This is a genomic window from Streptomyces sp. NBC_00448 (genome assembly GCF_036014115.1).
GTDB lineage: Bacteria > Actinomycetota > Actinomycetes > Streptomycetales > Streptomycetaceae > Actinacidiphila.
In genome coordinates this window covers 5,633,601-5,690,885 of sequence record NZ_CP107913.1, presented here as the reverse complement: position 1 = coordinate 5,690,885, position 57,285 = coordinate 5,633,601, and the positions used below count along the sequence as shown (strand labels likewise).

The following is a 57,285-nucleotide window of genomic DNA, read 5'->3' as shown; positions in this document are numbered from 1 at the left end:
GGTGGCCGCCGTGCCGGCCGGGATGATGTTCCTGACCGACGTGGTGGTGCGGCAGGTGCTCACCAGCCAGGGCCTCTTCGGGTCGGTGTGGACCGGCCTGTGGCACGGTGCCGTGGTGGCGGCGGTGGTCGGCGTCGCGGGCACGTTCAGCAGGTCTCGGGCGTAGCGCGCGAGCACCCTCCGCGGGCGTCGAACCGCGGGCACGGTTCGCGGGCGACGGCGGTACGCGTACGGGGGCGACCGCCGGCGACCCGCGCCCGCCCCACCGACTCCCCCAGCACCCACCGGCTCCGCTAACGCACCGCCCGCAGCACCAGGTCGGCGAGCCGACGACCCGCCTCGTCGTCCAGGGGCGCGTGTTCGATCAGCAGCCGGTACCACAGCACGCCGTAGACCACGTCGATCAGCAGCTCCAGCGAGAGGTCGGGCGCGATCTCGCCGCGGGCGGCGGCCCGTTCGAGGATCTCCCGGAGCACCGCGCGCCGCCGGAACAGGAAGCGCTCCCGGAACGCCGTCGCGAAGACCGGGTCGAGCAGCGCCTGCGCCATCAGGCCGGCCAGCACCGGCCGCTGCCCGCGCTGCCGGAAGGTCTCGGCGAGGAATCCCCTCAGGTCGTCCGCCAGCGAGCCCTCGTCCGGCACCGTGATCGTCGTCTCGGACAGGTCGAGCAGGGCGGTCAGCACGACGTCCGCCTTCGACGGCCACCAGCGGTAGATCGTCTGCTTGCCGACGCCGGCCCGCGCGGCGATGCCCTCCACCGTCAGCGCGGCGTATCCGCGCTCCTTCAACTCGTCCATCGCCGCGCCCAGGATCGCCTGGCGCGCGGCCTCGCTGCGTGGCCGCCCCGGCCGCCGGTCACCCGTCATGCGCTCACCTTACTTTACAAGACGGTACGTCTCGATATAGAAACGAGACATCGCGTATCGAATCAACGAGGGAGCACGGACATGCGTGTGGTGATCATGGGCGGCACGGCCGGCATCGGGCTCGCGACGGCCCGGGCGCTGCGGGCGGACGGCGCCGAGGTCGTCGTGACCGGGCGGAACCGGGAGCGGCTATCGGCGGCCGCCGCCGAGGGGCTGACCGCCGAGCGCGTCGACGGGACCGACGAGGACGCGGTCGCCGCGTTCTTCGAGCGGATCGGCGCCTTCGAGCACCTGGTGCTCGCCTTCAGCTCGGGCCATGTCGGCGTCGGCCCGATCAAGGACACCGAACTCGCCGACATACGCGCCGCGTTCGACGGCAAGCTCTTCGCCTACCTGTTCGCCGTCCAGCGGGCGCGGGTCACCGGCTCGGTGACGCTGCTCTCGGCGGCGTCCGCGCGCGCCGGTCTGCCGGGGCTGGCCGGGCTCGCGGCGGTGAACGGCGCCATCGAGCGGATGGTCTCCCCGCTGGCCGCCGACCTCGCCCCGGTCCGGGTCAACGCGGTCTCGCCGGGCGTCATCGACACCGACTGGTGGGCGTTCCTGCCCGAGGAGCAGCGCGCGGCCCAGTTCGCCGCCACCGCGGAGTCCGTCCCGTCCGGGCGGGTCGGCACCGCCGAGGACGTCGCGGGCGCGATCCGCTACGTGATCGGCGCGGACTACGTGACGGGCTCGATCCTGCCGGTGGACGGCGGGTTCACGGTGGCGTGAGGAGGGTGCACGGCGGCGCGCGGCAGGCGGACGGCGGCGCGACCGAGGGCGCGAGGCCGTGAAGGGGCGCGGATACGGTGACGCGGCCGGGCCGCGGCGCTACCGGCGGCGCTTGGCGGCGCCGCGGACTTTGCCGCGGCCGGCCGGGTTGCCGGTGCGCTGCGCCCGGCGGCGCTCGTACTGCTCCCGCGCCTGTTCGTACTCCGCCCGGAGCAGCCGCTCCCCCGGCGCCTCGTACAGGCTCCGCACGAAGTACGCCAGCAGCGCGCCGACGAAGCCGATCACGTACAGGCCCTGCATCGAGCCGCCCGTGTCCGGGTCGGCGCCGGCCGCCGAGGGGCGGATGCGTACGTAGCCGCGCCACGTTCGGACGAACATCAGCACGCTGCACACCGCGAAACCGGCGATGGCCAGGACGTTCACGAACAGGCCGACGTCGGCGTCCGTCAGGCCCTGGAAGCCGAAGAGCAGCACCAGCGCGCCGATCACCGCGCTCACCAGCGACCCGACCGCCACGCCCACCCGCCGCAGCGCGTAGCCGCCGTTGTGGCCGACCCAGGTCGTCCCGAAGAACCGGATCGGCTCGGGCCGCGGGGCTCCGGCCGTACGGTCGCGGTCCTCGCCGGGCCCATGGGTGTCGCTCACGTCATCGATTATGCGGGATCGGCCCGACGCGCCCGTCCGGCCGCCTGCCCGGTCACCGGCGCGGCGCGGACCCGTTCCGTGTCAGGAGTAGCCCCAGAGCCGTTAAAGCTCGTGGATTCGCGACGGGGTTGCGGAGGCCGTGGCGTTAGCATCTGCGGGTCGGACCCGAGGAACGGAGACTTCACCCGTGCGCCACCCTCGTGTAGGTGTTGCCATTCTGACGATGGGCACCCGGCCCGCGGAACTCCTCGCGCTGCTGGAGTCCGTGGCGGCGCAGGAGACCCCGGCGACGCGGGTGGTGGTCGTGGGGAACGGCTCGCCTCTGCCGGATCTGCCCAAGGAGGTGGCCACGGTCGAGCTGAGCGAGAACCTCGGGATTCCCGGCGGCCGCAACGTGGCGATCGAGGCCCTGCGGGAGTTCGGCGACGTGGACGTCGTGGTCGACCTGGACGACGACGGGCTGCTGCTGGGCACCGACGTCTTCACCCGGCTGTGCGCGCTGTACGAGGCCGACGACCGGCTGGGCGTGGTGGGTTTTCGGATCGCGGACGAGCGGGGGCGCACCGCGCGCCGGCACGTGCCGCGGCTGCGGGCGTCCGATCCGATGCGCGGCGGGCTGGTGACCACGTTCCTGGGCGGCGGGCACGGCCTGTCGATGCGGATGCTCGACGAGATCGGCGGCTGGCCGGACCCGTTCTTCTACGCGCACGAGGAGACGGACCTCGCCTGGCGCGCGCTGGACGCGCGCTGGAACGTCCGGTACGCGCCGGAGCTGGTGCTCCAGCACCCGTGGACCTCGCCGACCCGGCACGCGGTCTACTACCGCAACCTCGCAAGGAACCGGGTCTGGCTGGCCAAGCGCCACCTTCCGGTGCTGCTGGTGCCCGCGTACCTGGGGGTGTGGACGGCGCTGACCGTGGCGCGCACCCGGTCGGGGGCCGGGCTCAAGGCGTGGTGCGCGGGGTTCGTCGAGGGCGTGCGTACGCCGTGCCCGCCGCGCCGCCCGATGCGGTGGTCCACCGCGTGGCGGATGGCCCGGCTCGGCCGGCCCCCGCTGATCTGATCGCGCCGATCTATCAACGGGGGCCCGGCGAGGCGGGGTTCAGCGCTCCAGCAGGGTGACGTCGCGCACGGCGCCCTTGTCCGCGCTGGTCGCCATCGCCGCGTACGCGCGCAGCGCGGTGGAGACGTGGCGGGTGCGGTCGCGGGGCGCGTACACGCCGTTCAGGGCCTCCCGGCGGGTGGCCAACTCCTCGTCGGAGACGAGCAGTTCCATGGTGCGGTTCGGGATGTCGATCCTGATCCGGTCACCGTCCTCGACCAGCGCGATGGTGCCGCCGGAGGCCGCCTCGGGCGAGGCGTGGCCGATGGACAGGCCCGAAGTGCCGCCGGAGAAGCGGCCGTCGGTGACCAGCGCGCAGACCTTGCCCAGGCCGCGACCCTTGAGGAAGGACGTCGGGTAGAGCATCTCCTGCATGCCCGGGCCGCCGCGCGGACCCTCGTAGCGGATGACCACCACGTCGCCGGGGGTGACCTGCTTGGCGAGGATCTTCTCGACGGCCTCCTCCTGCGACTCGCAGACGACGGCCGGGCCCTCGAAGGTCCAGATCGACTCGTCGACGCCCGCGGTCTTCACCACGGCGCCGTCCACCGCGAGGTTGCCGCGCAGCACCGCGAGGCCGCCGTCCTTGGAGTAGGCGTGCTCGACGTCGCGGATGCAGCCGCCGGCCGCGTCGGTGTCGAGGATGTCCCACCGCTCGGACTGGGAGAACGCCTCGGCGGAGCGGACGCAGCCGGGGGCGGCGTGCCACAGCTCGACGGCTTCCGGCGACGGGGAGCCGCCGCGCACGTCCCAGGTGTCGAGCCACTGCTTGATCGAGGGCGAGTGCACGGTGTGCACGTCCTCGTTGAGCAGCCCGCCGCGGTAGAGCTCGCCGAGGATGGCGGGGATGCCGCCGGCCCGGTGCACGTCCTCCATGTAGTACGTGCCGCCGGGTGCCACGTTGGGCGCGACCTTGGCCAGGCACGGCACGCGGCGCGAGACCTCGTCCATCTCGCTGAGGCCGTAGGTGACCTCGGCCTCCTGGGCCGCGGCCAGCAGGTGCAGGATCGTGTTGGTGGAGCCGCCCATCGAGATGTCCAGCGCCATCGCGTTCTCGAAGGCGGCCGGGGTGGCGATGGCGCGCGGCAGCACCGACGCGTCGTCCTGCTCGTAGTACCGCTTGGCCAGGTCCACCACGGTGGCGCCGGCCTTCTCGTACAGCGCGCGGCGGGCGGTGTGGGTGGCGAGCACCGAGCCGTTGCCGGGCAGGGCCAGGCCGATCGCCTCGGTGAGGCAGTTCATCGAGTTGGCGGTGAACATGCCGGAACACGAGCCGCAGGTCGGGCAGGCGTTCTCCTCGATGCGGAGGATGTCCTCGTCGGAGACGTCGTCGTTGACGGCGTCGGAGATCGCGTTGATCAGGTCGAGCTTGCGGACGGTGCCGTCGACGAGGGTGGCGCGGCCGGCCTCCATGGGGCCGCCGGAGACGAAGACCGTCGGGATGTTGAGGCGCAGCGCGGCCATCAGCATGCCCGGGGTGATCTTGTCGCAGTTGGAGATGCAGATCAGGGCGTCCGCGCAGTGCGCCTGGACCATGTACTCCACGGAGTCGGCGATCAGGTCGCGGGAGGGCAGCGAGTACAGCATGCCGCCGTGGCCCATCGCGATGCCGTCGTCCACGGCGATCGTGTTGAACTCGCGCGGCACCGCGCCCGCCGCGAGGATCGCCTCGGAGACGATCCGGCCGACCGGCTGGAGGTGCGTGTGACCCGGTACGAACTCGGTGAAGCTGTTGGCGACCGCGACGATCGGCTTGCCAATGTCGGAGTTGGCGACGCCGGACGCGCGCATCAACGCGCGGGCGCCGGCCATGTTGCGGCCGTGGGTGACCGTACGTGACCTCAGCTCGGGCACGGTTTCCCCTCCTTCTTGGACCCGGGTTTCGCCCCTCGGGTCCACGTCGCTCGTACGAGTCTGCGCTGCCGGGACTCGCGACTGCCTGGACGACGAGCCTACGCCCGCGGCCCAGGATTCGGACGTCCCGTCCGCATGGTGGCCCCGGGCCGGAGGGGGGGTCGGGCCGGCAGGGAGGGTCAGGGCACCCTGACGGCGGCGAGGTGCAGCCGGGTGAAGGCCAAGGCCTCCGCGAGGTCCTCCTCGCGTTCGGCCGCGGACATCGCCCGCCGGGTGTTCACCTCGATCACCACGTGCCCGCCGAAACCGCCGGAGGCCAGCGCGCCCAGCAGTTCCGCGCAGGGCTGCGAGCCGCGTCCGGGCACCAGGTGCTCGTCCTTCGCCGAGCCGTTGCCGTCGGCCATGTGCACATGGGCCAGCCGGTCGCCCATCCGCGCGGCCATCTCCAGCGCCTCGCTGCGCGAGGTGGCCGCGTGCGAGAGGTCGACCGTGAAGTGCCGGTAGTCCTCCTTGGTCACGTCCCAGTCGGGGGCGTACGCGAGCATCTCGCGGTCGCGGTAGCGCCAGGGGTACATGTTCTCCACGGCGAACCGGATGTCCGTCTCGTCGGCCATCCGCCACACCCCGCGCACGAAGTCGCGGGCGTACCCGCGCTGCCAGCGGAAGGGCGGGTGCACCACGACGGTGGAGGCGCCCAGCCGCTGGGCGGCGGCGCGGGCCCGCAGGAGCTTGGTCCACGGGTCGGTGGACCACACCCGCTGGGTGATCAGCAGGCACGGCGCGTGCACCGCGAGGATCGGCACCTGGTGGTAGTCCGACAGCCGGCGCAGCGCCTCGACGTCCTGGCTGACCGGGTCGGTCCACACCATGACCTCGACGCCGTCGTAGCCGAGCCGCGCGGCGATCTCGAACGCGGTCGCGGTGGACTCGGGGTAGACCGAGGCGGTGGACAGCGCGACCTTCACGTCCTTCCTGCCGGACGAATCGCGCATTCCCGAAATACCGGACACAGCGGCGACACGGCCTCGGCGGGCGTCGCGCGCCTCGGGTCGGTCCGCTGCTTCTGGCACGCAAGCCAGCGTACGGCGACCGGCCGGACGAACGGCACCGCCGCCGGTGGGACAGCGCCCGGCCGACCGCCGTCCGGCCGCTCGTGGAGCCGCCGGACGGCCCTCGTATGACACGCGCCACGTGGACCGCGCGCGGCCGTTCGCCTGCGGGCGACCGCTCGTACGAGGCCCGCGGCGGCGCCGGCTCAGGCGGGGCGGCGGGCCACCGAGGAGGCGGGCAGGTCCTCCGGGGCCACCGAGGAGGCGGCCGGGCCGGGCCCCGCGGCCCGGTCCCGCGCGGCCGAGGCCACCTCGCCCACCATCACGTCGAGCTTGCGAAGGATCACCCCTTCGCGCAGCGCCCACGGGCAGATCTCCAGCTCGTCGACGTCGAAGAGGTCCATCGCGCCCTCGGCGACCAGCGCGCCCGCCAGCAGTTGACGGGCGCGGCCCTCGGAGACGCCGGGCAGCGCGGAGCGGCGGGCGGCGCTCATCGCGGCCAGCCGCGGCACCCACTCCTCCAGCACCTCGCGCCGCAGCGTGCGCTGCACGTACAGGCCGTCCGCGCTGCGGGCGGCGCCGCCGATCCGGGCGAGCTGGCGGAACGTCTTGGAGGTGCCGACGGCGTGGTCGGGGCGGCCCAGCCGGGCGAACTCCGGCACCGCACGCGCTATCTCGGCCCGGGCGTGCTTGCGCAGGGCGCGCACGTCGGCGGTGGCGGGCGGGTCACCGGGCAGCCAGCTGCCGGTCAGCCGGCCGGCGCCGAGCGGCAGGGAGACGGCCGCGTCCGGGTACTCGTCCATGCCGAAGGCGACCTCCAGCGAGCCGCCACCGATGTCCAGCACCAGCAGCCGGCCCGCGGACCAGCCGAACCAGCGGCGTACCGCGAGGAAGGTCAGCCGGGCCTCGTCGGCACCGGACAGCACCGTCAGCCGTACGCCGGTCCCGCGCTCGACCCGGTCCAGCACCTCCTCGCCGTTGGCGGCCTCGCGGATCGCGGAGGTGGCGAACGCCAGGACGTCCTCGACGCCCTTGTCCTCCGCCACCCGCATCGCGTCCGCGACGGTGCTCACCAGCCGGTCCACCCCGGTCCCGCCGATCGCGCCGCGCACGTCGAGCAGTTCGGCCAGCCGCAGCTCGGCCTTGTGCGAGTACGCCGGCAGCGGCCGCGCGCCCGGGTGCGCGTCCACCACCAAGAGGTGAACGGTGTTGGAACCCACGTCGAGCACTCCCAGTCGCATGGGCAGCACTGTAGCCAGCGGCGCTCCCGGGTGGCGCCGGCCGGCGCCGCCGCCCGTATTCGGCGCCGCGTCCGGCACCTGCGTTCGGCGCCCGTCTTCGCATCCGCCGGCCCGCTCCGGTCCGGCGCCCCGGACCCGCGTGACCGCATTCGGCGCATTACGGTCTTACGCTTGGGCGCGTGGCGAAGGTGAAGACCCGCAAGGGCACGAAGAAGAGCGCCGGGACGACCGCGGCGAGCAAGGCAGGCGTGCCCGACGAGGCCGGGCTGGACTTCGCCCGGGCCTGGGTGGAGTTCGTCGACCCCGCCGACGAGGAACAGGTCTTCCGGTGCGACCTGACCTGGCTCACCTCGCGCTGGACGTGCGTCTTCGGCAGCGGCTGCCAGGGCATCGTGGCCGGCCGGGCGGAGGACGGCTGCTGCTCGCTCGGCGCGCACTTCTCTGACGACGACGACGAGAAGCGGGTCGCCGGGCACGTGGCCCGGCTCACCGCGGACGACTGGCAGTTCCACGACATCGGCACCGGCGCGGACGGGTTCTGGGCCGAGGAGAACGAGGACGGCGAGCGGCAGACCCGCGTGGTGGACGGCGCCTGCGTCTTCTCCAACCGGCCCGGGTTCGCCGGCGGGCAGGGCTGCGCGCTGCACGCGCTCGCGCTGCGCGAGGGCCGCGAACCGCTGGAGACCAAGCCCGACGTGTGCTGGCAGCTGCCGATCCGCCGCACCTTCGACTGGATGGACCGGCCCGACGACAGCCGGGTGCTGGTCGTGTCGATCGGGGAGTACGACCGGCGCGGGTGGGGCCCCGGGGGCCACGACCTGCACTGGTGGTGCACCTCGGCGACCTCCGCGCACGGAGCCGGGGAGCCGGTCTACGTCTCCTACCGGCCCGAGCTCACGGAGCTGATGGGGGCGGCCGGGTACGCGGAACTGGCGGCGCTGTGCGAGGCGCGGCTGGCGTCCGCGCTGCCCCTGGTGGCACCGCACCCGGCGGACCCGGCGACCGCCCGGGAGTAGCCGCGGGCTGTGTCCGGGGGTTCCCTGTGTCCGAGGGTTCCCCCGCCCGCTCACCCGCCGACTCTCTTCCGCGACTGCCCGGCCGGGCAGTCGCGGAAGAGAGTCGGCGGAAGTCGTTGGCGGCCGGTGGGCCGGGACTCACCCGGAGGCGGTCGCCGATGCGGAAGGCGTGGAGCTGTCCGTGGGAGTGGCCGACTGCGTCGGAGGGGTGCTGCTCGGCGGCGGAGAGGACGAACTCGGCGGCGGGGAGCTGCTCTCGGTGCTCCCCCCGGTCGGCGACGCGGAGACCGGTGGCACCGACCGCCGGGAGGACCCCTGCAAGGTGACCGTCGCGTCGCCCGGCGTGAACCGGATCTGCGCCGACCACGACCCGGACGGCTCCAGGGAGCGGTCCACCCGGATCACCAGAGTGACCGTTTCCCCTGGCTTCAAGGTGCCCGAACGCGCCGAGAACTCCAGCCAGTACGCGGACGTGGCCGCCGCCCACGTCACCGGCGCGGCGCCCCCCGCGGTGAGCGTGACGTACGTACGCCCGTAGCCGGGCCGCGCCGCGACCTCCAGCCACCCCGCGCCCTTGGCCACCGAGGAGGCCGGCGGCGCCGTGCCCCCGCTGACCGCCACGGTCGCGTCCTGCGGCGCCCCCGCGGACGACGGCGCCCCCGAGCCCTCCGGCGCGGCGGGCGCGCTCGGTGACGGCCCGGCGTTCCCCGCCTTCTCGTACGGCACCCCGTCGATCCCGTCCGGCGCGGACGCGCTGCGCCCGTCGTGCGAGTTCTCGCCCAGCGGGGTGGCCCGGTAGGCCGCCCACACCGCGAGCACGGGTGCGGCGACGACCGCCGCGACCACCGTGGTGGTCACCGCCCGGTGCCGCAGCACCGCCCGCCGGGCCGCCTTGTCGCCGAGGTCGGTGGGGAAGCCGCGCCGGTCGAAGCGCGGCGTGGACTCCCGGGCCCGCCCGAACCCGGTGTCCATGGCGTGCAGCAGCGCCGCGTACGCCGCCGAGCGCGGCGCCTCCACCAGCGGCAGCACCGCCGCGGCGTCGGCCGCGCCCGGCCACGGCCCGTCGGCGACGACCCGCTCGGCGGTGCGCCGGCACACCGGGCAGTCGTCCACGTGCCGGACCAGTTCGGTGCGCAGCGCGGTACCGAGCAGCACCTGCGTGTCCCCGGCCAGCTGCGCCACCTCCGGGCAGCTGCCGGTGTCCACGACGGCCATCGCCGTACGGGTCCGCTCCACCTCGCAGGCGGCCCGGGCCAGCCGGGTCCTGGCCGCCTCCGCGTCGAGCCCGACCACATGGGCGACTTCACGCGGCGCGAGCTGGTGGCGTACCGCCAGCTCCAGCGCCTCACGCTGCTCCGGACTGGTGCCGGCCGACTCCGGCCAGGCCAGCGAGGCGAGTTGGGCCCGCCGCTGCTCGGCCACCGACTCCGAGGTGTGCGGCGCGACCGGCTTGCCCGCCGCGAGCCGGCGCAGGCACACCCACCGGGCGAGCGCGTACAGCCACGGCCTGCGCAGCCCCGGGTCGCGCAGCCTGACCCGCTGCCGCTCGGCCAGCGCCAGCACCTCGCCGAGTGCGCCGGACGCCGCGTCGTGCTCGCACAGGATGGACAGGCAGTACGTGAACAGGCCGTCGAGATACGGCTCGTAGTGCGCCGGAGGCTGCATGGGCAGCGTGCCCTGCGGCCGCCGGGCACGGCCCTCACGGTGGCCGCCGTGCCCCCGGCCGGCCCGCTCGGGCTCCGCGTCGGCACACGGCCGTCCGGCCGGAGCACGGTGTTTGCGGTGGGCTCCGGTGCTCTGCGTCGGGTTGGGGCTTTCCTGCCTGCTCATCACCGGGCGACGGTAGGCCCGTGAACGCCCTCGGTTCAGCACTCCCGGCCTTGTTTAACCCATATGGGTAATGATCCGCCACAAAAAGGGGACAGGACGGTCACACGTACGAGTGAACGCGGTTGTCCGCCCCGCCCGCTACGGTGAACCGCATGGCCACCCGCAAACCCGCGTCCAAGGACCGTCCCTCCTATCGCTGCACCGAGTGCGGCTGGACCACGGTGAAGTGGCTCGGCCGCTGCGGCGAGTGCCAAGCCTGGGGCACCGTCGAGGAGTTCGGCGGCGCACCCGCGGTCCGCACCACCGCCCCCGGCCGGGTGACATCAGCCGCCCGCCCGATCGCCCAGGTCGACGGCACCCAGGCCACCGCCCGCTCCACCGGCGTACCCGAGTTGGACCGGGTGCTCGGCGGCGGCCTGGTGCCCGGCGCCGTCGTCCTGCTGGCCGGCGAGCCCGGGGTCGGCAAGTCCACGCTGCTGCTCGACGTGGCCGCGAAGGCGTCCGGGCCGCAGCACCCGACGCTCTACGTCACCGGCGAGGAGTCCGCCTCCCAGGTGCGGCTGCGCGCCGACCGGATCGGCGCCCTCGCCGACCACCTCTACCTCGCCGCCGAGACCGACCTGTCCGCGGTCCTCGGCCACCTCGACGACGTCAAGCCGGCCCTGCTCGTCCTGGACTCCGTGCAGACCGTCGCCTCGCCCGAGATCGACGGCGCGCCCGGCGGCATGGCCCAGGTCCGCGAGGTCGCCGGCGCCCTGATCCGGGCGTCCAAGGAACGCGGCATGTCCACGCTGCTGGTCGGCCACGTCACCAAGGACGGCGCGATCGCCGGGCCCCGGCTGCTGGAGCACCTGGTCGACGTCGTGCTCAGCTTCGAAGGCGACCGGCACGCCCGGCTGCGGCTGATCCGCGGGGTGAAGAACCGCTACGGCGCGACCGAGGAGGTCGGCTGCTTCGAGCTCCACGACGAGGGCATCACCGGGCTCGCCGACCCCTCCGGGCTCTTCCTCACCCGCCGCGACGAACCCGTGCCCGGCACCTGCCTGACCGTCACGCTCGAAGGGCGCCGGCCCCTGGTCGCCGAGGTGCAGGCGCTCACCGTGGACACCCAGATCCCCTCCCCGCGCCGCACCACCTCCGGCCTGGAGAACTCCCGGGTGTCCATGATGCTGGCCGTCCTCGAACAGCGCGGCCGGATCAAGTCCATCGGCAAGCAGGACATCTACACCGCCACCGTCGGCGGGGTGAAGCTCACCGAGCCCGCGGCCGACCTGGCGGTGGCGCTGGCGCTGGCCAGTGCCGCGATCGACACGCCTCTGCCGAAGAACCTCGTCGCCGTCGGCGAGGTCGGCCTCGCCGGCGAGGTGCGGCGCGTCACCGGCGTCCAGCGCCGCCTCTCCGAGGCCCACCGCCTCGGCTTCACCCACGCCCTCGTTCCCCCCGACCCCGGCAAGATCCCTGCGGGCATGCGCGTCACCGAAGTCGCCGACATCTCCGACGCCCTCCGCACTCTCCCCCGCCGCGCCTGACCCCCCGGGGTGCCCCCGGACCCCGTCCCGGGACCATCCCCCGGTGGGTGGCTTGTCGCGCGGTTCCCCGCGCCCCCGCGTAAGTGCGGCTCACCCCGTGCTCGCCCCGAAGGGACAGGGCATACCCAGGGGCGCGGGGAACCGCGCGCTCAGCAGGCCACCGGGGGGCGCCCCGGGACAAGGCGCAACCGTGACGGCGGTCACCGTAACCACCCCACAAACAGGTGGTCCCTCAACCGACAGCACCCCCCACCCCGGGCGGGTCCGCCCAAGCCCCCCGCAGGGAGTCGTAAACTTTGCCCAAACGCAGCGACCGTGAGGAGCAGAGTGGCAGCCAACGACCGGGCAGGGGGCGCCGCCCCGGCTCGTAGGGCAGCGGGCGACTCCTCCGGGCGCGCCGGCAGCGGGCTGGGCAGCGACGGCGGCCTGATGCGCGCCTCACTGAGCGCGGTCGCCCCGGGCACCGGCCTGCGGGACGGCCTGGAACGGATCGTCCGCGGCAACACCGGCGGCCTGATCGTCCTCGGCATGGACAAGACCGTCGAATCGCTCTGCACCGGCGGCTTCGTCCTGGACGTGGAGTTCACCGCGACCCGGCTGCGCGAGCTGTGCAAGCTCGACGGCGCCCTGATCCTCGACAAGGACATCACCAAGATCCTGCGGGCCGGCGTGCAACTCGTGCCGGACCCGACCATCCCCACCGAGGAGACCGGCACCCGGCACCGCACCGCGGACCGGGTCAGCCGCCAGGTCAACTTCCCGGTGGTGTCGGTCAGCCAGTCGATGCGGCTGATCGCGCTGTACGTCGACGGGCAGCGCCGCGTCCTGGAGGACTCCGCGGCGATCCTGTCCCGCGCCAACCAGGCCCTGGCCACCCTGGAGCGGTACAAGCTCCGGCTCGACGAAGTGGCCGGCACCCTGTCCGCGCTGGAGATCGAGGACCTGGTGACGGTGCGCGATGTCACCGCCGTCGCCCAGCGGTTGGAGATGGTCCGCCGGATCGCCACCGAAATCGCCGAGTACGTCGTGGAGTTGGGCTCCGACGGGCGCCTGCTCGCGCTCCAGCTCGACGAGTTGATCGCCGGCGTGGAGCCCGAACGCGAGCTCGTCGCGCGCGACTACGTCCCCGAGCCGACCGCCAAGCGCAGCCGTACCGTCGTGGAGGCGATGGCCGAACTGGACGCGCTGCCGCAGAACGAGTTGATCGAACTCACCACGGTGGCACGCGCGTTGGGCTACACCGGGTCGCCGGAGTCGTTGGACTCCGCGGTCTCGCCGCGCGGTTACCGGCTGCTGGCCAAGGTGCCGCGGCTGCCGAACACCATCATCGAGCGGCTGGTCGAGCACTTCGGCGGCCTGCAGAAGCTGCTCGCCGCCAGCGTGGACGACCTCCAGACCGTCGAGGGCGTCGGCGAGGCCCGCGCCCGGTCGGTCCGCGAGGGCCTGTCCCGGCTGGCCGAGTCCTCGATCCTCGAACGGTACGTGTAAGTCCGGTCGTTCAGCCGGTCCGGCCGTTCAGTCGGTCCGGTCGGCGTCCGGTCGGTTCAGTCGTCCGTGAGCTGGAAGGACGCCTGCTTGCTGCCGTACCCGGACTTCTGCAGCTGCACCAGGTAGGTGCCGGGCTTGGCCTGCGCGCCCTTCGGCTTCGCGCACTGCGGCGAGCTGGTCTTGCCGTTCCAGCGCAGCGTGTAGGACATCGAGGAGTGCGCGGGCACCTGGAGCAGGTGGGAGCCGGTGGTCGGGCAGTCGTCCGACGCCCAGACGTGGCTGGCGCCCGGCGCGCCGGTGACCGTGAACACCGCGCTCTTCGGCCCGACGTCGATCTTGCAGCCGGCCGCGCCGGAGTTCGTCGCCACCAGCCGGAACTCCGGGTCCTGGCCGGGCTGGTAGGAGTTGCGCACGCTGCTGAGCGAGAGCGTGACGGTGCCCGGGGCGCAGGTCGGCAGCGAGGAGCCGGCCGGCACTTCCTGGCCGGGCGACGGCACCGCGCCGCCGGCGCCGCCGCTGCCGGAGCCGGCCGTGCCCGCGCCTGCCGCGGAGCCGCCGTCACCCGCGCCGCTCGAAGAGCCGCCGCCCGCGCCGCCGTTGGAACCGCCGTTGTCGCCGCCACCGGACGAGCCGCCGGACGAGTCGCTCGGCGCGGTGTCGCGGCCGCCGGGCTCCCCGCCGTTGTGCGGGCCGGACGGCGTGGGACCCGGGGTGATCGTGGCCGCCGGGGTGTGCGAGTCGGCGGGGGCGCTCGCCCCGTGGCCTCCGCCGCCACCACGGAAGTTGACCACCCATACCGCGATCGCCGCCGCCAGCGCGAGCAGGCACAGCAAAACAGCCCGCCGCCGCCAGTAGATAGACGATGGCAGAGGTCCGACGGGATTGCGCACAGAGCCCACAGACGCACTCTAGGGGAGATCAGTACCGTGGTGTCGCACCACCCGCCGCCATACGTCCGCTCTTTGCCGATCATCACGTTTACATCGCCCCGAAGTTGCCCCTCTCGGCACCCCAACTCGCCGCCGCACGGCGCCATCCGCGGCACCCCGACTCCGTCGTCACCCTGACGCAAACATCGGTAGCTGTCCGTGTCCATTGTCCTTGGCATGTGCGAGGATCGACCCGCGATGAGCAATGACCTCTCCTCCACCCAGCTTCCCGCGTCGCCCCTCTCGACGGACGACGCCGCGGCCGGCGCCCCCGGCGGCTCCGCCCGCCCCGCGCCGGTGACCACCCCTTCTTCCACGCCGGCACCCGAACCCGCGCCCGCGCCCGCGCCCTCATCCGACTCCCCGGCGCCCGTTCCCGTCGTGCTGCCCGCCGCCGGGGCCCTGCACGGCACCGTGATCGACTGGTTCGACGAACACGCGCGGGACCTGCCCTGGCGGCGGCCCGACGCGGGCGCCTGGTCGGTGATGGTGAGCGAGTTCATGCTGCAGCAGACCCCGGTGAACCGAGTGCTGCCGGTGCACGCGGAGTGGCTGGAGCGCTGGCCGCGCCCGGCCGACCTCGCCGCGGAGTCGCCGGGCGAGGCCGTCCGTGCCTGGGGCCGGCTCGGCTACCCCCGGCGCGCCCTGCGGCTGCACGCCGCCGCGACGGCCATAGCACATCAGCACAACGGCGAAGTACCTCGCGAGCACAGCGAGTTGCTGGCCCTGCCGGGCATCGGGGAGTACACCGCGGCGGCCGTGGCGTCGTTCGCGTACGGCCGGCGGCACATCGTTCTCGACACGAACGTGCGACGGGTCTTCGCACGGGTCGTCACCGGCGTGGAGTACCCGCCGAACGCCACGACGGCGGCGGAGCGCAAGATCGCGGCCGCCCTGCTGCCCGAGGACGACAGCACCGCGGCGCGATGGGCCGCGGCCACCATGGAGTTGGGCGCGCTGGTGTGCGCGGCGCGCTCCCCGCGGTGCGGCAGCTGCCCGCTGGCGGCCCGCTGCGCCTGGCGGTTGGCCGGCTCCCCCGCGCACGAGGGCCCGCCGCGGCGCGGCCAGACGTACGCGGGCACCGACCGGCAGGTGCGCGGCCGGCTGCTGGCGATCCTGCGGGCGAGCCGCAACCCGGTGCCGCGCGCCCTGCTGGACACCGCCTGGAGCGAGCCCGTGCAGCGTGCCCGCGCGCTCGACGGCCTGATCGCGGACGGTCTCGTGGAGCAACTGCCCGACGACCACTTCCGCCTGCCGGTCTGACCGAGCCGGCCGGCTCCCGTGCGCGGTGCGGGTGGGGGTGCAGATGCGGGCCGGAGGGATTCGAACCCCCGGAGGGTGTCACGGCAGATCCCGCCGCTCCCCCTCGACCGCCCGGGCGGGGGTACCTCCGCCCGGGCGGCGCAATGGGCCGCTCTGCCACAGCCCGCACCACCCGCACGCTGACGCCACCGCCCGGCCCCGGCGACCGTTTTACCGCCGCCCGGCGTCGCCCGCATATCGGTGCCGCGCCCCTCTCCGCCCCTCCCCCAGGCGCTGTTACACAACCGATGGGTTGCTGTGCGGTCGTCGTGCGGTGCTGGTCGCCAAAGCCCAACATCCGGTTCGTAGCGTCGATAGCGGCCGTGGGAGGCGTTCTCGTCGGCCCGTGAACGGTAGAGCGTTATCGGCGGGGTGGAGGCGGCACAGATGGCGGCGAACAGCGGGGTTCTGGAGTTCGAGGAGTACGTACGGACCCGGCAGGACGCCCTGTTGCGCAGTGCCCGGCGACTGGTGCCGGACCCGGTGGACGCCCAGGACCTGGTGCAGACCGCGCTGGTGCGTACCTACCCGCGCTGGGACGGCATCGCCGACAAGCGGCTCGCGGACGCGTACATGCGCCGGGTGATGATCAACACCAGGACCGAGTGGTGGCGCAGCCGGCGGCTGGAGGAGGTGCCGACCGGCGACCTGCCCGAGTCGAGCGTCGACGACGGTGCCGAGCAGCGCGCCGACCGGGAGATGCTGCGCGACGTGATGCGGGTGCTGGCGCCGCAGCAGCGGCAGGTGGTGATCATGCGGCACTACGGCCAGCTCAGCACCGAGGAGACGGCCCGTGCGTTGGGGATGTCGGCGGGTACCGTGAAGAGCACGCTGCACCGGGCGCTGGCCCGGCTGCGGCACGAGCTGGAGCACGGCAGGTACGGGTACACGCGGAGGGAGAGCCAGTGCGCCGCATAGCGCTGACCGCCGCCGTGGGTGCCTTCGCCTGCGTCACGGCCGCGGGCTGCGGTACGACGGTGACCGGTGCGCGGCAGGAGGGCCCGGCGCCCACCGCGACGATGAAGACGCCGGACACCGGCGCGCCCGCGCTCGCCGCCGACCCCGCCGCGCTGGCCGGAATGGTGCGGCGCGACCCCAGCGTGAGCGCCGACGTGCGGGAGGACCTGGAGCCGTGCACGGCCGGCGACGCCGACGACGACTCCGACGGCACCAGCCCGTCCGACGCGTCCGACGCCACCTACCCACTGGACACCGACTCCGGCGACCTCACCTCGGGCGACGGCCCGGACCTGGTGGTCAACGTCACCACCTGCGGCGACGGCCTCGGCATCGCCGCCTACGTGTACCGGATGACCGGCACGAAGTACCGCTGCGTGTTCGCCGACGAGCGCTCCCCGGTCTACGGGAGCGTGATCAACGGCCGGCTCCAGGTGGTCCACGAGGTCTACCGGACCGACGACGCGGTGGCGTATCCGACCGGTGAGGAAACGGTCACCTACGCCTGGCACGCCACCCACTTCCTCCAGGTCTCCCGCTCCTACTTCGACTTCGGCGCGAAGACGCCCACCGCGAAGCCCGAGCCGACCTCCACCGAGCCCGCGCCGCTGCCCAGCTCCGAACCGCTCGACCCGGGACTGCCGTCGGACACCGACCCGACCGCGTCGCCCTCCCGGACGCCCTCCGCCGCCGCGGAACCCAAGTCCTCGGCCGGTGTCGCGCGGGTCGGCAGTGCGAGTGGGGGACGATAGGGACATGGCCGCCACCCACGTGTTGTTCGTCGAGGACGACGACGTCATCCGCGAGGCGACCACGCTCGCCCTGGAGCGCGACGGCTTCCAGGTCACCGCGGCCCCCGACGGCGTCGCCGGGTTGGAGTCGTTCCGGGCACGGCAGCCCGACCTCGCCCTGCTCGACGTGATGGTGCCGGGCATCGACGGGGTGAGCCTGTGCCGCCGCATCCGCGACGAGTCCATGGTCCCGGTGATCATGGTCTCGGCACGGGCCGACGCGATCGACGTGGTGCTCGGCCTGGAGGCCGGCGCCGACGACTACGTCACCAAGCCGTTCGACGGCGCGGTGCTGGTCGCCCGCATCCGCGCGGTGCTGCGCCGTTTCCGCGCCGCCGCCCCCAGCGAGGAGGTCGACGAGGGCGCCGTGCTGTCCTTCGGGGATATCGAGATCGACCCGGAGGGCATGGAGGTCACCCGGGCCGGCCGCCGGCTGGCGCTGACCCCGACCGAGATGCGGCTGCTGCTGGAGTTCGCCGCCGCCCCCGGCACCGTGCTGTCCCGCGACCGCCTGCTGGCCCGGGTCTGGGACTACGCCTGGGGCGGCGACACCCGCGTGGTCGACGTCCACGTGCAGCGGCTGCGGACGAAGATCGGCCAGGACCGGCTGGAGACCGTACGCGGCTTCGGCTACAAGCTGAGGGCCTGAGGTGGCCGCGTACGAGCCGCCGCGTTCGCCGGTTCCCGGGCCCGCCCGCGATCCGGCCGCCACCGTTCCGGCGCCGGCCGCGATACCGCGCCCGGCCCGCGAGCGCTTCCCCGCGCCGCCCGATCCGCCGGCCGCGCCGTCCGCGCCGGGTTCAGCGGACGTACCGGGCTCGCCGGACCCGCTCGATCGCGAACTCCTCGACGGCGAGCCGTTCCACGCGTTCCCCGGCGCCCCCGGCGATGGCCCGTCCGACCCGGCCGACCCGGGCCCATCGTCCCGTCGCCGCCGGCGCCGCTCGGACCACCCGGCCCCCCGCAGCGCCCGCCCGTCCCTGTCCACCCGGCTCGGCCGCCTCGGCCGGCTCTCCACCCGCCTGACCCGCAGAGCCCGCCGCGTCCTGCGGCGCCACCCGCTGCTGCGCCGCCTGCTCCTGCGCCGCGGCCTGCGCTGGAAGATCAGCGCGGCCATCGCCGCGGTCTCCGCCCTGGTCGTCCTCACCCTCAGCCTGGTCGTGCACAACGCCGCCCGGGTCAGCATGATCAACTCCACCCGGGACGTCCAGGACGAACGCGTCCAGTCCGCGCTGCGGATCTACGAGGCCACCGGCCGGCTGGTCTTCTACGCCCGGCTCGACGACCCCGACCTGCCCCCGGCGCTCAAGAGCTACGCCGCCAAGGGCCAGCGCGCCACCTACGTCGCCGCCGGCCGCCACGGCGCACCGACCGTATGGGCCGAGACCCCGGCCGGCGGCCATCACGTGCTGTCGCTCAAGAGCGCCTTCAGCGACCGCTACTCCGTACTGGTCGACCTCGACCAGGCGCTCATCGTCGGCTCCATCACGGTGGTGGTCGGCGGCACCGCGATCGGCGTGCTGATCGGCGGCCGGATGTCGCGCCGGCTGCGCAAGGCCGCCACGGCGGCCCGCAAGGTCGCCGACGGCGACACCCAGGTGCGGGTGCGCGAGGCGATCGGGGGCCGCCGGGTCCGCGACGAGACCGACGAACTGGCCCGCGCGGTCGACGGTATGGCCGACGCGCTCCAACTGCGGCTGGAGGCCGAGCGCCGGGTCACCGCCGACATCGCGCACGAGCTGCGCACCCCCGTCACCGGCCTGCTCACCGCCGCGGAACTGCTCCCGCCCGGCCGCCCGTCGGAGCTCGTCCGGGACCGGGTGCACGCGCTGCGCACCCTCGTGGAGGACGTCCTCGAAGTGGCCCGGCTGGACGGCGCCGCCGAGCACCCCGAACTCCAGGAGATCGCGCTCGGCGAGTTCGTCCGCCGCCGCGTGCCCGTGCTCGCGCCCGACGCCGAGGTGGTGGTCGCCGAGGACGCGGTCGTGCAGACCGACCCGCGCCGCCTGGAGCGGGTGCTCGGCAACCTCCTGACCAACGCGCTGCGGCACGGCGCGCCCCGGATCGAGGTCCTGGTCGACGGTGCGTTCGTCCGCGTCCGCGACCACGGCCCCGGTTTCCCCGCCGACCTGCTGCGCGAGGGACCGAGCCGCTTCCGTACCGGCCGCACCGACCGCGCCGGCGGCGGCCACGGCCTGGGCCTGACCATCGCGGTCGGCCAGACCCGGGTGCTCGGCGCCCGCCTCACCTTCCGCAACGCCCCCGCCTCGGAGGGCGGCGGCGCCATCGCCCAGCTCCTGCTCCCCCGCGCCTGATCCGGGCCGGTCGGCACGGGCGCGGCCAGGAGGCTCGGCCGGGCCCGTCAACTCAGCGGGGCCGGGGGTCCCGGCCCCCGGCCCCATCCGCCCCCGGCCCGGCGCCGTACTCCCAGGCCCGGGCCCGTACTCCCGGCTCCGTGCCCCCGGGCCCGCGCTCTCAGAGCGCGTCGACCGGCACCGGCGCCCCGCCGTCCGCCGGGTCCGCGGCCTTGGGGCCGGACCCGCGCAACGGCGTCTCGATGACGAACAGCGCGGCGATGAAGCCGAGCACACTGACCACCGCGCCCCACAGGAAGACCTGGTGGGTGCCGGAGGACACCGCGTGGAAGTACCCGTCCTTCACCGTGGACGACAGGCGCGCGACCGCCTTGGGGTCGAGCTGGGCGCCGCCGCCGAGCGCGGCCGAGCCCTTGTCGCCCAGGCGCGCGGTCATGACGTCCTGCACCCGGTGCGAGAAGAGCGCGCCGAACAGCGAGACACCGAAGGAGCCCCCGATGGTGCGGAAGAGCGTCGCCGAGGAGGAGCCGACACCCATGTCCCGCATCTCCACGCTGTTCTGCGCCACCAGCAGGGTGATCTGCATGATGCAGCCCATACCGGCGCCGAGCACGGCCATGTAGATGCCGGAGGTGGTGCGGGAGGTGTCGACGCCCATCGTCGACAGCAGGTAGAGCCCGATGGTGATCAGCACACCGCCGACGATCGGGAAGACCTTGTACCGGCCGGTGCTGGAGGTGAGCCGCCCGGCGACCATGGACACCAGCATCATCGCGAGCAGCATCGGCAGCAGGAGCAGGCCGGAGTTGGTGGCGGAGGCACCCTGCACGGTCTGCTGGTAGAGCGGCAGGAAGGTCATCGCGCCGAACATCGTGAAGCCGACGAGGAAGCCGACCACCGAGATCAGCGAGAAGTTGCGGTTGCGGAAGATGCGCAGCGGCAGCACCGGCTCGGCGGCACGGGTCTCGGCGAAGAGGAAGCCGGCCAGCGCGGCCAGGCCGAGCACCAGCAGGCCGAGGATCTGCACGGAGCCCCAGGCGTACTGCGTGCCGCCCCAGGTGGTGAGCAGCACCAGCGAGGTGATCGCGACGGTGAGCAGGCCGGCGCCGAGGTAGTCGATCCGGACCGCGCCGCCGGGCTTCTTCTTCGGCAGGTGCAGCACGATGGTGATCACGGTCAGCGCGACCGCGCCGATCGGCAGGTTGATGTAGAAGCTCCAGCGCCAGCCCCAGTTGTCGGTGATGGAGCCGCCGACCAGCGGGCCGCCGATCATCGCCACGGCCATCACGCCGGCCATCATGCCCTGGTACTTGCCGCGCTCGCGGGGCGGGATCAGGTCGCCCATGATCGCCATCACGCCGACCATCAGGCCGCCGGCGCCCAGCCCCTGGATCGCCCGGAAGGCGATGAGCTGGTCCATCGACTGGGACATCCCGGACAGCGCCGAGCCGACCAGGAACAGCACGATCGAGGTGAGGAAGATCCCCTTGCGGCCGTACATGTCGCCGAGCTTGCCCCAGATCGGGGTGGAGGCGGCGGTAGCCAGGGTGTAGGCGGTGACCACCCACGACAGGTGGTTGAGGCCGCCCAGCTCGCCGACGATGGTGGGCATCGCGGTGCCCACGATCATGTTGTCGAGCATCGCGAGCAGCATGGCGATCAGCAGACCCCCCATCACCACCCGCACGCTGCGCTGGCGCGGTTCGGCGGCAGCGGGCGGTGTGTCACTGCGAGGCGTGTCGGTCTGGGTCATGACCGGCGTCCCTTCCTCCGAGAGGAGGGCGGAGTCGTTCACTGAACTTACTTGCCGCCCGGCTAGTTATCTGGTCCAGCAGCAAGGTAGGGCCCTAACTAGCCGGGCGTCAAGTAAGTGCGTAAGGTCGTGGTGGGGCCGTACCGTGAGTGGGCCCGTCACGCCGTGACCGTCCGAGGTCACGCGTAGTGCAGCAGGAGAGCGACCGCCATGGCTACACCGCACCACGCTCGGCGCAGCGACACGCGCCGCCGCATCCAGGACGTCGCCCTGAAGCTCTTCGCCGAGCAGGGGTACGAGAAGACGTCGCTGCGAGAGATCGCCGAGCGACTGGATGTCACCAAGGCCGCGCTGTACTACCACTTCAAGACGAAGGAAGACATCCTGATCAGCGTCTCGGAGGACCTCGCGGCCCCGATCGACGAGCTGATCGCCTGGGCCCAGGGCCAGCCGCGCACGCTGGACACCAAGCAGGAGCTGCTGCGCCGCTACGGCGACGCGCTGTGGGGCGCCACCGACCTCTTCCGGTTCTTCCAGGAGAACCAGGCCACCGTCCGCGACCTCGCCATCGGCGAGTCCTTCAAGAGCCGGCTCACCGCGCTCAGCGAGCTGCTCAAGGAGCCGGACTCGCCGCTGACCGCGCAGGTGCGCTCGCTGACCGCGCTCTTCGCGATGCACGCGGGGATGTTCGCCATGCAGAGCATCGCGGGCGGCGCCGAGGAGAAGCGCGCGGCCGTCCTCGCGGTCGCCCTCGACCTGGTCGCCCAGGCGGACGCCGACCTCGTCACCGGCTGAGGCCGGACGCCGGGCATACGGGCGCGGGGCCGCAGGGCCCGGGACTTCGGGGCCCCGGGCTCCGGGCCCCGGCACCGCCGCACCAGGGCGGGCCCGGCGGCGAAACACGCGAAGGGGACCCGGGCATCACCGATGCCCGGGTCCCCATTTCGAGGGTCTCGCCCGCCTTACGGGTTGACGCCGTGCGCGCGCAGGAAGTGCAGCGGCTCGACCGAGGAGCCGTAGTACGGAGTGGTCCGGACCTCGAAGTGCAGGTGCGGGCCGGTCGAGTTGCCGGTGGAGCCGGACAGGCCGATCTTCTCCGCGGTGTTCACGTGCTCGCCGACGTGCACGCCTATCTTCGACAGGTGGCCGTACTGCGTGTACAGGTGCGACCCGTGCTTGATCACGATGTTGTTGCCGTAGGCGCCGCCCCAGCCGGCCGTCACCACGGTGCCCTCGTGCGCGGCGCGGACGGTGGTGCCGCTGTTGACGACGAAGTCCTGGCCGGAGTGGGTGTGAATCCAGTGCGGACCCGCCTGCGCGTAGCCCGCGCCCAGCTTGTAGCCGGTGGTCGGGGTGACCCACGACGCCTGGAGCTTCTTGGCCTTCGCGGCGGCCTTCGCCTTCGCGTCCGCCTTCGCCTTGGCGTCGGCCTTCGCCTTGGCCGCGGTCTGGTCCGCGGCGGTCTTCTGGCTGACCGCCTGGGCGTGCACGGCGTCGGAGATGCTGGCGACCGTTTCGGCCGACATGAAGCCCGAGGCGCTCTGGGAGGCCGCGGCGTCCTGGGAGGAGGAGTGCGACGTGGCGGCGAACGCCGCCGTAGAGCCCAGCGCGAGCGCCACCACCAGGCCGCCGCCCACTACGGCGACCCGGCCGCGGGTGACGGTCTTCGGGGAGCGGTTCTGCGTCGTTGAGTTCTTGCGCATGAAGAAATGACCTCACTGGATGGGGGAGCGGCGAATCCGGCAGCGGTCCGTCGCGAATCCTTGGTAACCCGACATTCCGGGCACTGGCAAGGACCTCCCTTACTACGGACATTCGTAGCCGAAAAGATGCTTGATGTCCGAATTGCCCGATGCAGGTTCCTTGTAGGTCCACGCCCCCGCCCCACGCACTATTTCCGTTAGTAAGTGGTCCGCGTCACGTGGGACACCTCACCGGCACTACGGTGGGAACGGCTTTCCGTGGAGCATCGGGCGCGGCTCCGGCGGAGGATTCCGAGCGTTCCCGGACCGGCGGGTCCGGGCCGAGAGGGGGGCGGAAGAACCATGACCGCACAGGACCAGACCCAGGACGCGGCCGGGCCCGCGCTGACCGGCATGGAGCTGGCCGACGCCGTCGAGGCGGTACGGGCCGGGCTGATGGAGGGCGCGGTGCGCGGCGCCGGCGCGAACGTACGGTTCGAGGTCGGCGAGATCCACATGGAGTTCACGGTGGAGCTGCAGCGGACCAGGACCGGCCGCGGCGGCGTCAAGGCGTGGATCGTCGAGGCCGGCGCGGAGGCCTCCCGCACCTCCGGCGCCACCCACACCGTCTCCCTGACCCTGCACCCGAAGTCCGCCACCGGTGACTTCCTCGTGATCGGAGCTCCGCGGGACGGGGACGCGTCGAGCGTGCAGTACGAGGGCTGACCGCCCCGTGCCCGCCCGCCCGGCACCCCGCGTCGCACCGCACGTCGCGCCCCGCCGCCTCGCCGTCCTCCAGTCCGGCCACGTCCAGGGCAGCGGCTACCTGCTGACCCCGACCCTGGTGCTGACCGCCGCCCACGTCGTCGCCGGCGACGCCCCCGTACGGCTCACCACGCCCGGCGGCCCGATCCGCGCCGAGGGCCGGCGCGTGGGCACCTGGTACGACCCGGGGCGCGGCATCGACGTGGCGCTGGTCGCCGGCGAGCAGCGGCTCGCCCCCGACGACGCCTTCCCCGACGCTCCCCCCGGCCACGCCTTCCCCGCCGACCGCTGGGCCGACACCGCGTCCCTCGACCCGGTCGCCGGCTGCGAGGCGATCGGCTTCCCGCACGTGCAGCGCTTCGACGGCGGCCGGCTGGACACCGAGCAGGTCATCGGCACCTACAAGCCCGGCTCGAACCTCTTCAGCGAGTACGGCGTACTCGTCGTGGACGGTGCCCCACCCACGACCGCCGCCGACGGCACCTCGCCGTGGGCGGGCCTGTCCGGTGCCGCGGTCCTCACCGGCGGCGCCCTGCTCGGCGTGGTCGTCGCCCAGCAGAACGGCTGGCAGCAGAGCCGGATCGCCTTCACCCCGCTCGCCCGCCTGCTCGGCGACGAGACCTTCGTCGACGCCCTGGCCGCCCACGGATACCGCGTCCCGCGCCCGGTCAGCCCGCCCCGCCGCCCCCCGGACTTCGAGACCCGCTACGCCGACCACCTCGCCCGGCACCACGGCACCCTGCGGATCTTCGGCATCGACTTCACCGCCCGCTCCCGCGTCACCTGGCCGCTGGACAGCGCGTACTACGGCCTGGAGGTCACCGCCGACCGCGGCACCGGCGCCGACGGCTGGGCGCCCGGCCGGTCCGCGACCGACATCGCGGGCGGCGCCACCGGCGGCGCCGCCGTCCGTACCGGGCCGCTCCCCGCCGAGCGGGCGCTCGCCGGGCAGGACCGGGTGCTGCTGCGCGGGGTGGCCGGCTCCGGCAAGAGCACGCTGGTGCAGTGGCTCGCGGTCGGCGCCGCCCGCCAGGACCTCGGCGAGCACCTGCGCCATCTGCACGGCCTGGTGCCGTACGTCCTCCCGCTGCGGACCATCGCCCGCCAGGAGCGGCTGCCGATGCCCGCGGAATTCCTGACCTCGGTGGGCACCCCGCTCACCGCTCCCCCGGGCTGGACCGAGCAGGTGCTCACCGACCGGCGCGCGCTGGTGCTGGTCGACGGCATGGACGAGGTCGACGAGCGCACCCGGACCCGGGTCGGCGAGTGGCTGCGCCTGCTGCTCGACACCTACCCGGGCAACCGCTGGCTGGTCACCTCCCGCCCCTCCGCCGTCGAGGACTCCTGGCTCGCCGACATGGGCTTCACCGAGCTGACCCTCGCCCCGATGAGCCGCGCCGACATCCGCGCGTTCACCGCCCGCTGGCACGACGCGGCCCGCGCCACGGTGCCCGGCGACCCCGAGGAGCTGGCCCGCCTCGACGCGTACGAGCGCTCCCTGCACGACGCCCTGCACACCAAGCAGGACCTCGCCCGGCTCGCCACCAACCCCCTCATGTGCAGCCTCATCTGCGCCCTGCACCGCGACCGCAACGGCTACCTCCCCACCGGCCGCAAGGAGCTGTACGACGCCGCCCTGTCGATGCTGCTCAACCGCCGCGACCGCGAGCGCGACCTCGAACCCCTGCTCACCGAGGCCCCGCAGATCCAGCTGCTGCAACGGCTGGCGTACTGGCTGGTGAAGAACGGCCAGGCGGAGATGGACCGGGCCGACGCGGTCGAGCTGGTGGCCGCCTCGCTGCCCGCGATGCCCGCGGTCGAGGCCGCGCTCGGCTCCGCCCCCGACGTCTACCGCCACCTGCTCGACCGCAGCGGCCTGATCCGCGAACCGGTCGCCGGCACCACCGTGGACTTCGTCCACCGCACCTTCCAGGACTACCTCGCCGCGAAGGCCGCGATCGAGGAGCGCGACTTCGACCTCATGGTCCGCAACGCCCACCACGACCAGTGGGCCGACGTGATCCGGATGGCCGTCGCCCACGCCCGCCCCGACGAGCGCGCCCGCCTGCTCCGCAAACTCCTCACCCGCGGCGACCGTACGAAGACCCACCGCACCCGCCTCCACCTCCTCGCCCTGGCCTGCCTCGAACACGCGACAGAGCTGGACCCCGCGGTGCGGGCCCAGGTGGAGGAACGGGGCGCGACCCTGATCCCGCCCCGGACGTCCGGGGAGGCGGCGAAGCTGTCCGAGGCGGGCCCACTGGTGCTGGAGCTGCTGCCGGGGCCGGAGGGGCTGGACGACGATCAGGCGGAGGCCGTGGTGGACACCGCGTGGCTGATCGGCGGCGACGCCGCGGTCCCCGTGCTGGCGCGTTTCACGCAGCACGCCAAGGCCGAAATCCGTGGGTCGTTGGGTCAGTTCCCGTTCGGTGCGGACCCGCAGCACTACGCGGTGGAGATCATGGACCGCCTGCCACGGGCCGACACGCAGTACCTCGTCCACTCCGTCGAAGAGCTGCGCACCGTGCTCGCGCTCGGAGGGGTCGAGCGCCTCATCGCCTTCGGACGACTTGACACCGGGTTCGCCGACCTCCTCGGCGCCCGAAGCCTCACCAGCCTTCAATGGCACGCTCCCATCACCGACGAGATGCTGGGGCAACTGCGCGTGCTGTCAAGGCTGGACGACCTGGGACTCAGCAACTGCTCCGACCTCACCACAGTGTCGCTGTTGACGGGCATGCCACTGAGCGAGCTCAGGATGTACGGTCTGCCCGCCGACCTCGACCTCAGCGTGCTCGCCGGTCTCCCGCGGCTCACGTCCCTCGCGATCAACAGCGACGACTCCACCTGGCCGGGCATGGTCGCGCTCCCCGACGGACTGCCTCTCACCCACCTCTACACGGGATACGGGACCCGAGGGCTCGAAGGCGTCGAACGGCTGACCTCGCTTGTGCACCTCGGCTGCCACTCGCCGCTGCCCGACCGGTTCGCCCCCGCCGACTGGGACCGGCTCGCATCGCTGCCCGAGTTGACCTCCCTGTCCGTCAGCGGCGGCATCGCCGAGCTGCTCGAAGAGAGCTTCCCAGCGCTGCCGGACATCCGCGTGCTGTCTGTGACGGCGGTGCGGGACGGGCTGCCCGCCCAGGTACCACGGCACTTCCCCGGCCTGGAGGAACTGGCGATCCGTTCGCAGCCGGGTTCCGGCACCGCGACCCGGCTGCGCATCGACCTCGCCCCGTTCGCGGCACTGCCCCGGCTTCGCCAGATCACGCTCCACGGCGCGGACCCGGATTCGATGCGCAACGCCGACGCCCTCCCCGCGCACGTCACCGTCACGTTCTGACCAGGCCCCCGCGCCGAACCCAAAAGGCCCGGCCCCGGCTCCCCTCGCGGGGTGCCGGGGCCGGGCCCTGGTAGGCGCACACGCTTGCTCGGCTCACGCCGAGCGCGGCGTCACTCCTTGGAGAGGTTCGGCGCGCCGCCGGCCGTCTCCACAGGCGGGGCGTCGGCCACGGTGACCTTCTCCTCGCCGCGGAAGGTGAAGGTCGCACTCTCGCCTTCGCCCTCGACGTCCACGACCACGATGTGGCCGGGGCGCAGCTCGCCGAAGAGGATCTTCTCGGAGAGCGTGTCCTCGATCTCGCGCTGGATCGTCCGGCGCAGCGGCCGGGCGCCCATCACCGGGTCGTAGCCGTGCTTGGAGAGGAGTTCCTTCGCCTCCATGCTCAGCTCGATGCCCATGTCGCGGTCGCGCAGCCGTTCGTCCACCGCACCGATCATCAGGTCGACGATCTGGAGGATGTCCTCCTGGCTGAGCTGCGGGAAGACGATGACGTCGTCCACACGGTTGAGGAACTCGGGGCGGAAGTGCTGCTTCAGCTCGTCGCTGACCTTGTTCTTCATCCGCTCGTACCCGGACTTGGTGTCGCCCTGGGCGGCGAAGCCCAGGTTGAAGCCCTTGGAGATGTCCCGGGTGCCGAGGTTCGTGGTCATGATGATGACGGTGTTCTTGAAGTCCACCACCCGGCCCTGGGAGTCGGTCAGCCGACCGTCCTCCAGGATCTGCAACAGGCTGTTGAAGATGTCGGGGTGGGCCTTCTCGACCTCGTCGAAGAGCACGACCGAGAACGGCTTGCGGCGCACCTTCTCGGTGAGCTGGCCGCCCTCTTCGTATCCCACGTATCCGGGCGGGGAGCCGAAGAGCCGCGAGACGGTGTGCTTCTCGCTGAACTCGGACATGTCGAGCGAGATCAGCGCGTCCTCGTCGCCGAAGAGGAACTCCGCGAGCGCCTTGGACAGCTCGGTCTTACCGACGCCGGACGGGCCGGCGAAGATGAACGAGCCGCCGGGACGCTTGGGGTCCTTCAGGCCGGCACGGGTGCGGCGGATCGCCTTGGAGAGCGCCTTGACCGCGTCGACCTGCCCGATGATGCGCTTGTGGAGCTCGTCCTCCATGTGGAGCAGCCGGGTGGACTCCTCCTCGGTCAGCTTGAAGACCGGGATGCCGGTGGCGGTCGCGAGGACCTCGGCGATCAGCTCGCCGTCGACCTCGGCGACGACGTCCATGTCGCCGGCCTTCCACTCCTTCTCGCGCTTGGACTTCGCGGCGAGGAGCTGCTTCTCGTTGTCCCGCAGGGAGGCGGCCTTCTCGAAGTCCTGCGAGTCGATCGCGGACTCCTTCTCCCGGCGCACCTCGGCGATCTTCTCGTCGAACTCGCGCAGGTCCGGCGGCGCGGTCATCCGGCGGATGCGCATCCGCGAGCCCGCCTCGTCGATCAGGTCGATCGCCTTGTCCGGCAGGAACCGGTCCGAGATGTAGCGGTCGGCGAGCGTGGCCGCCTGCACCAGGGCCTCGTCGGTGATGGAGACGCGGTGGTGTGCTTCGTACCGGTCCCGCAGGCCCTTGAGGATCTCGATGGTGTGCGGCAGCGACGGCTCCGCGACCTGGATCGGCTGGAAGCGGCGCTCGAGCGCGGCGTCCTTCTCCAGGTACTTGCGGTACTCGTCGAGCGTGGTGGCACCGATGGTCTGCAGCTCGCCGCGGGCCAGCATCGGCTTCAGGATCGAGGCCGCGTCGATCGCGCCCTCGGCCGCGCCGGCGCCCACCAGGGTGTGCAGCTCGTCGATGAACAGGATGATGTCGCCGCGGGTGCGGATCTCCTTGAGCACCTTCTTCAGGCGCTCCTCGAAGTCACCGCGGTACCGCGAGCCGGCCACCAGGGCACCGAGGTCAAGCGTGTAGAGCTGCTTGTCCTTCAGCGTCTCGGGCACCTCGCCCTTGACGATCGCCTGGGCCAGACCCTCCACGACGGCGGTCTTGCCGACGCCGGGCTCGCCGATGAGCACCGGGTTGTTCTTCGTCCGGCGGGACAGCACCTGCATGACCCGCTCGATCTCCTTCTCGCGCCCGATCACCGGGTCGAGCTTGGACTCACGAGCGGCCTGGGTGAGGTTGCGGCCGAACTGGTCCAGGACGAGCGAGGTCGAGGGGGTGCCCTCGGCCGGCCCGCCGGCCGTGGCCGACTCCTTCCCGCCGGAGTAACCGGACAGCAGCTGGATGACCTGCTGCCTGACCCGGTTCAGATCGGCGCCCAGCTTCACCAGGACCTGGGCGGCGACGCCCTCGCCCTCGCGGATCAGGCCGAGCAGGATGTGCTCGGTGCCGATGTAGTTGTGGCCGAGCTGAAGGGCTTCGCGGAGCGACAGCTCCAGCACCTTCTTGGCACGGGGAGTGAAGGGGATGTGGCCGGACGGGGCCTGCTGCCCCTGCCCGATGATCTCCTCCACCTGCTGGCGGACCGCCTCAAGAGAAATCCCGAGGCTCTCCAGGGCCTTAGCGGCGACACCCTCACCCTCATGGATCAGGCCCAGGAGGATGTGCTCGGTGCCGATGTAGTTGTGGTTGAGCATCCGGGCTTCTTCCTGAGCCAGGACGACAACCCGCCGCGCGCGGTCGGTGAACCTCTCGAACATCGTTAATCGCTCCTCAGAGCGGTCGGGCAGTGAGGGGTCGGTCCCCTCCCTGTCCTTCCGCATGCTAGTCCCGCACAGCGGCGCCGCTCACGAATCACCCCCGCTCTCGCGAGGAAAGCCGCGCAACCGGCTGACGTCACTCCCACAACCTCGATGGTGCGAGACGATGTTCCCGCAGGCCAGGCGAATGCCCCCTTAATCAGTACGCCCGTGGCGAACGCCCGCCCCGCCTGCCCGAACACCAGCCCGTCCCACTAGGTACTTCTTACCCTCGGTGGCCGACAATCCACACCGCGAGGGCACTCGGCTCTGCGCTACGGGCGAACAACCCCGCGCCGCTTTCCGGCCATCTGCGACCACCCTGCCATCTCCCTCGCCGTCACCCACGGCCGGAAGCTCCGCCGCCACCCGCATCACCAGGTGTGTTCGAATCCGGACGGTACGTAACCAGCGCGCTGGAGTGGCAGTTGACACGGCATGGGCTGGTACGAGCACGAGCTGGGGTGGCCGCTGGCCGGGGGCCCGCCCCCGGCGCTGGTCACGGGGGTGCGGTTCGACGCGCTCGACGTGCCGGCGGAGGCGGGCTTCGCGATGCTGAGCCGGTTCTCCCGCCCGGGTCTGCTCGGGCCGGTCGCGCTGGACGGCCACCGGGTGCGGCTGCTGGTCGCCGCCGGAACGGCCGAGGAGCTGCCCGGGCTGCTGGAGTGGCTTGAGTGGGGGGGCATCGAGCTGGACCTCGCGGCCCTGGGCGCCGGGCAGAGCCTGCGGGCCCCCGCGCACCCCGAGTGGGGCCGCAGGGAGGCCGCGTACGACCGATCCGCACCGGTGTGGCTGCGGCCTCCTCGGCCTGGGTTCGACGTGGAGTCGACCGTGCCCGCGCTGCGTGTCGCTCCCGAGGCCGACGAAACGGGGGTTCCCGTCGGGCTCGGCACACTGGTGGCCGCATTGGCGACCGCCTGCCACCGCGTCACGCTGCGGGCCCGCTGCCCCGATCAGCCGTGGGCCTTCTCGTACGCCTCACGGATGGTCGCGGGGACGCGGCCGCGGTCGTTGACCTCGTAGCCCTTCTCCTTGGCCCACGCGCGGATCTTCGCGGTGTCCTGACCCGAGCTGCTGCCACCGCGCACGGCCTTGGTGCGCCCGCGCCCGGCGCGACCGCCGGTGCGGCGACCACTGTCCGTGTACGGGTTGAGCAGCCCGCGCAGCTTGTCGGCATTCTCCGTAGTGAGGTCGATCTCGTACGTCACGCCGTCGAGCGCGAACGTCACGGTCTCGTCGGCCTCGCCACCGTCGAGGTCGTCCACAAGAAGGACCTGAACCTTCTGTGCCACCGGCTTCCCTTTCATCGAAAACGGATTAACGGTAAAAGCAAAGCGCCTTTCACCGAAAAACACAAACCCCTTGCGCGAAGTGGCTCCCCCGTGCGCCAGCGCGATCCGGACATACCGGTCTCAGAGTTGCAGCAGCATCCGGCTGTTACCCAAGGTGTTGGGTTTCACTCGCTCCAGGTCGAGGAACTCGGCGACACCCTCGTCATTGGAACGCAGCAGCTCGCCGAAGACATCGCCGTCCACCGGGGTCTCACCGATCTCCACGAAGCCGTGCCGGGCGAAGAAGTCGACTTCGAAGGTGAGGCAGAAAATACGTCTGACGCCGAGCCAGCCGGCAGTGTGCAGCAACTTCGCCAGCAACTGGTGCCCGACACCGGCCCCGCGCAGCGAGCGGTGCACGGCGAGCGTCCTGACCTCGGCCAGGTCCTCCCACATCACGTGCAGCGCGCCGCAGGCGACCACATCCGCGTCCTCGTCGCGTTCGGCGACCCAGAACTCCTGGATGTCCTCATAAAGGGTCACCGTGGCCTTGTCCAGCAGGATGCCGTCCCTGGCATAGGAGTCCAGCAGCCGCCGCAGAGCGGGGACATCGCCGGTTCGGGCCCGGCGGATGGTCACGTCATTCGACATCAGGGGCATGGGCGGACGCTATCGCCCTTCGGGTTCCTCCGGTCCGCCAGGGTCCACGGACTGGATGATGCGCAATGCGTCCCGCACGGCTTCGCGCTGTTCCGGCGACATCATGCCGAAGAAGTGCACGAGGGCCTCGGCGGGGTTGTCGCTCGCCGCCCAGGCTTCGTTCATCAGTGCGGCCGAGTACGCCGCGCGCGTCGATACCGCCTCATAGCGATATGCGCGGCCTTCCGCCTCACGGCGCAGCCACCCCTTCTGCCGGAGGTTGTCCATTACGGTCATCACCGTTGTGTAGGCGATGGAACGGTCCCGTGAGAGGTCTTCGAGTACCTCACGAACCGTGACCGCGCGGTTCCACTCCCACACCCGGGTCATCACGGCGTCTTCGAGTTCTCCGAGTGGTCGGGGCACACCGGAAATACTACGGGCGGAACGCGACGAATGTCGTAATTACCGCTCTTCGCGACTTTCGGGGCAGTGGCGAGGCGGTCGAGCGGCGGGCCGGTGCGCCGGGCGGCGGCGCACCTGGGCCGGTCAGCGCTCTTCGGGGGTGGCGACCCGGGCGGCCCGGGCGGCCTCGGCCGCGGCGAGCGCGGCGTCCACGGCCGCGTCCTCCTTGGCCTTGTTGGCGCCGCCCTGGTTCTTGACGATGGTGACGATCAGGGCGGTGAAAAGCACCGCCATCACCAGCGGCGGCACGATGGCCGAGATGTAGTCCATGCCGCCCAGCGTAGCCACCCCCGTTCGCGCTAAGCGGAGCGGGCCTCGTCCGGTTTGCGGTCCCGCCGGTTCGGCGGCCAGATCTCGGCCGGGGTGGGGGTGCGACGGCCCGGGTCGCGGGGTTCGGCGGCGGGCGGCGGGGTGGCCGGCTTCGGCTTGGCACCCGGGGTCGGGGCCGGCCGCGGCTTCGGATCGTCGGCGGCTCCGGCCGCGGTGGCGGCGGCCGGCAGGGGCAGGGTCAGCAGGCGGCGCGGGGCGGGCATGTGGGCCTCCAGACGCTGGCGTACGTCGTTCTCCGCGAGGGTCTCGCAGCGGCGCAGCAGGGCGGTGCGGCGGTGGTGCTCCGGGGTTCCGCTGGGCAGTGCGCGCAGCCGGCGCAGTGCGGCGAGGTCGTCAGGACCGGGCAGGTAGCCGCTGGCGAGAGCGGTGGCGAGGCGGTCCAGATAGCCGCTCACCGCGCCGGGCAGTGCCAGCCGGTAGCGGTGCAGCTCGGCCTGCTGGAAGGCGCGCATCCGGCCCGCCTCCCGTACGACGTCCTCCAGGCCGTCCGCGAGCCGCAGGTAGTCCTGCACGTACTCCGCGGGGCGGGGCGCGACCACCAAAGTGGGCACCCCCGCCCTTCTGTGCGGGCCCAGCACCTCCGCGAGCGCGCGCCGCAGCACACGCACCTCGTCCGCGCTGAACGCCATTCCCCCTCGGTTTCCATGTGGCGTTGGCATGCATGGACATTAATCGTTAAGCGGACAAACCTCACGTATCGGCGCGCGGCTCGCCGGGAAGCCGCGCCGTCCGCGGGGCTGTGCGGTCGCCGGGGCTACCCGGTCGGCAGGGCTACGCGGTCGGCGGGGCGTTGCGGGCGTAGACCAGCCGCAGGCCGATGAGGGTGAGCCAGGGCTCGTGCGCGTCGATGAGGGACGCCTCGCCCAGCACCAGGGGCGCGAGGCCGCCGGTGGCGATGACGGTGACGTCGTCGGGGTCGTCGGCCAGCTCGCGTGCCATCCGCTCGGCGATCCCGTCGGCCTGTCCCGCGAAGCCGTAGAGGATGCCGGACTGCATGGCCTCGATGGTGTTCTTGCCGATGACGCTGCGCGGCCGGGCCAGCTCGATCTTGCGGAGCTGGGCGCCGCGCATGCCGAGCGCGTCGACGGAGATCTCGATGCCGGGGGCGATCGCGCCGCCCACGTACTCGCCGCGCGAGGAGACCGCGTCGAAGGTGGTGGCGGTGCCGAAGTCCACCACGATGCACGGGCCGCCGTAGAGGTGCACCGCGGCGAGCGAGTTGATGATCCGGTCGGAGCCGACCTCCTTGGGGTGGTCGACCAGGATCGGCACGCCGGTCTTCACGCCGGGCTCGACGAGGATCGCCGGCACGTCGCCGTAGTACCGCCGGGTCACCTCGCGCAGTTCGTGCAGCACCGACGGCACCGTGGAGCAGATCGCGATGCCGTCGATGCCGTCGCCGAGGTCGCCGAGCAGCGGATGCATGCCCATCAGGCCCTGCAGCAGGACCGCCAACTCGTCGGCGGTGCGCCGTGGATCGGTGGAGATCCGCCAGTGCTCCACGATCTCCTCGCCGTCGAAGAGCCCGAGCACGGTGTGGGTGTTGCCGACGTCGATGGTGAGCAGCATCCGCCTCTACGCTTCCGCTCGCAGGTCGAGGCCGATGTCGAGGATCGGGGACGAGTGGGTCAGCGCGCCGACCGCCAGGAAGTGCACCCCGGTGTCGGCATAGGCGCGGGCGGTGTCCAGGGTGAGCCGGCCGGAGGACTCCAGCAGCGCCCGGCCGCCGACGATGGCGACCGCCTCGGCGGTCTCGGCGGGCGTGAAGTTGTCCAGCAGGATCAGGTCGGCGCCGGCCTCCAGCACCTCGCGGACCTGGTGCAGGGTGTCCACCTCGACCTCGATCGGCACCTCCGGGAACTCCTCGCGGACCAGCTTGAAGGCCGCCGAGACACCTCCCGCGGCGACCACGTGGTTGTCCTTGACCAGGGCGGCGTCCGACAGCGACATCCGGTGGTTGGCGCCGCCGCCGCAGCGCACCGCGTACTTCTCCAGCGCGCGCAGGCCCGGCGTGGTCTTGCGGGTGTCGCGCACCTGCGCCTGGGTGCCGGCCAGGGCGTCGGCCCAGGCGCGGGTGGCGGTGGCGATGCCGGACAGCCGGCACAGCAGGTTCAGCGCGCTGCGCTCGGCGGTGAGCAGGTCGCGGGTGCGGGTGCGCACGGTCAGCAGCTTCTGCCCGGCGGTGACCCGGTCGCCGTCCTCGACGTGCCGCTCCACCTCGAACTCGTCGGTGCACACCACCGACAGCACGGCCTCGGCGACCCGCAGCCCCGCCACGGTGCCGTCCTCCCGCGCGGTGAAGTCCCCGGTGGAGAACGCGTCCTCGGGCACGGTCGCCACCGTGGTGACGTCCACGCCCTGGTCGAGGTCCTCCTCGATCGCCATGTGCGCGATGTCCTCGACCTGTACGGGGTCCAGGCCGGCGTCGATGATCAGCGCGGCGAGGTCCGGGTCGAGGCCGCACTCCAGCGGGTCCAGGTCGTACGGGTCGTGGGCGTCGCCGCAGCCGCAGCCGTCACCGCAGCCGCCCGCGGAGTCGGCGGGGGGCGGGCCGAGCGTCGGCAGCGGGAGGGCGACGGGCTGAGGCCGGTCGGGGCCCACGGGGCCAGCGGGGGGTGTCACGGAAGCTCCTTCGTGTGCTGCGTGCGTTGCTGCGGGCGTTGCTTCGCCCACTGCTCGTGCGTGCTGCCGCGTCCCACGGCCGCTTCGTGCCACCGCGTCCCACGGCTTCGTCCGCTTCTCACGGCCGGGTCCGCCGGAGGGTGGGGGCGGCCCCATCATCCCCGATCCCGGCGACCGGGGTGACCGCCGCCGGAAGCGGGCCGGGACGGGTGGCCGGCAGGGCCGGGCCGTCGGTGGCGCGGACGTCCAACGTGCCGTGCGGGGTGAGCCGGACCACCAGGTGGCGGCGCCAGTCGCGGTCGTCGCGGTCGGGCCGGTCCTCGCGCCAGTGGCAGCCGCGGGTCTCCTCGCGGCGCCGGGCGGCGGCCACCAGCACCCGGGCCACCAGGCCCAGGTTGGTCGCCTCCCAGGTCTCCACGCACGGCTCCGCGGTCTTGCCGTCCCGGTCGTACGCCTCCACCGCCGCGGTGTGCAGCCGTTCCAGGGCGCCCGCGGCCGTCGCGAGGCTGTCCGCGCTGCGCAGCACGCCGGCGCCCGCGGTCATGATCCGCTGCACCTCGTAGCGCGCCTCGGAGGCCAGCAGCGGGGCGTCGGCGGGGGCCGGCGGCACCGGCTCGCCCGGCGCGGGCCGGGTGCCCGCCATCACGTCGGCGGCGATCCGCTCGGCGAAGACCAGCCCTTCGAGCAGGGAGTTGGAGGCGAGCCGGTTCGCGCCGTGCACGCCGGTGCAGGCCACCTCGCCGCAGGCGTACAGGCCCGGCACGGTGGTCCGCCCGCGCAGGTCGGTGCGCACCCCGCCGGACGCGTAGTGCGCGGCGGGCGCGACCGGTATCGGCTCGGTGACCGGGTCGATGCCGTGCGCGCGGCACGCGGCCAGGATGGTCGGGAACCGCTCCGCCCACATCCGCGCGCCGAAGTGCCGGGCGTCGAGGTACATGTGCTCGGCGCCGGTCTCCTGCATCCGGCGCATGATGCCCTTGGCGACGATGTCGCGCGGCGCCAGCTCGGCCAGTTCGTGCTGCCCGACCATGAAGCGCACGCCCTCGGCGTCGATCAGGTGCGCGCCCTCGCCGCGGACCGCCTCGGACACCAGCGGTTGCTGGCCCTCGGCGTCCGCGCCCAGCCACAGCACGGTCGGGTGGAACTGCACGAACTCCAGGTCGCTCACCTCGGCCCCGGCCCGCAGCGCCAGCGCCACACCGTCGCCGGTGGACACCGCGGGGTTGGTGGTGGCGGAGAAGACCTGCCCCATCCCGCCGGTGGCCAGCACGACCGCGCCCGCGCGCACCGCCCCCACGCCGTCCCGGGCGCCCGCGCCCATCACGTGCAGGGAGACGCCGGCGGTACGGCCCTGGGCGTCGGTGAGCAGGTCGAGCACGAGGGCGTTCTCGACGAACTCGATGCTCCCCTCGGCAGCGGCAGCGGCATCGGTATCCGCGTCGGCGGCAGCAGCGACCGGGGCCGCGTCGGCGGCCGGGTCCTGAGGGTGGGACGCCCCGGCGTCCACCACCGCGGCGATCAGCGCGCGGGACACCTCGGCGCCGGTCGCGTCACCGCCCGCGTGGGCGATGCGGCGGCGGTGGTGGCCACCCTCGCGGGTGAGCAGGATCGTGCCGGCCGCGTCGGTGTCGAAGTGGGCGCCGGTCGCGATCAGCCGGCGGACCGCGTCCGGGCCCTCGGTGACCAGGACCCGCACCGCGTCCTCGTCGCACAGGCCCGCGCCCGCCACCAGGGTGTCGTCCAGGTGCTGGGCCGGGGTGTCGCCGTCGCCGAGCGCGGCGGCGATGCCGCCCTGCGCCCAGCGGGTGGAGCCGTCGTCCAGATGCGCCTTGGTCACCACGATGACCTTCGCGCCGGCCGCGGCGCAGCGCAGCGCCACCGTCAGCCCCGCCACACCCGAGCCGACCACGACCACGTCGGAGTCGAGCGACCAGCCGGGGGCGGGGGCGTGCAAGCGTATACCGGTGGCGTCGCCGAGGCCGGCGGAACCGGCGGAGGAGGTGGTCATTCGGGGGCTCCGAACTCCAGGGGGAGGTTGTCGATCAGGCGGGTGCCGCCGACCTTGGCGGCGACGGCCAGCACGGCGGGGCCGGTGTGGTCCGGCGCGGCCTCGGTGAAGGTGGCGGGGTCGATCAGCGCGACGTAGTCCAGCTCGACCGGAGGTTCGGCCGAAGCGGCGGCGTCCAGGACCGCACGGGCGGCGCGCACCGTCGCCTGCGGGCCGCGCGGGGCGGCCTCACGGCCGGTGAACAGCGCCCGGGACAGCTCGCGGGCCGAGATCCGCTCCGCCTCGGACAGGTAGCGGTTGCGGCTGGAGCGCGCCACGCCGTCGCCCTCTCGGACGGTCGGCACGGCGACGATGTCGACCGGGAAGTTCAGGTCGGTGACCATCCGGCGGACCAGCGCGAGCTGCTGGGCGTCCTTCTGCCCGAAGAACGCGGCGGTCGGCGTCACCCCGGGCCCCGGCGGAAGCGGGTTCGTCAGGTGCAGCAGCTTCGCGACGACCGTGAGCATGCCGTCGAAGTGGCCGGGCCGGGACGCGCCCTCGAACCGCTCCCCCATCGGGCCGGCCGTGATCCGCACCTGCGGCGGGCCGCCCGGGTACACCTCGTCGGTGTCCGGCGCGAAGACGAAGTCGGCGCCCGCTGCCTCGGCGAGCTTCACGTCGGCCTCCAGGGTGCGCGGGTAGCGGTCCAGGTCCTCGTGCGGCCCGAACTGGAGCGGGTTGACGAAGACCGTGACCGTGACGACGCCGCTGCCGGCGTGCGCGCGGGCGGCGCGGATCAGGGCGGCGTGACCGTCGTGGAGCGCGCCCATCGTCATGACCACGGCCGCGGCGGGGGCCAGGTCGCGGGCGTGGTGGACGAGTCGGGTCATCGGGTCCCCCCGTCGGCGAGGGCGCCCAGCAGCGCCTCCGCGTATTCGGCCTTGAGCATTCCGTTGGCGAGCGCGCGGTCCGCGGTGGCGCGGGCCATCGCCACGTACGACGCGACGGTCTCCGGTGCGTGGGCGCGCAGTTCGGCCAGGTGCGCGGTGACCGTGCCGGCGTCGCCGCGGGCCACCGGGCCGGTGAGGGCGGCGTCACCGGAGCGCAGCGCGTTGTCGAGCGCGGCGCCCAGCAGCGGGCCGAGCATGCGGCCCGGCTCCTGCACGCCGGCCTGCCGCAGCAGGTCCATCGCCTGGGCGACCAGCGTGACCAGGTGGTTCGCGCCGATCGCGAGGGCCGCGTGGTACAGCGGGCGGGCGGCCTCCTCGATCCACTCGGGCTCGCCGCCCATCTCGATGACCAGCGCCAACGCGGCCGTACGCAGCTCGCCCGGCGCGGTGACGCCGAAGCAGCAGCCGGCCAGGCGCTGCACGTCGACGGGCGTGCCCGTGAAGGTCATCGCCGGGTGCAGCGCGAGCGGCAGCGCCCCGGCGCGCAGCGCGGGCTCCAGTACGGAGGTGCCGTACCGCCCCGACGCGTGCACCAGGAGCTGGCCCGGTCGTACGGCGCCGGTCTCGGCCAGGCCGCGCACCAACGCGGGCAGCGCGTCGTCCGGGACGGTCAGCAGCACCAGGTCCGCCCGGGCCAGCACCTCGGCGGGCTCCACCAGCGGCACGCCCGGCAGCAGCGCTTCCGCGCGGCGGCGGGACGCCTCCGACACTCCGCTGGCGGCCACGGGGTGGTGCCCCGCAAGTTTCAGTGCGGCGGCCAGTACGGGGCCGACTCGCCCCGCACCCACCACGCCCACGGTGAGCCTCGCCGGCTTCTCCTCCACCACGCCTCCCAGCCTCGGCGACCCCCTTCTCGTCAACCTTACGCGAACAGGGTGCCCCTGACCCCCGGGCGCCCCCGTCCCCTTCGTCACAGGGCCCTGCGGTGGGCGGCCGGACGTCCCTTCCGCGGAAGGAGCCGCACACCACCAGGGGCGCGGGGAACTGCGCGACCAGCCCCCCACCGGCGGGTGGTCCCTCAGCCGGCAGGACGGGGACACCCGGGGGGTCCAGTTGCGGCAGAGCAGAATCGGGGGATGGATACGACGGAACAACTACGGGCCCGGCGGCGAGCTGCCGTGGAAGCGTGTTCGCGGGTGCTGGCCTTCGGCCACAACCGCACGCTGCGGGAGTGGACCGCACAGCTCAGCGAGGACGCCACCACCGCGGGGGTGGACCTGGACGCCCCCGCGGACCTGTACGGGAACGGCGTCGTGGAGGAACTGGAAGCGAGGGTCGCCACCCTGCTCGGTATGGAGTCCGCCGCGTTCTTCCCGACCGGCACGATGGCCCAGCAGGTGGCCCTGCGGGCGTGGGCGGGCCGGACCGGGAACCCCACGGTCGCCCTGCACCCGCTCGCGCACCCGGAGATGTACGAGCGGGACGCGCTGCGCACGGTGAGCGGGCTGCGCACGGTGCACCCGACGAGGGCCCCGCGGTTGCCGGACGCGACCGAAGTACGTGACTTCGAGGAGCCGTTCGGCACGCTGATGCTGGAACTCCCGCTGCGCGACGCGGGGTTCGTGCTGCCGACCTGGGAGGAGCTGCGCGCGACCGTGGCCACCGCCCGCGAGCGCGACGCGGTCGTGCACTTCGACGGCGCCCGACTGTGGGAATGCGCACCGCACTTCGGCCACACGCTGCCGGAGATCGCCGGGCTCGCCGACAGCGTGTACGTGAGCTTCTACAAGTCGCTCGGCGGGCTCTCGGGCGCCGCGCTCGCCGGCTCGGCCGACTTCGTGGCGGAGGCGAAGGCGTGGCAGCACCGCTACGGCGGCCGGCTCGCGCACCAGTTCCCGGCGGTGCTGTCCGCGCTGGCCGGCCTGGAGCGGGAGTTGCCGCGGCTGCCGGAGTACGTCGCGCACGCGAAGACCGTGGCGCGGGCGCTGCGCGAGGGTCTGGCGGACGCGGGCGTGACGCTGCCGCGGGTGCACCCGGCCGAGCCGCACACCCACGAGTTCCAGCTGTGGCTGCCGTACCCGGCCGAGGCGCTGGACGACGCCGGGCTGCGGATGGCCGAGGAGACCGGGATCAGCCTCTTCGGCCTGCGGCGCTTCATGGAACCCGGGCCGCCCGGGCTGTCGATGACCGAGGTCTCCGTGGCCGAGTCCGCCCTCGACTGGACGGACGCCGACATCCGCGCGGCAGCAGCGGCGTTCGCCGAACGGCTGGGCTGACCGGCCGTTCGGAACGGCCGTTCGGAACGGCCGGGCGGACCCGGGCTCCCGGACCGTATGACCCCCATGTCCATACGGTCCGGCCCGGTGGCGCCCCAGGCCGCTCTGCCTCGTCGGCCGGCCCCGCCGGCCTGCCTCGTCGGTCAGCCCCGCCGGCCGGGCCGGATCAGTCCGCCACCCGGATCAGCAGCTTGCCGGTGCTGGTCCGCGACTCGACCAGCACATGCGCCTGCGCGGCGTCCGCCAGGCCGAACTCCGCGCTGACCGGCAGCTCCACCCCGCCCTCGGTGACGGTGTGGAACGCCCGGTCGGCCATCACGCGCAGCAGCGCCGGATCGGCGGCGGCCAGCCCCAGAAGGGAGAAGCCGCCCACCGTGAGGGCCGTCGGCATGACGTCCTCGGCGCCGATCCGCCACGGCCCGGCGCCCCCGGCGTTGCCGAAGGAGATCAGCCGGCCGAAGCGCGCGACCACCGCCTTCGTACGGCGGAAGGTCTCGCCGCCGACCGCGTCGAGGGCAATGTCCACACCGCGGCCGCCGGTCGCGGCCAGCACCTCCTGGTCGAAGGTGTCGATCGTGAAGACCTGGTCGTAACCGGACTTGAGGGCGTGCTCGGCCTTCTCCAGGCTGGAGACGACCCCGTAGACCGCGCTGGCGCCGCCGGCCCGGGCGAGCTGGCCCGCGACGGTGCCGACCCCGCCGGCCGCGCTCTGCACCAGGACGGTGTCTCCCTCGCGGAGCCTGGCCACCTCGTGCAGCAGGCCGTACGCGGTCGGCAGCACGCTGGGCAGGGTGGCGGCGGTTCGCAGGTCGATGCCGCCGGGGAGGACGAAGACGGCGGAGGCGGGGGCGACCACCACGTCGGCGTAACCGCCACCGTCGAGGAAGGCGGCGACCTCCTGGCCGGGGGTGAACTCGCTGACACCGTCACCGACTTCGCGGACCAGCCCGGAGACCTCGAGGCCCGGGCGGAAGGGCAGTTCCGCCACCCGGTAGCCGATGGAACGGGCCAGTATGTCGGCGAAGTTGACCCCGGCGTAGGCGATGTCGATGGCCACCTGGCCTGGCCCCGGGCGTGGTTCGGGCACGTCGACGAGGGTGAGTACCTCGGGTCCGCCGAACTCCTCGATGACGATGGCGCGCATGTGGTGCTCCCCCTAGCTGGTCGGCCACCGCGCCGAGGTGCTGCGGGCGCGGCGCCCACGGTCGGTCCGTACCTGGTCGGGTGTTGCCGCTGTGCCTGTGTGAACTGAGTGCATTCTTCCCTGGGAACTCCCCTGTGCCGCCTGCTTGTTCCCGACCTTCACCGGAAGATCACTGCACCGGAGGCTCACTACGCGCCGCCGCCTCCCGCGCGCACCAGGCCGGACTCGTAGGCGAGCACCACCGCCTGTACCCGGTCGCGCAGTTCGAGTTTGGTGAGGATGCGGCCGACATGGGTCTTGACCGTCGCCTCGGACAGCACCAGCTTCCTGGCGATCTCGCCGTTGGACATGCCCTGGGCGACCAGCAGCAGCACCTCGCGCTCGCGCTCGGTGAGCCGGTCGATCCCGGGGTGGCCGGCGGGCTCCGCCGCGTTGGGCAGCATCGGGGTGAAACGGTCCAGCAGCCGGCGGGTGGTGCTCGGGGCGACCACCGCGTCCCCGCTGTGCACCGCGCGGATCGCGGTCAGCAGTTCGTCCGGCGGCACGTCCTTGAGCATGAACCCGCTGGCGCCCGCCTTGAGCGCGGTGAAGGCGTACTCGTCGAGGTCGAAGGTGGTCAGGATCAGCACCCGGGGCACGGCGGGCGACCCGGCGCGGGCCGCGTCCTGGGCCGCGCCGCGGTCCGTGTGGCGGTCGCCGCCGCAGATCCGGCGGGTGGCCTCCACGCCGTCCATCCGGGGCATCCGCACATCCATCAGCACCACGTCGACCCGGGTGTGCCTGAGCACCTCCAGCGCCTCGGCGCCGTCGCCCGCCTCGGCCACGACCTCCATGTCCGGCTGGGCGGCGAGCACCATCCGGAAGCCGGTGCGCAGCAGCGCCTGGTCGTCAACGAGCATGACGCGGATCGCCATCGGTCGGGGTCCTTTCGTGGTCGGGTGGTGGGGTCGCGGGGTGCTGCGGCGGCGGTCAGGGGACCGTCAGGGGCCGCCGCCGGTTCCCACGGCACGCGGGGGCGGCGGCGGGGTCCGGCGGGCCGCTGAGGCGCGGCACCGGGGCGGCAGCGGCCGGGAGCGTCATCCGGCGCCGCGCAGCGGCAGCACCGCGCTGATCCGGAAACCGCCGCCGGGGCGCGGCCCCGCCGTGAGGGTGCCTCCGACCATGCCGATCCGCTCCCGCATGCCGATCAGCCCCTGGCCCATGCCGTCCCGGCCGCCCTGCGCGTACAGTTCGCGCCGCGCGCCCCGGCCGTCGTCCTCGATCAGCAGGTCGAGCGAGGCGTCCCCGAAGCCGAGCAGCACGCTGGCGCTGGCGCCGTCGCCGCCGTGCTTGCGCACGTTGGTCAGCGCCTCCTGCACGATGCGGTACGCGGTCAACTCGACGCCGCTGGACAGCGGGCGGGCCTGCCCGGCCACCTCGAAACGCACCGGCAGGCCGGCGCCGCGCACCTGGTCGATGAGGTCCGCGAGCTGGTCGACGCCGGGCTGCGGGACGTACTCGCCGCCCGCGTCGTCCCCGGCGCGCAGCAGTCCGAGCAGCCGCCGCATCTCGGCGAGCGCCTGCCGTCCGGTGGTCGAGATCGTGGACAGGGCCTGCTTGGCCTGGTCCGGCGCGGCGTCCAGCACGTATGCGGCGCCGTCGGCCTGGACGACCATCACCGACACGTTGTGCGCCACCACGTCGTGCAGCTCACGGGCGATACGGGCCCGCTCGGCGGCCACCGCGGCCTTCGACTGGGCCTCGCGCTCCCGGTGCAGCCGCGCGGCCCGCTCCTCCAGCTCGGCGTAGTACGCCTTCCGGGTGCGCAGGCGGTCGCCGACCACCCAGGACAGCGCGAAGATCACGGTCAGGAAGAAGGTCTGGAGCAGCGTGGTCCAGATCGTGGAGTACTCGGTGTGCGGCGGCCAGCGGAGCATCGACACCGGCGCGGCGGCCAGGCCGCCGATCAGGGCGAGCCGGGAGGACCAGCGCGCACCGTTCGACGCGCAGGTGTAGATGATCACCAGAAAGGCGACGTTGCCCGGGTTGGCCTGCACGCCCAGGGCGAGTTGCAGCAGGCCGACGGCCACCGCGAGCAGCAGAAGCCGCTCCGGGGCCTTGCGGCGCAGCGCGACGACGGCGGCCAGCGCGAACGACAAGGGGATCGCGGCGAGGCGCGCCGACCTCGACGGGGTGCTGTCGACGACGACCCACAGCGCGCACGACACCAGCAGGACGACGGCCCAGAAGCTGTCGACCCACGTCGGGTGTCGGCGGAAAAAGTCGTAGACGCGCTGCACATAACCCAGCGTAGGCATGGCAACCCGTCGCGGGGTCAGCCCCCAGAGCGATCCGCGCTACTCCCCAAGGTGGACCTCCGGTCGGGTCGGCCGCTTCCGGGATGCCCCCGCGGGTGGCGGTGCCCTCTTCCCGGGGCGAGGGTGCCCCGCTCCCGGAGCGACGGTTCCCCCAGCGCCCCTGGATGGCGGCCGTCTGCCCGCCAGGGCACCCCTACCCCGGGGAGGGGGCGCCCTCAGCCCGCGCGGCGGTGGTTGGGGCGGGAGGTGGAGCGTGCGCGCTTCTCGACGTACATGCGTTGGTCGGCGGAGTGCAGGACCTCCTCCGCGGTCATGCCGCAGCCGGCCCAGCCGATGCCGAAGGAGGCGCCGACCCGGACCGCGCGGCCGTCCACCCGGATGGGCGGGATGATCGCGTTGCGCAGCCGCACCGTGAGGTCGGTCGCGTCCGCAGGGGCGAGCCCGTCGGCGAGGACCACGAACTCGTCGCCGCCGAGCCTGGCGACGGTGTCGCCGTCGCGAACGGCCCCGGTGAGGCGGCGGGCGACCTCGATGAGGACGGCGTCGCCGGTGTGGTGCCCGAACCGGTCGTTGATGGACTTGAAGCCGTCGAGGTCGCAGAAGAGCACGGCGAGCCCCTTGCCGGCCGCTTCCTCGTCGCCCTCGTCGGGCGCGACCGTGTGGACGTGGGAGTCGAAGGAGAGCGGCGCGGCCAGTTCGTCGGGCCCGTAGCCGTAACTGAAGGCGAAGCCGTCGCCGCCCTCGGGCTCGGCGGGCAGCCCGGAGGGGTCGGCGGGGCCGCGCTCCTGCGGGTGCGAGCACAGCCGTGCGGACAGCCGGGACCGCAGCTCCGCGCTGTTGGGCAGCCCGGTCAGGGAGTCGTGGCTGGCGCGGTGGGCGAGCTGGAGCTCGCGGCTCTTGCGCTCCTCGATGTCCTCGACGTGGGTGAGCAGGAACCGCGGCCCGTCGGTGGTGTCGGCGACCACCGAGTTGCGCAGGCTCACCCATACGTAGCTGCCGTCGCGCCGCGCGAGCCGCAGCTCGGCCCGGCCGCCCTCGGCGGAGGTGCGCAGCAGCAGCCCGACGTCCTCGGGGTGCACCAGGTCGGAGAAGGAGTAGCGCCGCATCACGGAGGCGGAACGGCCCAGCAGGCGGCAGAGCGCGTCGTTGGCGCGCAGCAGCTTGCCGTGCTGGTCGCCGCCCATCTCGGCGATGGCCATGCCGCTCGGGGCGTACTCGAACGCCTGCCGGAAGCTCTCCTCGCTCGCCCGCAACGCCTGCTGGTCGCGCTCCAGCCGGACCAGGGCGCGCTGCATGTTCGCCCGCAGCCGGGCGTTGCTGATCGCGATGCCGGACTGGAAGGCGTACATCTGGAGGGCCTCACAGCCCCAGGGACCGGGGTGGCGGCCGCTGGTGGGCCGGTCGACGGATATCACCCCGATCAGCTCGCTGCCGACCGTCTGGGAGGCGTACATGGGCGCGTAGAGGCGGTCGCCGGGGTGCCACTCGTCGGGGAAGCGGGGCAGCGGGCCCTCGGTGTGCCACTGCGGGACGTCGTCGTCGATCAGCACCCAGCCCTCGGTGTGCGAGATGAAGCGCAGGGTGCCCCACTGCTCGCCCATGGCCAGCCGGCGGTCCCAGGACGCGCGCGAGCCGACCCGCCCGGACAGCAGCGCCTCGCCCGCCGCACTTCCGGCGAACGCGGCCACCACGAGGTCGCCGTCGGGCCGGACCAGGTTCACGGCGGCCAGTTCGTACCCCAGGCCGCGGACCACCCCGTCGGCGACCGCCTGGAGTGCGTCCGCGAGGCTGCGCGCGGTGTTGAGGTCCGCCACGACCTGATGGAGCTGACGCAGGGTCGCGAGACGGACATACGGCTCCGACTCGGTGTCCATGCCCTAGTGCCCTCCCCACGGGTCCGGCGGCAACTCCAGCGAGGTTTCCCATGCCCCGGTCGCCGTAGCGACCGCGTCGTAATTCACAGTCTTCCAATTACAACGCCACTGAATCACAGCGAGCTGTCCAGTCGGTACACAGGGTCAACAATTCCTGCCGCTTGTGACTCAAGTCACACCCACAGGTAGGCAGTTGAGTACAGAACGTAGAGCACCGGTCCTAGGACCCGATACCCGCGCGGGATGGGACCGCAGCCCGATGCCGCGGCTTCCTACCGGCCCGTAACGTAAGGAAACGTGCTTCACACTCCGCCTGGACGGCATCCTGGGACCACCATGGGTCAGACCGTCAGCACCGACGACTTCCGCGCCGCCATGACACGCCTGTCCGCGGGCGTCGTCCTCATCACCGCGCACGACCCGGAGGACGGGCCGCGCGGCGAGGATGTCGGTATGACCGCGACCGCGTTCATGTCCGTGTCGCTCGAACCGCCGCTGGTACTGGCCAGCGTGCGGGTCGGGTCGCGGATGGAGGAACTGCTCGACCGGCAGCCCCGGTGGGCGGTGTCCGTGCTCAGCGAGAGCCAGCGGCACATCGCCGGGCGGTTCGCGATGCGCGGGCGGATCAGCGACCGGCTGCTGTTCGAGGACGTGTCCTACTACCGCGGCGAGGCGTCCGGCGCCCCCATCCTCGGCGGTGCCCTGGCGATACTCGAGTGCGAGACCGAGCAGCATGTGCTCGCGGGCGACCATGTGCTCGTCATCGGCCGGGTGCTGACCGCCCGCACGCCGAGCGCCGAGGGCGGCCCGCTCACCTATTTCCGCGGCCGCTACCGCTTTCTCTCCTGATTTCTCACCCGGCGGCGGGCCGGGCCGGGTCCCGGATCGCCGGGTCCCGGACGATTCGGTCCAGGACGATTCGGTCCAGGCCCGCTCAGTCCCAGGCGCCGCCGCGGCCCTTCTTCGTCTGGCTGCGCTGCTTCTTCTCGCGCAGCCGTTTCTCGTTGATCCCCCGGGGGATGCGGGTGGGGCGGCGCGTCTTGGGCGGCGGGGCGGTCGCCTGCGCGAGGATCGCGGCCATCCGGGCCGCGGCCGTCTCGCGGTTGCGCCACTGCGAGCGGTGCTCCGACGCCCGCACCGTGAGCACCCCGCCCACCAGGCGGCCCGACAGCCGCTCCAGCGCCCGCGCCCGCCACACCGGCGGCAGCGACTCGTTGGCCGCGAGGTCGAACCGCAACTCGACCTGGCTGTCGCTGGTGTTCACATGCTGGCCGCCGGGCCCGGACGAGCGGGAGAAACGCCACATCAGCTCGGCCTCCGGGACGGAGACCGAGCCGCGGATGATCAGTGGCCCGGGCATGACTCCATGATCCCGCCACCACCCCCTCCGCGTCACGGGGATTTCCCCGCCGGATCGGAACCGTACGAACCCCCCTTGGCGTTCAGACGGGTGACGGTAGTTTCGTCCGGAACACCTACGACCACACAAAGGGGACTTCCCATGGCGGTAAGCCTGACCAAGGGCGGCAACGTCTCACTGACGAAGGAGGCGCCCGGTCTGACCGCCGTCACCGTCGGCCTCGGCTGGGACGTCCGGACCACCACCGGCACGGACTTCGACCTCGACGCCAGCGCGATCGCGGTGAACGCGACCGGCAAGGTCTACTCGGACGGCTTCTTCGTCTTCTTCAACAACAAGCAGAGCCCCGACCAGTCCATCGTGCACACCGGTGACAACGTCACCGGCGAGGGCGACGGCGACGACGAGCAGATCAACGTCAACCTCGCCGCGCTGCCGGCCGACATCGACAAGGTCGTCTTCCCGGTCTCGATCTACGACGCCGAGACCCGCAGCCAGAACTTCGGCCAGGTCCGCAACGCCTACATCCGCGTCCTCAACCAGGCCGGCGGCGCCGAGATCGCCCGCTACGACCTGAGCGAGGACGCCGCCACCGAGACCGCCATGGTCTTCGGCGAGCTGTACCGGAACGGGGCGGAGTGGAAGTTCCGCGCCATCGGCCAGGGATACGCCTCCGGCCTGGTCGGCATCGCGAGCGACTTCGGCGTCAATCTCTGACCGCTCGACGTCTGACCGCTCGACCCCTGACTGCTCGGCCCCTGGCCGCGCTCAGCGGTTCGGCGGACCCGCGGACGGCTCCCCCGCCCGGCATTTCCGGTGCGACGGGAGCCGTCCGCGCGTTCGCCCTCAGCGAACATGGGGGGCCGGCGGCGCGGTTCGGCGGAGCAGTCGGCCGATCGGACCGATCGGTCGCATGATCGACCTGCCGTCCTTGGGAACTCCTTTACGCTTCCGATGAGTTCTCGGTAGGGAACAGCGACGAACCGTACGACCGCAGCGCGGCCCCGTACCGACACACGCTCAGGAGAGACGCCATGGCACTGTGGGACCGCTTCAAGGAATCCGCCCAGGGCATGCAGACACAGCTCAACGCGAAGAAGAACGACCTCAAGAGCGGCGCCTTCCGCGACGCCAGCATGGCGATCTGCGCGCTGGTGGCCGCGGCCGACGGCAGCGTCGCGCCCGAGGAGCGGCGCCGGGTGGCCTCGCTCATCGCGAGCAACGACGTCCTGCAGAACTTCCCGGCCGCCGACCTCCAGCGCCGTTTCGACGACTACCTCGACCGGCTGGCCGCGGACTTCGACTTCGGCAAGGTGGCCGTGCTCCAGGAGATCGCCAAGGTGCAGAAGAAGCCTACCGAGGCACGGGCGGTCATCCAGATCGGTATCGTCATCGGCGGCGCGGACGGCGTGTTCGACAAGTCCGAGCAGGGAGTGGTACGCGAGGCGTGCTTCGCGGTGGGCCTCAACCCCGCGGAGTTCGACCTCTGACGCGGGGAGGGCCGGTGGATGCCGGATGACGAGGAACAGGCGCTGGCGGTGTACGAAGCGCTGCGCCAACTGGGCAGCGCGCGGCCGGGCGAGATGGGCGGCGCGACCGACCTCGACCAGGAGCGGGCCACCGCGGCACTGGGGCGGCTGACCGAGCTCGGCTTGGTCCACGGGCGCCCCGACGGCCAACTGGAGCCGGTGGAGCCCGACACCGCGCTGGTGCGCGCCATGGACGTGTACCACCGGGCCGCCGAGGACCACGCGAGCCGAGCCGAGTCCTTGTACCGGGCCACCCAGGCCCTCCTCTACGTCTACCGGCCTGCTGTCGAGCGCGTGTCGAACAAGGTGGAGATCGAGTCCATCACGGACCCCCGGGCGAAGGTGCGGATGGTCGCCGCGATGAACGCCATCGCCCAGACCAGCGCCGACTCGTTGCACCCGGGTCCCATGCCGCCGATGGAGCTGCTGGAGCTGTCCATCGAACAGGACACCCAGATGCTCAAGCGGGGTGTGCGGCTGCGCGCGATATACCCGGAGGCCGTTCTCCAGTCGTCCAAGCACCTCCGGTACCTGGAGCGGTTGTCCGGCCTCGGCGTGGCGGTCCGGCTGCTCGACCACGCGCCGTTCGACATCCTGCTCCAGGACCGGGAGGTGGCCTGCCTGCCGGCGAATCCCGATCACCCCGGTGGTTCGCCGATGCTGCTGGTCCGCAGCACCAAACTGGTGTGGCCCCTCCAGGTGATCTTCGAGGACTACTGGCTGCGCGCCGTCCCACTGGCGGACGCGGCCTCCTCCGGCACCGACACGTCGGTCTTCACCCCGCAGGAGCGGGTGGTGATCCGGCTGATGGCCACCGGTCTGAGCGATGACCAGATCGCCCGCAAGATGGGCGTGCACCGTCGCACCGTGCAGCGGGCGGTGGCGAAGCTGATGGACCGGCTGCACGCCGGCAGCCGCTTCGAGGCGGGCCTGAAGCTCGGGCAGGACAAGGACTTGGCACGGGTGCTGCCGCCGAGCCGGAGCGGGTCCGGCGTGGCCGTCGGCTGAGTCGCCCGAGTCGGCTGTGGCTGTGGCTGTGGCTGTGGCTGTGGCTGTGGCGACTTTGGCGGCCGAGTCGCCTGGGTGGGCCGGCTGTCCGGCCGCTCGTTCCCGTGCGGTGGACGCGCGGGAACGAGCGGCACTGGGGGCCGTTGGGCCGGTCGGCCCCCATGACGTCCGCCGAGGACTCCCCCCCGGGCGACCGGGCGAGCAGACCGGTCGTGCCCTCGGCGGCACCCGGCCACAGCAATACGGGGAAACCGCGGCCGGCGGCGCCAAGGCGCCTCGGCACCTTCGGGAGGCGGGGAGTCACGCCGCGAAGTGCCGTGCTGAATTGATATCCGAACAAGCCAGGCGATGCCTAGCTGCGTTTGGTCGCCTCCGCCCGGAACACACGTCTCCAACCCCACCACGACCAGGGATTTCGTCCTTCGACGGGCAGCCTTGTCCAAAAAGCGACACGTACCAATATGGACACCCGAACCCGCGCCGGTGACGACGATGCGGCAGCCGGGACTCCGGTGGAGACTTGGCGGGGGAAGGGAACCACCAAGCGCTGTCCCGCCGTCACTCATCGTCGGAGAGCGCGGTGGCACCGCGGTCGTGGGGGAGATGAAGCGGATGGAAGAGTCGGCGGACAAGGCTGCGGAGACGGCCGAGGAATCGGGCAGTGAGGAATCGGGTTCCGAGGATTCCCGCCCGGGTGATTCCAGCCCAGGGGATTCGGGCCCAGGGGATTCGGGCCCAGACGATTCGGGCCCAGACGATTCCGGCTCAGGCGATTCGGGTTCCGGGGATTCCCGCCCGGACGATTCCGGCGCGGAGTGCCCCGACTCTGATCCCGACCCCAACTCCGGCCTCGGCTCAGGCTCCACGTGGTGGCGCCGGCACCCGCGCTGGACCGCGGGGGTGGCGGTGGCGGCCGTGGTGGCCGGGGCGTTCACCGGCGGATGGTTCGCCGCGCCGCCGGACCACACGTACACACCCCAGGTGGCGGCCTCGCAGCCGGTCACGGTGACCGCCGCGCAGGCCCGCCAAGGCATGTCCTCCTGGCCGACGCTCGGCAACCGGCCGAACGACCGCGGCCCGGGGCACGCGGCCATGGAGATCCTGCTCTCCAACGGCTTCGGCCCGCACTCCTGGGTCAACTACCCCGACTTCAGTCCCGATTCCCAGACTCCCCTCGTCTACGACAACCACCACCCGAGCGGCGAGATCCTGTTCTCCGGCACGGTGCCGCATCTCCCCCACGTGACCCTGGTGTCGACCGGCGGCGAACTGCTGCAGTACGAAAGCGGCCCCGGAGCAGGGTCGGAGAAGATCGTCTACCGCGCGCCCGCGCCCTGGGACGACACTCCCTTGTTCAGTCCACCGCTCGCGCTCAACTGGGAACGCCAGTCGGACGCGCCTTCCCCGCTGGCCATACCGCCGTGGCTGACCCACGTCCAGGTCGAGGGCTTCGACGGCAAGGATCTCGGCTGGCGGCCGCTGAAGGTCACCGACGGACTCAGCGCCCCCGTCCCCCCGTTCGGCTACCGGTCGACCACCGTCGGGGGCCAGCACATCGTCGACATGCACAGCGACTGCGGGATCGGTGCGCTGATCCAGGCCGACGACACGTCGTTGGGCAAGCCCCGCAAGGTCACCTTCGTCTACGCCCCGGGCTGGCCGTACGCAGTCAGCCTCACGTACACGCCGTCCAACGCCGACCTGCCCGGACCCGCCGGGCCGGCGCCGCTCGACCAGCCCTACATCCGCCGGATGGCCGGAGATCTGCTCTGCGGGACGTCCGGCATGGACGAGGGAGATCCCCCGGCCTCGGAGGTCGAGTGGACCCAGGAGTGGCACGGCACCACCTCCCCCGACGGTGAGGTGGCAGTGGTCCAGCAGGAGGTCTCGTATCCCTCCGGCGGGGACTACGGCGAGGACTCCCGCGGTGGACTGCTGGAGGTCGGCATCGACAAGGCGTCGGTCTACACCGACCTCGGCTCGAACTACGACACGTCCAGTCGCTACGCCCCCGCGATCTCCATCGGCTGCGTCACCGATGCGGGCGGGCTGACGGTGGTCGGCCCCACGACCGCCACCACCGTCACCCTGGTCGACCCGCTGGCCGGACGACACTGGTCGGGGCACGGCCACGTGCTCAAGATTCCCAAGGGCCAGTTGCCGAAGAAGGGGACCTACCTGGCCGCGATGGCGGTCACACCGGGGAAGAACGGCGGCACCGAGAGCAGGGACTGCGCGGCGCCGTAACGCCTTGCCGGGCGGGCGGTCGGGCGGGTGGCCGGGCGACCGGGCGGACGGGCGCGCGGGCGGGTGGCTGACCGGGCGGGCGCGCGGTCAGGCGATCCAGCGGTCGGGCGGCGCGCCCAGGCTCGCGTATGCCTTGACGGTTATATTCCCGACCGGGAATATTAGGTCGTATGGACACCGCGGTGTGGGGCGCGCTCGCCGACGAGAACCGGCGGGCGATACTCGCCCGGCTGCTGACCGGCCCGCAGCCCGTCGGCGAACTGGCCGAGCGGTGCGGGCTGAGCCAGCCCAGCATGTCCAAGCACCTGCGGGTGCTGCGCGAGGCCGGACTGGTCCGCGTGCGGGTCGACGCGCAGCGCCGGGTGTACGCCCTGGAGCCCGCGCCGATGGCCGAGCTGGACGCGTGGCTGGCACCGTACCGGCGGCTGTGGAACCGGAGTCTGGACGCCCTCGGCCGCCGTTTGGACGAGGCGCACGCGGGTTCTGTCGAGCGGTCCGAGCGGTCCGAGCCGTCCGAGCAGGCCGCGTCGGCCACGTCAGCCGAGCCGGCTGCGTTGGCTGCGTCGGCTGCGGCCGATCCCGAGGAGCGGGCTCCGCTCGCGCCACCGACGCGACCGGCACCACCGAGGCAACCGAGAGACAGGAAGCAGCCATGAACGTCATCGACCCCGGCAGCTACCTCGAACTGGACGGCGGACGGTCCGCGGTCCGTTTCGAGCGGGTCTACGACCACCCGATCGACCGGGTGTGGGCGCTGGTGAGCGAACCGGCCGAGTTGGCGCACTGGTTCCCGTTCCCCCGGATCACCGTCGACCTGGCGGTGGGCGGCGAGATCACCTTCGCCGGCGACCCCAACATGCCGGACATGGTGCTGACCGGTGAGGTCACCGCGGTCGACCCGCCGCACCTGTTCACCTTCACCTGGGGCGGCGACGAGTTGCGGTTCGAACTGACCCGGCTGGACGGCGCCCGTACCCGCCTCACCCTCACCGACTTCCTGGAGAGCCCGGACGCGGCGGCGCGCAACGCGGCCGGCTGGGACCTGTGCCTGGCCGCCCTCGACGCCCGCGCGGCGAGCGAGACCGCGGACTCGGTCGCGGTCTCGGGCGAAGCAGCAGGTGAAGCGGCCGGCGCGGCGGCGAACCGACGATCCGACGAGCGGCCCGCGCAGCAGCGGCCCAGCGGCCCGCCGCCCGCCTGGCAGCGGCGCTACGACGCCTACGTCGCGGCGGGCATGCCCAACGGCGCCCCGTTCCCCGGCAGTTCCTGACCCGCCGCTGGAACGAACGTCGCCGGGTGGCAGTAGGGCAGCGGGTCGATCGCCCGGTCGGTGCAGAACCGCGCGATCAGGTCGCCGAGTTCGTCGCTGCGCTCCACCGGCAGGAGGTGGTCGGCCTCCTTGACGGTGGTGAACCAGGCACCCTCCAGGCAACGCGCGGCGGCCAGGCCCATGGCGGGCGGCGTCAGCGTGTCGTGCTCACCCGTCAGCACGAGCGCGGGCACGCGGGGCGCCGGCCGCGGCACGTACCAGTCGTGGGACATCAGACGGTGGTTGTGCTCCACGTCCATCCGCACCTCCTCGGCGCTGCGCCCGACGAACTGCCGGTACAGCAGCCGGGACACGGCGGCGTACCGCCGTACGGTCCCGGTGCCGGGCGGGGACATGAAGCGGTCCACCAGCTCTCGGGCGATGTCGTCGCTGCGGCCCTCGGCGAGCATCTCCATCCAGCGCGGCACGCAGTCGGTGTAGTCCTTCGGCAGGTCCCTGGTCATGCCGACCAGCATCAGCCGCCGTACCCGATCGGGGTGGCGCTGGGCGAAGCGCAGCCCGATCGCGCCGCCGAAGCAGGCGCCCAGCAGGTTCGCCCGGGAGACGCCGAGGTCGTCGAGGGTCCCGAGCACCGCGTCGGCGAGGAAGTCGATGCCGTGCCGGGCGGGCAGGAAGGCGGCGCCGCCGTATCCGGGCAGGTCGACGGTGATCACATGGCCCAGCGGGAGCAGCGAGCGCTCGAACCGGGTCCAGGACAGCCGGTCCTGGGAGGAGCCGCCGAGGATCAGGAACGGTTCGGTGCTCGGATGCTCGCACCAGGCGACCCGCGAGACGAAACGGAAGCCGCCGGCGCTGAGTTCGCGTTCCTCGACCCCGCGGTGGCCGACGCGGCCGGGTGCTTCGCGGTCGGACGGTTCACGGTCGGGCAGTTCACGGTCAGGTCGCTCCGGTTCCGGCCGCCCGAACCCCGGTTGCCCGGGACCCGTTTGGCCGGGCAGCGCGGCCCGCGTCGTAGCGATTGTCATACCGGGACACTCCTGGTTTTTCGGGCAGGGCGAACTGCATCCCTATCACGGTCGAGCCCCCTCGGCGGCACCCCCGGGCGGGCGCCGACGACGTACGCCAGTGCCAGCCGTACGCGGTCGGCATCGACCTCCTCGGCGCGCCGGTCCAAGCCGAACCCCGTATCCCGAGGGCGCGCGAGAACGCCCCCGTGCGACCCGACCGGTGGGACGGGACGCACGGGGGCGCGGTGCACGTCGTGCCCGTCCGACGTGCCGGGCGAGCGAACGGCGCTAAACGGGTACGGGTACGGGTACGGGTGTGCGGCTCAGCTCGGCACCGTCCAGTTCTGAGCCGCCGAGCCGTTGCAGCCGTACAACTGGAGCTGGGTGCCGTTGTCCGTGGACGAGTTCGGGTCGTCGAGGCACAGCCCGGACTCCGGGTTGACCAGCGATCCGTTCGAGCCCGCGGTCCACTGCTGGGCACCGCTGCCGTTGCAGGTCCACAGCTGGATCAGCGTGCCGTTGGTGGTCCCGCTGTGGTCGGCGTCCAGGCACTTGCCGAGGGTCCGGAGCGTGCCGTCGGCGGCGACTATCCAGTCCTGCGCGTAGGTGCCGTCGCACCCCCAGATCTGGACGTGGGTGCCGTCGGCGGTACCGGAAGTCGCGTCGTCCACGCACAGGTCCGACCCCACCCCGGCGGCGATCGGGCCGATCTTCGGCGAGGCCGGCGCCGTGGTGTCACCGGCGTACGACGGCGGGGCCGCGGACGCCGCCGTCGCCCAGGAGGTGTTGGCGGTGGTGCCGAGGGTGTAGTCGAGCGTGCCGCCCGCGGTGATCGCCGTGGTGGGGGCGTAGGCGTTGTTCCAGGCCGCGCCGTTCCACGTCGCCGACTGCACGTAAGGGGCGTTGTCGGCGGCGCCGTCACCGTTGATCGTGAGCGTGTTGCCGGACGGCAGCGTGACCACGGCCTGGGTGAACAGCGGTGAGCCGAGGGCCAGATCGGACGTGCCCGGGGTCTCGGGATACATGCCGAGCGCGGCCCAGACGTACCAGGCGCTCATCGCACCCAGGTCATCGTTGCCGTCGGCCAGCCCGCCGGGGGTGTTCGCCCAGATCTGGTCCTGGATCGCCCGCACTGTGCCCTGCGTCTTGTAGGGCGCGCCGGTGTAGTCGTACTCCCACGGCAGTTCGATGCTGGGCTCGTTGCCGACCCAGGCGTAGCCGTCGTCACCGGTGAAGCTGCGCAGCGTGGTGTCCAGGTAGGCGTTCATGGCCGCGTTGCCGCCCTTGGCCTTCGCCAGGCCGCCGATGTCGAACGGCACCATCCCGGTGTAGATCCAGGAGTCGGCCTCGACCATGTCGGTGCCGCTGGTGGGGTCGAAGCCGCCGGTCCAGGAGCCGTCCGCGTTGCGCGGCTCGACGAAGCCGGACGCCGGGTTGAGCACGTTGCGCCAGTCCTGCGCGCGGTTGGCGTACGTCTTCTGGTTGCCGGTGTCGCCGAGCGCACCGGCGAACGCCGAGAGCGCGAAGTCGGCGGTGTTGTACTCCAGCGTCGTGGCCACCGGGCCGTAGGAGTTGCAGCAGCCGTAGCTGCCGTCGTGCGGCATGTATCCGGGCGAGTCCAGGTAGTTCAGGCCCGGCCGGTCGTTGTTGGTCTTGCTCGCCTGGGCGACCATGTCGGCCAGCGCGGTGGCGGTGTCGAACTTCGTGGCGCCGAAGGCGTGGTAGTCCGCGAGGATGGCGTCCGCGGGGTCCCCGACCATGACGTACGACTCGCCGTTGTCCTCGGACCACTTGGGGAAGATCCCGGTCTGCGCGTAGTCGTCGACCATCGACTGCGCGGTGTCCGAAGCGGCCTGCGGGTCGACCAGCGCTTCGAGTTGGGCCTGGGAACGGTAGATGTCCCAGCCCGAGTAGTTCGCGTACGCCGCGCTGTGGCCGGAGTCCACGGTGTGCGTCTTGCCGTCGAAGCCGTAGTACTGGCCGTTGGTGTCACTGATCACGTTCGGGTGCAGCAGCGAGTGGTAGAGCGCGGTGTAGAAGCTCTGCTGCTGCGCGGAGGTCCCGCCCGCGATCTGCACCTTGCCGAGCGCGCTGTTCCAGGAGTCCTGCGCGGCGGTACGGGTCGCGTCGAAGTCCCAGCCGCTGTTCTCCGCCGTGCGGTTGGCGACCGCGTTGGCGACCGACACGTACGACACGCCCACCTTGGCCTGCACGACCGGGTTGGACGTGGTGTTGAACGTGACGTAGCCGTTCGACGCGGCGGCGTCCGGCGACTTCGACGTCGCGGCCTTCGGCGCCTTGCCGTGCAGCACCGGCTTGTTGGGCTTCTCGGCGGCGTTCTTGGAGGCCTTGCCCGACGTCGCGGGGGCGGTCGACGACGGCTTCGCGGCCGAACTGCCCTGCGACGCGAACGGCTGGTCGAAGACCATGTCGAAGTACACGGTGTACGTGTTGCCCGCGCCGCAGAAGTGCCCGCTGGTGACCTGACCGCTCACCTCGGTGTCCGAGACCTTGGTGAACTGCGTCGAAGTGTCGCCGTTCTGGCTGCCGTTCAGCTTGAAGACCAGGTTGGACTGGGTGCTGGACGGGAACGTGAAGCGCGCCATCCCGCTGCGCGTCGTAGCGGTCAGCTCGGTGGTCACCTGATTGTTGAGCGTGACCTTGTACGACCCAGCGGACGCCGACTCGTTGGAGTGCGAGAACGCGTCCGTCGCGCCCGTGTCCACCGCACCCACCGTGGGCAGCACCGGTATGTCACCGGCCGCACCGCAACCGGGCCCGGCGATATGGGTGAGGCTGAAACCGGTGATCGTCGAGTCGTTGTACTCGTAACCGCCACCGGACGGACGCGACGGCGTGTCCGGGCTCCACTGCACCATGCCGAACGGCACGTCGGCGCCCGGGAAGTCGTCGGCCTGGTTCGAAGTCCCGATGAACGGGTTGACCAGGGTGGCCGGCGACGTGACGAGCGCGGCCTTCCCGGCCGCCGACGCGGGAGTACACATCCCGGCCACGGCCAGCGCCGCAGCCGCGAGCACGCCGATCACGGCCGCTCCGGGTGGTCTCGACAGTCGTGTCATCGCGGGTACTTCTCCTCTGCTCGTGAGTTCGACATCGTTGTCTGGCTCCACAGGAGCGCGACTCCGGAGTGATGAGCGAGATCCGACAACGTTGT

At 72.7% G+C, this 57,285-nt stretch carries 49 protein-coding genes and 1 pseudogene (1 of these 50 cut by a window edge); 23 read left to right on the top strand and 27 right to left on the bottom strand.

The genetic code is table 11. The features are described from left to right. A protein-coding gene (locus OG370_RS24330) for a hypothetical protein (protein WP_328467690.1) crosses the window boundary here: on the top strand, positions 1–166 show its 3' portion. It extends 245 nt beyond the left edge of the window; 166 of the gene's 411 nt are visible here — the last part of the coding sequence; its start codon lies beyond the left edge, outside the window; its stop codon occupies positions 164–166. Between the two features lie 127 nt (positions 167–293). On the opposite strand, the gene OG370_RS24325 is transcribed toward OG370_RS24330, so the two are convergent. Further along, positions 294–866 carry a TetR/AcrR family transcriptional regulator gene (locus OG370_RS24325; protein ID WP_328467688.1) on the bottom strand — a complete coding sequence of 191 codons (573 nt, stop codon included), beginning with the start codon at positions 864–866 and terminating at the stop codon, positions 294–296. 81 nt (positions 867–947) lie between these two features. On the opposite strand from OG370_RS24325, the gene OG370_RS24320 reads away from it, so the two are divergent. Continuing rightward, positions 948–1,634, top strand: coding sequence for an SDR family oxidoreductase (locus OG370_RS24320; protein WP_328467686.1), 687 nt, complete (start codon positions 948–950; stop codon positions 1,632–1,634). Between the two features lie 99 nt (positions 1,635–1,733). Here the strand turns inward: OG370_RS24320 and OG370_RS24315 are convergent, their stop codons facing one another. Beyond that, positions 1,734–2,279: a hypothetical protein gene (locus OG370_RS24315; RefSeq protein ID WP_328467684.1), complete on the bottom strand. Its 546-nt coding sequence runs from the start codon at positions 2,277–2,279 to the stop codon at positions 1,734–1,736. Between the two features lie 187 nt (positions 2,280–2,466). On the opposite strand from OG370_RS24315, the gene OG370_RS24310 reads away from it, so the two are divergent. After that, positions 2,467–3,342 (top strand): glycosyltransferase family 2 protein, encoded by an 876-nt coding sequence (locus OG370_RS24310; RefSeq protein WP_328467682.1) that lies wholly within the window; start codon positions 2,467–2,469, stop codon positions 3,340–3,342. Positions 3,343–3,381: 39 nt separating this feature from the next. On the opposite strand, the gene ilvD is transcribed toward OG370_RS24310, so the two are convergent. The 3 genes from ilvD to OG370_RS24295 all read right to left on the bottom strand — a co-directional run bounded on the left by ilvD (position 3,382) and on the right by OG370_RS24295 (position 7,525). Further along, positions 3,382–5,235: a dihydroxy-acid dehydratase gene (gene ilvD, locus OG370_RS24305; RefSeq protein WP_328467680.1), complete on the bottom strand. Its 1,854-nt coding sequence runs from the start codon at positions 5,233–5,235 to the stop codon at positions 3,382–3,384. A 179-nt stretch (positions 5,236–5,414) separates the two neighbouring features. Then, a complete protein-coding gene (locus OG370_RS24300; protein WP_328467678.1) occupies positions 5,415–6,227 on the bottom strand; it encodes a sugar phosphate isomerase/epimerase family protein in 813 nt (270 codons plus the stop codon). 263 nt (positions 6,228–6,490) lie between these two features. After that, positions 6,491–7,525: a Ppx/GppA phosphatase family protein gene (locus tag OG370_RS24295; RefSeq protein WP_328467676.1), complete on the bottom strand. Its 1,035-nt coding sequence runs from the start codon at positions 7,523–7,525 to the stop codon at positions 6,491–6,493. A 179-nt stretch (positions 7,526–7,704) separates the two neighbouring features. Here OG370_RS24295 and OG370_RS24290 point away from each other — a divergent pair, with 179 nt between their 5' ends. Further along, complete coding sequence (locus OG370_RS24290) at positions 7,705–8,541, top strand: hypothetical protein (RefSeq protein WP_443060734.1); 837 nt, start codon at positions 7,705–7,707, stop codon at positions 8,539–8,541. Positions 8,542–8,679: 138 nt separating this feature from the next. Here OG370_RS24290 and OG370_RS24285 read toward each other — a convergent pair whose 3' ends face one another. Continuing rightward, a complete protein-coding gene (locus OG370_RS24285) occupies positions 8,680–10,371 on the bottom strand; it encodes a BACON domain-containing protein (RefSeq protein ID WP_328467674.1) in 1,692 nt (563 codons plus the stop codon). 152 nt (positions 10,372–10,523) lie between these two features. Between OG370_RS24285 and radA the strand changes: the two genes are divergently transcribed. Continuing rightward, entirely contained in the window at positions 10,524–11,900 is a 1,377-nt protein-coding gene (radA, locus tag OG370_RS24280) for a DNA repair protein RadA (protein WP_328467672.1), read from the top strand. A 327-nt stretch (positions 11,901–12,227) separates the two neighbouring features. Then, complete coding sequence (disA, locus tag OG370_RS24275; protein ID WP_402450564.1) at positions 12,228–13,388, top strand: DNA integrity scanning diadenylate cyclase DisA; 1,161 nt, start codon at positions 12,228–12,230, stop codon at positions 13,386–13,388. A gap of 56 nt (positions 13,389–13,444) precedes the next feature. On the opposite strand, the gene OG370_RS24270 is transcribed toward disA, so the two are convergent. Further along, entirely contained in the window at positions 13,445–14,287 is an 843-nt protein-coding gene (locus tag OG370_RS24270) for a hypothetical protein (RefSeq protein ID WP_328467670.1), read from the bottom strand. Positions 14,288–14,614: 327 nt separating this feature from the next. On the opposite strand from OG370_RS24270, the gene OG370_RS24265 reads away from it, so the two are divergent. The 5 genes from OG370_RS24265 to OG370_RS24245 all read left to right on the top strand — a co-directional run bounded on the left by OG370_RS24265 (position 14,615) and on the right by OG370_RS24245 (position 19,682). Continuing rightward, complete coding sequence (locus tag OG370_RS24265) at positions 14,615–15,580, top strand: A/G-specific adenine glycosylase (RefSeq protein ID WP_328474366.1); 966 nt, start codon at positions 14,615–14,617, stop codon at positions 15,578–15,580. A 426-nt stretch (positions 15,581–16,006) separates the two neighbouring features. After that, positions 16,007–16,537, top strand: coding sequence for a SigE family RNA polymerase sigma factor (locus OG370_RS24260; protein ID WP_328467668.1), 531 nt, complete (start codon positions 16,007–16,009; stop codon positions 16,535–16,537). After that, positions 16,525–17,328 carry a hypothetical protein gene (locus tag OG370_RS24255; RefSeq protein ID WP_328467666.1) on the top strand — a complete coding sequence of 268 codons (804 nt, stop codon included), beginning with the start codon at positions 16,525–16,527 and terminating at the stop codon, positions 17,326–17,328. Before OG370_RS24260 ends, OG370_RS24255 begins: the two co-directional genes overlap by 13 nt. 4 nt (positions 17,329–17,332) lie before the next feature. Continuing rightward, positions 17,333–18,016, top strand: coding sequence for a two-component system response regulator CseB (gene cseB, locus OG370_RS24250; protein WP_328467664.1), 684 nt, complete (start codon positions 17,333–17,335; stop codon positions 18,014–18,016). Between the two features lie 415 nt (positions 18,017–18,431). Then, positions 18,432–19,682: a sensor histidine kinase gene (locus OG370_RS24245; RefSeq protein WP_328474364.1), complete on the top strand. Its 1,251-nt coding sequence runs from the start codon at positions 18,432–18,434 to the stop codon at positions 19,680–19,682. Between the two features lie 160 nt (positions 19,683–19,842). On the opposite strand, the gene OG370_RS24240 is transcribed toward OG370_RS24245, so the two are convergent. Then, a complete protein-coding gene (locus OG370_RS24240) occupies positions 19,843–21,435 on the bottom strand; it encodes an MDR family MFS transporter (protein WP_328467662.1) in 1,593 nt (530 codons plus the stop codon). A gap of 210 nt (positions 21,436–21,645) precedes the next feature. Here OG370_RS24240 and OG370_RS24235 point away from each other — a divergent pair, with 210 nt between their 5' ends. After that, positions 21,646–22,230: a TetR/AcrR family transcriptional regulator gene (locus OG370_RS24235; RefSeq protein WP_328467660.1), complete on the top strand. Its 585-nt coding sequence runs from the start codon at positions 21,646–21,648 to the stop codon at positions 22,228–22,230. 167 nt (positions 22,231–22,397) lie between these two features. On the opposite strand, the gene OG370_RS24230 is transcribed toward OG370_RS24235, so the two are convergent. Beyond that, positions 22,398–23,138 (bottom strand): M23 family metallopeptidase, encoded by a 741-nt coding sequence (locus OG370_RS24230; RefSeq protein WP_328467658.1) that lies wholly within the window; start codon positions 23,136–23,138, stop codon positions 22,398–22,400. Between the two features lie 342 nt (positions 23,139–23,480). On the opposite strand from OG370_RS24230, the gene OG370_RS24225 reads away from it, so the two are divergent. Further along, positions 23,481–23,843, top strand: a complete 363-nt coding sequence (locus OG370_RS24225; RefSeq protein WP_328467657.1) for a trypco2 family protein — start codon at positions 23,481–23,483, stop codon at positions 23,841–23,843. Positions 23,844–23,850: 7 nt separating this feature from the next. Continuing rightward, on the top strand, positions 23,851–27,225 hold the full coding sequence (locus OG370_RS24220; RefSeq protein WP_328467656.1) for an NACHT domain-containing protein: 3,375 nt from the start codon (positions 23,851–23,853) through the stop codon (positions 27,223–27,225). A 110-nt stretch (positions 27,226–27,335) separates the two neighbouring features. On the opposite strand, the gene OG370_RS24215 is transcribed toward OG370_RS24220, so the two are convergent. After that, positions 27,336–29,855 carry an ATP-dependent Clp protease ATP-binding subunit gene (locus OG370_RS24215; RefSeq protein WP_328467655.1) on the bottom strand — a complete coding sequence of 840 codons (2,520 nt, stop codon included), beginning with the start codon at positions 29,853–29,855 and terminating at the stop codon, positions 27,336–27,338. 477 nt (positions 29,856–30,332) lie between these two features. Here OG370_RS24215 and OG370_RS24210 point away from each other — a divergent pair, with 477 nt between their 5' ends. After that, positions 30,333–30,917, top strand: a complete 585-nt coding sequence (locus tag OG370_RS24210; protein ID WP_328467653.1) for an SCO3374 family protein — start codon at positions 30,333–30,335, stop codon at positions 30,915–30,917. Here the strand turns inward: OG370_RS24210 and OG370_RS24205 are convergent. The 10 genes from OG370_RS24205 to OG370_RS24160 all read right to left on the bottom strand — a co-directional run bounded on the left by OG370_RS24205 (position 30,848) and on the right by OG370_RS24160 (position 38,985). Beyond that, the gene (locus OG370_RS24205; RefSeq protein WP_328467651.1) at positions 30,848–31,186 is read right to left on the bottom strand and encodes a histone-like nucleoid-structuring protein Lsr2; all 339 of its coding nucleotides are present in this window, start codon (positions 31,184–31,186) and stop codon (positions 30,848–30,850) included. The genes OG370_RS24210 and OG370_RS24205 overlap by 70 nt on opposite strands. A gap of 120 nt (positions 31,187–31,306) precedes the next feature. Then, positions 31,307–31,825 carry an amino-acid N-acetyltransferase gene (locus tag OG370_RS24200; RefSeq protein WP_328467649.1) on the bottom strand — a complete coding sequence of 173 codons (519 nt, stop codon included), beginning with the start codon at positions 31,823–31,825 and terminating at the stop codon, positions 31,307–31,309. 9 nt (positions 31,826–31,834) lie between these two features. Continuing rightward, the gene (locus OG370_RS24195) at positions 31,835–32,230 is read right to left on the bottom strand and encodes a BlaI/MecI/CopY family transcriptional regulator (protein WP_328467647.1); all 396 of its coding nucleotides are present in this window, start codon (positions 32,228–32,230) and stop codon (positions 31,835–31,837) included. A gap of 123 nt (positions 32,231–32,353) precedes the next feature. Then, the gene (locus OG370_RS24190) at positions 32,354–32,539 is read right to left on the bottom strand and encodes a hypothetical protein (RefSeq protein ID WP_328467645.1); all 186 of its coding nucleotides are present in this window, start codon (positions 32,537–32,539) and stop codon (positions 32,354–32,356) included. A gap of 29 nt (positions 32,540–32,568) precedes the next feature. Beyond that, positions 32,569–33,228 carry a hypothetical protein gene (locus OG370_RS24185; RefSeq protein WP_328467643.1) on the bottom strand — a complete coding sequence of 220 codons (660 nt, stop codon included), beginning with the start codon at positions 33,226–33,228 and terminating at the stop codon, positions 32,569–32,571. Between the two features lie 142 nt (positions 33,229–33,370). Next, positions 33,371–34,168 carry a type III pantothenate kinase gene (locus OG370_RS24180; protein ID WP_328467641.1) on the bottom strand — a complete coding sequence of 266 codons (798 nt, stop codon included), beginning with the start codon at positions 34,166–34,168 and terminating at the stop codon, positions 33,371–33,373. A 6-nt stretch (positions 34,169–34,174) separates the two neighbouring features. Further along, positions 34,175–35,164, bottom strand: coding sequence for a carboxylating nicotinate-nucleotide diphosphorylase (nadC, locus tag OG370_RS24175; RefSeq protein ID WP_443060890.1), 990 nt, complete (start codon positions 35,162–35,164; stop codon positions 34,175–34,177). A 175-nt stretch (positions 35,165–35,339) separates the two neighbouring features. Further along, the gene (locus OG370_RS24170) at positions 35,340–37,229 is read right to left on the bottom strand and encodes an L-aspartate oxidase (RefSeq protein WP_328467637.1); all 1,890 of its coding nucleotides are present in this window, start codon (positions 37,227–37,229) and stop codon (positions 35,340–35,342) included. Then, a complete protein-coding gene (gene panC, locus OG370_RS24165; RefSeq protein WP_328467635.1) occupies positions 37,226–38,098 on the bottom strand; it encodes a pantoate--beta-alanine ligase in 873 nt (290 codons plus the stop codon). Before panC ends, OG370_RS24170 begins: the two co-directional genes overlap by 4 nt. Then, positions 38,095–38,985 (bottom strand): Rossmann-like and DUF2520 domain-containing protein, encoded by an 891-nt coding sequence (locus OG370_RS24160; RefSeq protein WP_443060733.1) that lies wholly within the window; start codon positions 38,983–38,985, stop codon positions 38,095–38,097. Before OG370_RS24160 ends, panC begins: the two co-directional genes overlap by 4 nt. Before the next feature lie 249 nt (positions 38,986–39,234). Between OG370_RS24160 and OG370_RS24155 the strand changes: the two genes are divergently transcribed. Further along, positions 39,235–40,374 carry a threonine aldolase family protein gene (locus OG370_RS24155; protein WP_328467633.1) on the top strand — a complete coding sequence of 380 codons (1,140 nt, stop codon included), beginning with the start codon at positions 39,235–39,237 and terminating at the stop codon, positions 40,372–40,374. Between the two features lie 166 nt (positions 40,375–40,540). Here OG370_RS24155 and OG370_RS24150 read toward each other — a convergent pair whose 3' ends face one another. The 4 genes from OG370_RS24150 to cdgB all read right to left on the bottom strand — a co-directional run bounded on the left by OG370_RS24150 (position 40,541) and on the right by cdgB (position 45,689). After that, on the bottom strand, positions 40,541–41,518 hold the full coding sequence (locus tag OG370_RS24150; protein ID WP_328467631.1) for a quinone oxidoreductase family protein: 978 nt from the start codon (positions 41,516–41,518) through the stop codon (positions 40,541–40,543). Between the two features lie 188 nt (positions 41,519–41,706). Beyond that, entirely contained in the window at positions 41,707–42,432 is a 726-nt protein-coding gene (locus tag OG370_RS24145; protein WP_328467629.1) for a response regulator transcription factor, read from the bottom strand. A 162-nt stretch (positions 42,433–42,594) separates the two neighbouring features. Continuing rightward, the gene (locus tag OG370_RS24140) at positions 42,595–43,797 is read right to left on the bottom strand and encodes a sensor histidine kinase (RefSeq protein WP_328467627.1); all 1,203 of its coding nucleotides are present in this window, start codon (positions 43,795–43,797) and stop codon (positions 42,595–42,597) included. A 233-nt stretch (positions 43,798–44,030) separates the two neighbouring features. Further along, a complete protein-coding gene (gene cdgB / locus OG370_RS24135) occupies positions 44,031–45,689 on the bottom strand; it encodes a diguanylate cyclase CdgB (protein WP_328467625.1) in 1,659 nt (552 codons plus the stop codon). A gap of 336 nt (positions 45,690–46,025) precedes the next feature. On the opposite strand from cdgB, the gene OG370_RS24130 reads away from it, so the two are divergent. Further along, complete coding sequence (locus OG370_RS24130) at positions 46,026–46,538, top strand: flavin reductase family protein (protein ID WP_328467624.1); 513 nt, start codon at positions 46,026–46,028, stop codon at positions 46,536–46,538. Positions 46,539–46,623: 85 nt separating this feature from the next. Here OG370_RS24130 and arfB read toward each other — a convergent pair whose 3' ends face one another. Beyond that, positions 46,624–47,049, bottom strand: coding sequence for an alternative ribosome rescue aminoacyl-tRNA hydrolase ArfB (gene arfB, locus OG370_RS24125; protein WP_328467622.1), 426 nt, complete (start codon positions 47,047–47,049; stop codon positions 46,624–46,626). A gap of 141 nt (positions 47,050–47,190) precedes the next feature. On the opposite strand from arfB, the gene OG370_RS24120 reads away from it, so the two are divergent. The 6 genes and pseudogenes from OG370_RS24120 (at position 47,191) to OG370_RS24095 (ending at position 53,103) form a co-directional block, all read left to right on the top strand. After that, a complete protein-coding gene (locus tag OG370_RS24120; RefSeq protein WP_328467620.1) occupies positions 47,191–47,766 on the top strand; it encodes a TerD family protein in 576 nt (191 codons plus the stop codon). 317 nt (positions 47,767–48,083) lie between these two features. Continuing rightward, on the top strand, positions 48,084–48,539 hold the full coding sequence (locus OG370_RS24115) for a tellurite resistance TerB family protein (protein ID WP_328467618.1): 456 nt from the start codon (positions 48,084–48,086) through the stop codon (positions 48,537–48,539). Between the two features lie 18 nt (positions 48,540–48,557). Further along, positions 48,558–49,586, top strand: coding sequence for a helix-turn-helix transcriptional regulator (locus OG370_RS24110; RefSeq protein WP_328467616.1), 1,029 nt, complete (start codon positions 48,558–48,560; stop codon positions 49,584–49,586). Between the two features lie 900 nt (positions 49,587–50,486). Continuing rightward, a complete protein-coding gene (locus tag OG370_RS24105; protein ID WP_328467611.1) occupies positions 50,487–51,833 on the top strand; it encodes a hypothetical protein in 1,347 nt (448 codons plus the stop codon). Positions 51,834–52,003: 170 nt separating this feature from the next. Next, positions 52,004–52,303 (top strand): annotated as a pseudogene (locus tag OG370_RS24100) (ArsR/SmtB family transcription factor); the annotation flags it as partial. Between the two features lie 182 nt (positions 52,304–52,485). Continuing rightward, on the top strand, positions 52,486–53,103 hold the full coding sequence (locus OG370_RS24095; protein ID WP_328467609.1) for an SRPBCC family protein: 618 nt from the start codon (positions 52,486–52,488) through the stop codon (positions 53,101–53,103). On the opposite strand, the gene OG370_RS24090 is transcribed toward OG370_RS24095, so the two are convergent. Together OG370_RS24090 and OG370_RS24085 are read right to left on the bottom strand one after the other, a co-directional pair. Then, a complete protein-coding gene (locus tag OG370_RS24090; protein WP_328467607.1) occupies positions 53,052–54,128 on the bottom strand; it encodes an alpha/beta fold hydrolase in 1,077 nt (358 codons plus the stop codon). The genes OG370_RS24095 and OG370_RS24090 overlap by 52 nt on opposite strands. Before the next feature lie 305 nt (positions 54,129–54,433). Further along, positions 54,434–57,190: a lectin gene (locus OG370_RS24085; protein WP_328467605.1), complete on the bottom strand. Its 2,757-nt coding sequence runs from the start codon at positions 57,188–57,190 to the stop codon at positions 54,434–54,436. Positions 57,191–57,285 lie beyond the last annotated feature (95 nt).

Bases quoted from the DNA above. Each gene is read 5' to 3' on its own strand.
- panC (WP_328467635.1), bottom strand. From the start codon at position 38,098: ATGACCCGACTCGTCCACCACGCCCGCGACCTGGCCCCCGCCGCGGCC.
- arfB (WP_328467622.1), bottom strand. From the start codon at position 47,049: ATGCCCGGGCCACTGATCATCCGCGGCTCGGTCTCCGTCCCGGAGGCC.
- OG370_RS24230 (WP_328467658.1), bottom strand. From the start codon at position 23,138: ATGCGCAAGAACTCAACGACGCAGAACCGCTCCCCGAAGACCGTCACC.
- OG370_RS24320 (WP_328467686.1), top strand. From the start codon at position 948: ATGCGTGTGGTGATCATGGGCGGCACGGCCGGCATCGGGCTCGCGACG.
- OG370_RS24295 (WP_328467676.1), bottom strand. From the start codon at position 7,525: ATGCGACTGGGAGTGCTCGACGTGGGTTCCAACACCGTTCACCTCTTG.
- OG370_RS24185 (WP_328467643.1), bottom strand. From the start codon at position 33,228: ATGGCGTTCAGCGCGGACGAGGTGCGTGTGCTGCGGCGCGCGCTCGCG.
- OG370_RS24130 (WP_328467624.1), top strand. From the start codon at position 46,026: ATGGGTCAGACCGTCAGCACCGACGACTTCCGCGCCGCCATGACACGC.
- OG370_RS24240 (WP_328467662.1), bottom strand. From the start codon at position 21,435: ATGACCCAGACCGACACGCCTCGCAGTGACACACCGCCCGCTGCCGCC.
- OG370_RS24325 (WP_328467688.1), bottom strand. From the start codon at position 866: ATGACGGGTGACCGGCGGCCGGGGCGGCCACGCAGCGAGGCCGCGCGC.
- OG370_RS24145 (WP_328467629.1), bottom strand. From the start codon at position 42,432: ATGGCGATCCGCGTCATGCTCGTTGACGACCAGGCGCTGCTGCGCACC.
- OG370_RS24225 (WP_328467657.1), top strand. From the start codon at position 23,481: ATGACCGCACAGGACCAGACCCAGGACGCGGCCGGGCCCGCGCTGACC.
- OG370_RS24120 (WP_328467620.1), top strand. From the start codon at position 47,191: ATGGCGGTAAGCCTGACCAAGGGCGGCAACGTCTCACTGACGAAGGAG.
- OG370_RS24285 (WP_328467674.1), bottom strand. From the start codon at position 10,371: ATGAGCAGGCAGGAAAGCCCCAACCCGACGCAGAGCACCGGAGCCCAC.
- OG370_RS24170 (WP_328467637.1), bottom strand. From the start codon at position 37,229: ATGACCACCTCCTCCGCCGGTTCCGCCGGCCTCGGCGACGCCACCGGT.
- OG370_RS24150 (WP_328467631.1), bottom strand. From the start codon at position 41,518: ATGCGCGCCATCGTCATCGAGGAGTTCGGCGGACCCGAGGTACTCACC.
- OG370_RS24180 (WP_328467641.1), bottom strand. From the start codon at position 34,168: ATGCTGCTCACCATCGACGTCGGCAACACCCACACCGTGCTCGGGCTC.
- OG370_RS24085 (WP_328467605.1), bottom strand. From the start codon at position 57,190: ATGACACGACTGTCGAGACCACCCGGAGCGGCCGTGATCGGCGTGCTC.
- OG370_RS24235 (WP_328467660.1), top strand. From the start codon at position 21,646: ATGGCTACACCGCACCACGCTCGGCGCAGCGACACGCGCCGCCGCATC.
- OG370_RS24095 (WP_328467609.1), top strand. From the start codon at position 52,486: ATGAACGTCATCGACCCCGGCAGCTACCTCGAACTGGACGGCGGACGG.
- radA (WP_328467672.1), top strand. From the start codon at position 10,524: ATGGCCACCCGCAAACCCGCGTCCAAGGACCGTCCCTCCTATCGCTGC.
- OG370_RS24200 (WP_328467649.1), bottom strand. From the start codon at position 31,825: ATGCCCCTGATGTCGAATGACGTGACCATCCGCCGGGCCCGAACCGGC.
- OG370_RS24210 (WP_328467653.1), top strand. From the start codon at position 30,333: ATGGGCTGGTACGAGCACGAGCTGGGGTGGCCGCTGGCCGGGGGCCCG.
- OG370_RS24155 (WP_328467633.1), top strand. From the start codon at position 39,235: ATGGATACGACGGAACAACTACGGGCCCGGCGGCGAGCTGCCGTGGAA.
- OG370_RS24300 (WP_328467678.1), bottom strand. From the start codon at position 6,227: ATGCGCGATTCGTCCGGCAGGAAGGACGTGAAGGTCGCGCTGTCCACC.
- OG370_RS24190 (WP_328467645.1), bottom strand. From the start codon at position 32,539: ATGGACTACATCTCGGCCATCGTGCCGCCGCTGGTGATGGCGGTGCTT.
- OG370_RS24215 (WP_328467655.1), bottom strand. From the start codon at position 29,855: ATGTTCGAGAGGTTCACCGACCGCGCGCGGCGGGTTGTCGTCCTGGCT.
- cseB (WP_328467664.1), top strand. From the start codon at position 17,333: ATGGCCGCCACCCACGTGTTGTTCGTCGAGGACGACGACGTCATCCGC.
- OG370_RS24115 (WP_328467618.1), top strand. From the start codon at position 48,084: ATGGCACTGTGGGACCGCTTCAAGGAATCCGCCCAGGGCATGCAGACA.
- OG370_RS24260 (WP_328467668.1), top strand. From the start codon at position 16,007: ATGGCGGCGAACAGCGGGGTTCTGGAGTTCGAGGAGTACGTACGGACC.
- OG370_RS24110 (WP_328467616.1), top strand. From the start codon at position 48,558: ATGCCGGATGACGAGGAACAGGCGCTGGCGGTGTACGAAGCGCTGCGC.
- OG370_RS24090 (WP_328467607.1), bottom strand. From the start codon at position 54,128: ATGACAATCGCTACGACGCGGGCCGCGCTGCCCGGCCAAACGGGTCCC.
- cdgB (WP_328467625.1), bottom strand. From the start codon at position 45,689: ATGGACACCGAGTCGGAGCCGTATGTCCGTCTCGCGACCCTGCGTCAG.